Here is a 54551-nt window from a genome sequence, read left to right on the forward strand (position 1 = left end):
GTAATGAGGTATGCCTGACAAGCACCAAGTCATTGAGGAGCCGTGTGAGGTGAAAGTCTCATGCACGGTTTTGAAGACCAGCGGGTCTTGTGAGGGACTCGCTGAGTTTAATAAGATTGCAGAAGAGGAGATTATAAAGGCTCTCCAACGGGAACGGGAGTTATCGGAAGCCAAAAGTCGCTTCATCGCTATGACTTCTCACGATTTGCGTACTCCTCTGACAACAATCCAGTCTTCTCTAGATTTGCTGAAACATCGTTCTGAGAAACTCTCCCAGGAAAGGCAGCAAGTTCATCTTGAGCGGATCGAGAGTGCTGTCCTTCAGATGACAGGGATGGTACAGGATGTATTGATACTTTCTGAGGCTGAAGCGGGTAAGCTGCAATTCAACCCTATGCCTGTGGACTTAGTGCAACTGTGCCGCACTCTGGTAAATGAGCTGCAATTCGCTAACACTCACCAGCACTCGCTCACGTTCGCTGTTTCAGACGAGTGTGGGACTAGGGAAGTGCTGCTTGACGAAAAGCTTGTGCGGTACATCCTTATTAATTTGCTTACCAACGCTTCTAAGTATTCATCACAAGGAAGCCCCATTCAGTTTGACTTGACCTGCCTCATAGAAAGCGTGGTCTTCAGAATCCAAGACCAGGGGATTGGGATTCCGCCAGAAGATGTCCCTCACCTGTTTGAGTGCTTCTACCGTGCATCTAACGCAGGTACGGTTCAAGGTACTGGTCTAGGGCTAGCGATCGCTAAACAGTGTGTGGACTTGCACGGGGGCGAGATTACCGTAGATAGCGTTGTTGGGGAGGGTACGACGTTTACCGTGACGCTGCCGCATGAGTAACAACGCTATCCATTCATCAAACACTCTCTAACTAAAGGAAGTTGGAGTGGTGTCGGGAGTAGCTTGAGTTCCCATAACGGACGTTTGTGTAAGAGACGAATGGCACGCTTTTTTAAGCGCGAACGCAACAGCGCGATCGCCCTGGCTACTGGTTCCTCATGTTTCGGTTAACCTCGAATCAACACAAGCGCGTTGCGCTTGTGCCGTGCGTGCTGATTAGCCCTCTCAAGGCTTTTTCGATTCAGAAGGCGATTGTTTGACGGATTGAGATGGATTGTCGTCTTTCAGAATTTTCCCGACCTCCCGCACGGGCGATAGCATTGATAAGGAAGACACTGCCCCCAACACTTGTTCAGGTCTGATTTCCAGGTACGACTGGAGCTGTGACAAAACTCGGTGTCCTGATACGTCTGCAATCACTCGCAGTGGAATGCCTGCATTACTCATTTGGGTTAGGGCAGTCCTGCGGAACGAGTGGGTGCTGGCTCCTTCAATATCGACTCGCCTGCAAGCTTTTCTGAAAATCCTGGCAGCGGAGTCGGGGTGAATGTGTCCTTGATTGAAGCGACCCGGGAAAAGGTACGCGCTCTCGTCACTGGGCTGATAGGCACTCAAGATCACTCGTAAATCCTCGATAACTGGGATTGTCCTGGTGGCGAGTTTTCCCTTAGTATTGCTTTTGCGGATTAGTAAATGGGGTCGGACTCGGCATTTGGAATCAAAAACATCCACTTTATAAAGGCTACAGGCTTCATTGACGCGACAACTGGTAAAAAGCATGATGGCGAACAGGGCACGGTCTTTAGGAGTTTGTAACCCCTCGTCAAAGAGCCGCTGGATTTCCTCAAAGCTGAGAATCTTCCCCTTGCCAAACCTCGCAATTTTCATCCGGCACCGCCGTTAGAGACAACGAAGAGAGCCGAAAGCCTAGAACTCCGGCGAGAAATAAAGAATCAAGACTATTGAATCTAGATTCTATAATAAATGGGGAACAGACCTAACAAAATTGCTCACAATCGTGACCCGTAAGCTAGCTGTCTTCAATATGAAAGGAGGGGTAGGGAAATCAACCACTGCCTACAATCTTGCTGTGGGTCTAGTCAGGTTCAAACAGCAGCGGGTATTGCTGATCGATATTGACCCCCAAGGGAATTCCGGAGCGGCGCTGGGGATTCCCATCTGGCAGCTCAGTGTGCAGCTCAAAGACGCTTTGCAGCGACGGGTTCCGATTACTGAGGTTGTGGTGACGACTTCTAGCGGTGTTGATGTTGTGCCGTCGAACATTACCCTGGCTGAAGAGGAAATTCCAATTTCGGGTATGCCCGGTCGAGAGGTGCTGCTCAAAAAAGCTCTAGCACCTTTGTTGGAAAAGTACGACTTTGTTCTCATCGATTGTCCCCCGAATGTGGGGGTATTTGCCGTTAACGCGCTGATGGCTTCGGATGGGGTAATTATCCCAGTAGACATGGCGTACTTGGGATTATTGGGGATAAGGGGTATTGAACGAGCGCTGACCTTAATTCGAGAGCATTTAGACCACCCGATTCGCATTGCGGGGGTACTGGCGACCCGTTTTGATGGTCGGAACAACCTCTCGAAAGAGGTTTTTGCTTCGCTCAAGAATCATTTTGGCGACCAAATGTTCAAAAGCATGATTCCAGAGACAGTGAAGTTACGAGAGGCTCCCTCGCACTCCTCAGCGATTTTTGAGTACGACCCGGGTGGAGCTGGGGCAAAGGCTTATCGTGAATTAGTTGAAGAGGTATACCAATGGCAGTAAGTAAGAATAAGTCACGCTCGGTTCTAGGTGACAACCCTTTGTCGCAGGGGATTTTCAGTAAGACGGAAACCAAGACTCCAACTCAAACCCCAGAGCCAAATCCGGAAGAACCTAGATTCAATAATCAAGAATCAAGATTCTTGGAGAAAGGAGAAAGGGAGGCAGTGAACTTGCGTCTTCCCATCGAGTTAAACGACTGGCTCAACGAACTGCTAAAAGTGGGGAAACGGCGGCACGGTTCTAAAGTTCCCAAAGAAGTATGGGTGCAAGCGGCTCTGGAATTGTTCAAAGCGATGCCCGTGAACTGGGAGGAGGTTGACTCGGAGGAGAGTCTGCGGCAGACACTCAAGAATATAGAGTCTAGAATCAAGAATTTAGATGATTGAGGTTAATCGTTGAATCAAACGGTTCGCACTGTGTTCGGAGGCAAGGCAAATCCGGTAAATGATTGACCACAACCGCCTGTTTTAAGAATTAATGTCTACATAGTTTAGAGAATTTATCGAGCTATTTTTGCTCGATGTTGCTACCTATATCGAACGAGATTCCATTCTATTTCTTGAATCTGGAAGTTTTTACAGATGTCACGGCTGGGGAACGTTAGCACCTTTTTAACAAAACCCCCGCTGGCAGAAGAGCAATTCATAAATACTTCACTTTTGAGCAGTAGGGTTAACTTGTAAACCTTCACTTTGACCGAGGTGTCGATGAACTCTACACGGCTCGTATTGTTAATTCGTTTTTTACGGGATGACTTAGCGATTCCATCGGCTAGTATTGACCTGGCAGTCCGCCATCGCCCCGATACTCTAAATCTACTACCAATGATTCTTTGGCAATACGGATTGGTGACATTGGAGCAGTTAGACCGAATTTTTGATTGGTTAGAAACACAAGAGCCACTTTTAGCGGGTAGTTAAGTTGTGATTACTTTGATGAGGTATTCAACACTGTTGTTAAGTTGAGACAAGATATTAGACGAAAAAAGAATAACTTATGAAGAAGCTATTGGGGAAAGCCAATCCATCTATGCCAGGGCTTTATCACATCCCTGTCAGCAAAGCGCCAACGGCTTGGGAGTCAATGGGTTTTGAAAAGAAGTACCCCTGTCCATATTCACATGAGAGCGCTCTCAACCAGTTTAGCTGCTCGCCTGTCTCCACTCCTTCAGCAACTACATCTAATTCCAGAGAGTGAGCCAGAGACATTATTGATTTGACGATATCTAAGTTTTTTCCATTCCCCTCTCCTGGGTTGATAAAAGAACGATCAATTTTCAAGATATCAATGGGAAGGCGATGTAGGTAACTCAGAGAAGAGTAACCTGTGCCAAAGTCATCGAGGCACACCTGAATCTGTCTTTCTTGTAGTTGCTGGAGTACGGTAACAGCCGAGTCAAAGTCCTCTACCAACATGCTCTCGGTAATTTCCAGCTTCAAGCAATGACTGCTCAACCCCACCCGTGCCAGAACCTCGTCAATAGATTCAAGTAGATCGGGTTGGGCTAGCTGAATTCCTGACAAATTTACGCTGATATTCAAAGATGAGTAATGAGGGAACTGCTGCTGCCAAACCCTTAACTGTTGGCAAGCCTCTTGTAGTACCCATAGACCCAGAGGAATAATCAATCCCGTTTCTTCTGCCAAGGTGATAAACGCCGTTGGAGAAACCAATCCTCTTGTGGGGTGCTGCCACCTCACCAGCGCTTCAAAACCTGTAATAGTGCCAGTAAATAGCGAGACAATGGGTTGATAGAACACGAACAACTGCTGGCTTTTAATTGCCTGTTGCAGGTCGGTTTCTAACTGTAGTAGCTCCATTGCTGTCGTTTGCCTCCCACCATTGAAACTAGCCGTGCGTCCTCTTCCCAGAGATTGAGCGTAATGCAGTGCCGTGTCAGCGGCCCGCACAAAGCCCTCTGGTTGGTCGTTACCTATGCCATCTGGGACGACAATAAAGGGTAAGCCCAGACGTTTCTCCTGCAACAGGCTTAAAGCAGCAGTAGCGTTGAAGTCAGGTAGGCTGTAGTTGGAAAAGATAATATCCCACTGTTGGTTCTCAAGTGCTGTGATAAAGGTAGCTGCCGTGTGTACCCGTTCACAGGTCAGGTCATAACCACCTTGCTTGACAACATTTACCAGCAACTCAGTATGGTCTTCCAGGTCTGAGACAATCAAAACGCGCAGTGGTAAACTCATTTGACATCCTCTTTTGCTAGCTGAATGTTTTGAGCGATCGGTAGCTCGATCGCAAACTCTGTTCCTTGACCAACTACTGAATGGCACGTCAACTGCCCGCCGTGTTTATCCACCACAATCTTGTAGCTGATAGACAGCCCTAAACCCGTACCATGCCCTGGTGGTTTCGTAGTAAAGAAAGGGTCAAATATCCTCGAGTGAACATCTGCCGTCATGCCAGCACCATTGTCTGCAATGTGGATGACGACCTGGTTTGAGTCAAATAACTGAGTATGAATCCGAATCAGAGGTGATTGTTCATTGCAACTTTGTTCATGGTTCATTGTTGATAGCGCAGTGGTAGCGACGTTAGGAGTGTCTGAACCACGAGCCTCCTCCAATGCATCAATCGCATTGCTCAGGAGATTCATGAATAGCTGATTGAGCTGCCCCGGATAACACTCAACCCTTGGCAGTTGACCATATTCTTTGATGACTTGAATCTCAGAACACCCAGGCTTTTGTTTCAGTCGGTGCTGTAAGATGAGTAGGGTGTTATCGATGCCTTCATGAATATCCACCTGCTTGCGGTCTGCTTCATCAAGGCGAGAAAAGTTCTTAAGGGACAGCACAATCTCGCAGATGCGCTCGGCACCTTCTTTCATTGAGGCTAGCAGTTTGGGGAAATCTTCTGCGATGAAATCTGGATCGATGCTCTCCAGTTGTTCGGCAATCTCTGCGACTGGTTGCGGGTAGTGTTCGGCATACAGTTTTAGCAGGTACAGCAAGTCTTGGGCGTACTCTGAGGCTGGGTTGATATTGCCGTAGATGAAGCTCGTAGGGTTGTTGATTTCGTGAGCGACACCTGCTACCAGTTGACCCAAACTAGCCATTTTTTCATTCTGCACTAGCTGGGCTTGAGTGTGTTGGAGTTCTTGCAAGGCAAATTTTAACTGAGTCGCTCTCTCCTGTTCGAGTAAGGAGAGCTTTCTCAAAGCTTCCTCAGCTTCCTTGCGCTTGGTAATGTCACGCGCTACCCAGATGACTGAGTCAGATGTAAAGGGCGCAATTCTGGCGAGGAACCAAGCTTCTGCGTTACCGAGGGGCAGACTGTACTCGAAATCGAGCGGCTGCTGTGTTTCCAAAACTTGCTGAATTTGACCAAGGAACGTTTGGGTTTGCTCACCCTCAATCAATTGATTTACTGTCTGTTCAATTATGCCAACGACGGATTCGGACAAAAGAGCGGGAGTTGTCGGCGCAACTTTTATAAAACTTGTTCGCTCATCAATAATGAATACGATGTCAGACATTGCCTCAAAAATTGCACGGATTTGAACCTCACTGCTGTGCAGCTTCTCTTCCAGCAACTTGTGTTCGCTTATTTCCCATTGCAGTTGTTGGTTGACAGCTTCGAGTTCCTGCGTGCGTTCGATGAGTTGTTGTTCTAGACCTGCAAGTCGTCGGCGAATTTCTACTTCGGATTTTGTACGAGCGCTAAATTCTTTCCTAAACCATGAATTAGCTCTTGAAAGTGCAGCCGTTCGTTCCTCAACTTTTATTTCCAACTGATTTTGAGCCTGTTGCAGGGCAGCCTCTGCTCGCTGACGTTCAACCACTTCCTGCTGTAGTTGTTTGTGTATCTTTCTTAATTCTGTTGTCTGCTCTGCAATTAGCTGCTGCAAAGTTTCTACAGAAGGGGTGAAATTCATTGGTTTAATGTTCAAGCATGACATATTGTCAATTACTGCTGAAAACATGGGTGGAAGGGTCTTGTCATCATCAATGATTAAAATTAAATTTTTCACGGCTTCATTGAGATTCAAATAAACGACATAGCTAGGCTGCTTTGGGGAATATGAGTATTAATGGCTTTAAAAAGTTCATCAAATGAACAGAATTTATCAAGGCAATCATCAGCTCCCGTATCACTTGCACGAATGCGTTCCTTGTCAGTCAAGGTAGCCGTAAATAAAATCAAAGGAATTTTCTTTGTAGCTGGGTCTTGACGTAGTCTATTCAAAACTTCATAGCCGTTAATATCAGGCATTCTGATATCGCAAATAATCAAGTTGGGTATCTGTTCCTTTGCCAACTGCAAACCCAACCGACCACTATCAGCGCAAATGGCTTGCCACCCCTTCTTACGGAGCAGTTCTAGAAGGAGTTCTAAGAACAATTCATCATCGTCAATGGCAAGAATTTTGTTCATTCCTCTGTTCGATTGAGATGGATAGTTTTAACTCAAAGACCTTGATTAAATTAACTTAATACTCCCAATCTGCCTAAAGGCGGATTGTCTGTTTAACTTAATCAACGTTTGCTAAGACAAATATTAGACAGAAAAAATGAATAACTTGTGAAAAAGCTTTTAATATTGAAATAAAAAATAATTAGGTACAGCGGCAGCCAGCTTTTAATGGGTCGATTTAGGCATGAATTTTCTCTTCTGTAAGACATAGCATTGGTCACACCTCATCTGTATAAAATTATCTTTTGTACTGTTCTCTTCACGCCTGTCCCTCGATGTACAAAAATCCTTATCCTGCTCTTTTAATTCCTCCATACCTGCTTGGTTGTAGGGGCAAGATTTATTTCCATAACGGAGTTGGCAAAGCCTTTGATGAATTAGTTGAAAAACTTGCATTCTTTCTTGGTTTGTGAATTTGACAATTTTTGCGACAACTGAGATATCTTTTGTCGATTCTACTAACAAACAATCGTTATGAATCTCTTTTAAGATATGGTTGATTAAATCTTGACGAAAACTGGTATTTTTTAAAATAGCTTTATAAGTAGTGCTGGGATGCATAGCCGCCAAATCGCTTAGCTCTTTATTAAGTTTTAGCCATGTTAAGTTCAATAATATTTCAGTCATTGTCAATTCTCTTTTTTTAATCTTTCTAAGATTGCATTGACTCAAGATTCAGGAAAATCACAACACTCTTGAGGTTGTACAAAAAAAATGTCTTTGAAGGAGCTTTCGGGATTGAGCTAATTGGGTTTTTCCAAAGACCAGCCGAGAGCCAAGGCTATCTCATCAATAAGTAAGAGAGGATTGAAAGGTTTAGCGATCGCTGTTTGCACCCCCAACTCGGTCAACTGTTGCTGGTTAAACCGATATGCCATAGCTGTCAACAAAACCACTGGGATATCTTGAGTTGCGGAATTAGCTCGAAGCTGGCGGAGGAAAGCAAATCCATCCATTCCAGGCATCATCACATCCAGGAGAATGGCATTCGGTTGCTCTACCTCCGCCCTAACCAACCCTTCCCGACCCGAGGCGGCTGATAGGACATTCCAGCCGCCTAGCGTCTCTAGGCAGGTTTGCACCACCTCTCGAACGTGAACTTCATCGTCAACGATCAAAATTCGTTTGGTGGTCATACCCACCTCTACCTCTATAGTTGCGTTCATTCATAAAACTTCCTTTCTAAAGACAGATGCACTCCCTCGGTTTAATTCAGCTCAGGTCGAGCGCTGAATTAGTTCTGTTCTAAAGGTAGGAAGAAAAAGTGAAAAACTTCTGAAGAGGGCAGAGATTGTAAAGAATACTAGGGTTCATGGTTCATGGGCAAGCGATGCTCTCGTGCCACGAACTATAAACGTCCTCTTCGCCCACGATTGAATCGGGAGAGGGGACTCAAAGATTCCAACCCACCGCTAATGCGACTTCGGAAGCCAGTTGCATGGGGTCAAAGGGTTTAATAATTACCCCCGCTATGCCCAAGTGAGCAAATTGCTCCCGATCCGCAGGCTGTACCTTAGCAGTTAGCAAAACGACTGGTATTGACTGGGTTGCAGGATTTTCTTGTAGCTTTTGAAAGATTGTCAGACCATCCATCTCCGGTATGGATACGTCTAGAAGAATTGCATCTGGCTGTTGGGTCTGGGCTTTATGCAATCCTTCAGTGCCGTTCCCAGCCGTTAGCACCTCCCAACCACTTAGTATTTCTAAACAAGTTTGGACAACTTCTTGAATGCGCTCTTCATCATCAATCACCAGGATTCGCTTTGCCGACATGATGGGAGGCTTCTGAATAGTTTCCTGCACTAGCTTACCCCAATCGCTTTATGTATGCTCTACGGAAACTGGCAAAGTGAAGTAGAAGGTACTCCCCTCACCCGAAACGCTCTCAACCCAAATTTGTCCACCGTGTTGTGTGATAATGCTACGACAGATAGCTAAACCCAAACCTGTACCTCCCTTCAAACGGGAGTCGGAAACATCAACTTGCTGGAAGCGTCCAAAAATGGTTTCTATCTTGTCAGCCGGAATGCCTCGCCCTTGGTCTTTGACTTGAAACAAAACGCAGTCGTCTTGGGGTTTGGTTGTCAAGGTGATTGTGCTATTTGGAGGGGAAAATTTAATCGCGTTACTCAATAAATTCGTAAGTGTCTGCATGATATGGTCACTAGATGCCCAAACCAGAGCGGATACAGCAGAAACGGACAGTGTAATGTTTTCTTGAAGGGCCAGCGATCGCATCGCCTCAGCCGACTGTTGCATCAATGCCGCCGCATCACAGCACTCTTTAACCAGATTGATTTTGCCAGACTCTAGTCGTTCCAAATCGAGAATGTCATTCACCAGACGCACTAGGCGTTCGGTGTCAATTGCCGCAATCTCGATCATGCGTTGCATCCGTTGGGGGTGGTTATTGAGTGCGCCTGTTGCCAGCATCCCTAACGAACCCCGAATCGAGGTGAGAGGTGTCCGCAGTTCGTGACTCACAATCGAGATGAACTCGTTCTTCATCTTCTCTACAGCGTGACGTTCGGTGATGTCTTCCCCGATGCTCATCGTGCCAATTACCTCGCCCTGCAAATTTCGCAGTTGGGTGTTGTTCCAGGCAATGATTCGTTCTTCGCCAGATTTTGTAAGAATTACGTTGGTGTAGTGGGGATGAAATTCTCGCTCTAGTACTTCATGGAAGGCTTTGTGTACCTGCTGTTGTGCTTGCAGTGGGAGAAACGTTTCAAACCAGTCTTGCCCAATGACTTCGGCCTGGGTGTACCCTGTCAATTCGAGGAAGAAGGCATTGACAAACTCAACTTTGCCGCTCAGGTCGAGTCCCACAACCACTAGGCGCACGTTCTCCAATAGGTAGCGCCAGCGCCGTTCGGCTTCCCGCAAGGTTGCCTCGACTTGTTTTTGTTGGGTGATGTCGCGGGCAATGGTAGAGAACATTTTGACACTGCCGTCCGCTCTTTTGTGGGCAATAAGCAGTTGTGAAATCGGAATTTCTCGACCGTCGTGGCTCAGAAAAGCATTTTCACCCAGCCAAAACCCATCTTTGACGGCTGCTGGAATGCCTTCGTCTCGGACAATCTCAAATGCCCAATCGGGGTGAGCATCAGAAATGGAAAAGTTAGTAAAATTCTCATCTTGAGCAAAGCCAAACAGTTTTCGGGCAGCGCCGTTTAAGTAGCGTACTTGCTGATTGACACTGCTACTAGCGATGAAGTCTGAAGCCGCTTCGAGGATATCTATCAGCTTGTCGCGCTCTTCTTCGGCAAGCTTGCGCTCGCTAATGTCTTCAACCACATACGCGAATCTCGGACGCTTGCTCGAACGGAATGCGATTGAAGATACTGTAGCTGAGAGCCATCGCTGACCTTGGTCAGCGATGCGAGAATACTCGAAGCGGACAGGCGATTGGGTGCGTTCTGCTTCACGGTAGTGTTCGATCCACATCTGTAAAAACTCTTGTGGCACACCCATCTCGCTAGCTTTTCTGTTTTGCATCGCTTCTGGTGTTAGTCCAAACAATTTGGCTGTAGCTGCGTTATCGGAAATATGCAGAATATCATCATCCATTAATTCAACGATGCCCATCATCATCGACGCGCTGTCGAAGAAGCTGCGGAGGGTAGATTCGCTCTGTTGCAGTGCTTCCTGTTCCCGTTGCAACAGTTCATTGGCTTGGCTTAATTCGGCTGTCCGCTGTTGCACCCTAATTTCTAGCTCTTCTTTGGCTTTTTGCAGGGCAGCTTCAGCTTGTTTGCGCTGGGTGATATCGCGGGTCACCGCTAGAATCTCAGTTATCGCTCCACTCTCGTCTTGCAGAGGAACTGCGTGAGATTCTAACCAACGGCGGGTTCCTTTCAGTCCAACGATTTCAAACTCTAATATTCCTGACTTTCCCCGAACAACTTGTCGGGTAAGATTAACAAATGCCTGCCGATCCGCTGGTGCTACCATTGGACACACGCTCTGCCCAAGCACCTGCTCCAGGTTATCAGCTTCAATCATGGCAAGCCCAGCAGGATTCATATTTAGGAGAGCGCCATCTGCTGTGAGGACTTTGACGCACTCAGGTTCTGCCTCAATGATGGTTCGCAGCCGCCGCTCGCTGCTTACCAAGGCTGCCTCTACTGCTTTGCGATCGCTCACATCCAAAGCCGTACTGATAACCAATCGTCTGCCATCCGGAAGCTTGCCTAAGGGAGCAGAACAAAACTCCCAAATCCGGGTTTCGCCATTACGGGTTGTGATGGTATATTCTCCTTCCGAAACCCGTTCCTTGAGACGATACAGACGGTCAATATCTGCCCGAACCCGTTCTCCCCGCTCCCCGTATGCCTTCTTTATCCAGTCGGCAATCGTAGGAATTTCAGCATGAGTGTATCCACTGAGTTCTGTCCAAGTTTGATTAATCTGTAAAACTTCCCCATCCTCAGCATGGAGTATGATGGGCATCGGAGAATCGAGGACAGCGCGACGAAATCGTTCTTCGCTAATCTGCAAGGCAGTTTCTGCATTTTTGCGATGGGTAACATCGATAGAAAAAATGACTATGCCACCAATTTCATCTGTAGCGGTATACCAGGGGCGAATCTCCCAAGATATCCATTGCTCGGTCCCATCTGCCCGCACAAACAAATCTTCATCACATTTCTCTTGCGCCCCAGCCAAACAGCGTTGATGAATCTCTTGCCATCGTTCTGGAACTTCAGGAAAGATTTCGTAGTGCGAGTGATTCATCAGGGATTCAATCGAATCGAGGTTGTATTCATCAACCCATCGCTGGCTTGCTATCAGATAGCGCATATCCCGGTCAAGCATGGCAATGCCAGCAGGCGCATACTGGGCAAATAAGTGCAGGATAGCTTCCCTTTCTTGCAACGCGGCTTCGGCAAGCTTGCGATCGCTAATATCCATCACGGTGCCAGTCATCCGCACTGCCTGACCCGTCTCGTCATAGAATGCCTGCCCTCTGCCTTCCACCCAATGGATACTGCCATCTGACCAGACAACCCGGTATTCCTGTTGGTAAGCGCTCCTCTCTTGGATTGCGCGATTCACCGCAATATTCAGTGCCTCCCGGTCATCGGGATGGAGGCGCTTATCAAAGGTTTCGTACCTGCCATCAAACGTACCAGGAGCTAGCCCAAACAACTGCTCGTGTTCGGGCGACCAGTTGATTTCTCCCGTTAACATATTCCAGTCCCACATCCCCATTTTTGCGGCTGTTAGCGCTTGCCTTAGCTGAAGAACACTCTTCTGCGTTACCTCCAATAACTGCCAATCCAGTCGTTCAATTTGCCGTTTACTGCTTCGCAAATCTGAACTCAGCAGGTTGATCATGAGGGCTGCCAGAGTAAACGCTCCTTGCCGCAAAACATCACTTAGGCTAGCAAGAGTAAATGCGAAAAACGGTGGAATAAAGAAATAGTTGATTGCCAGTGTACACAGAAGGGTAGCCAGCAACCCTGGTTTGAGACCTCCGTACCAGGTACTTACAACAATCGCAATAAAAAAAAAGGCGCTAAGTGTGGGGGTGAGCAGTGGTTTTAAAAATAGCGTTATCAGTACTGCAAGCCCTGTCACGAGTACTGAAACCCCATAGGGCTTGAATCGGTTATAGAATCTTCGGTTCATATCCCCTTCCTACTCAGTCCGCAGCGCCTCTAGGAAAGCGATGAGCTGCTATTACTGTCTTTTCGTTATCAAGTATTATGTTGCTCATCGCAAAAATTCCCTCTACTATGATTCACTGACCTCGTTTTGCCGCCAGCGGACTCGCTCTAGTCTGTTAACAATCCTGGTGACTAATTCTTGCTCGGCAATCGGCTTACTGATATAATCATCGGCACCCGCCGCAAATGCCTGGTTTATCGTGTCTTTCTCAGTGTGGGCAGTGAGAAATAGGATAGGTAGTTCGCTCCACTGCGGGTCATTCCGCACAACTTGACATAACTCAATTCCACTAAACCGAGGCATCTCCAAGTCTAAAACTAGCAAGTCTGGAGCAACGTATGAGAGTACCTCCCAAAACCGTTGCGGATTCTCTAAGGTTGTAACATCTAATCCCCAAGGCTTCAACAAGCTGCTCAGGGTAGCCAGTATGATTGGATCGTCATCGACAACCATGACTTTGGCTTCAACAGCGCGAACTCGATTGAGTACTTGGGTAAGTGTCTGGAAAATCTGCTCGGTCGAAACAGGTTTGTGTAAAAAGGCGCGACCTCCCAGACGCGCCACTTCTATGCGATCGCTCAAGCTATCGCGACCCGTGAAGGCGACAACGGGAATCTGGGGGGGTTGGTGAGCGAGTTCTGCCAGTAGTGTTAGACCATTTTCGGTTGGAGTGGGAAATGTGAGGTCTAGCAGGATGATGTCGGGAGGGGTTGAAGCGATCGCAATCCTTGCCGCCTTCAGTGAAGGAGCAACGTCTAAGAGCATATTCCAGGCAGTCGCCTCACCTTTGAGCCGCTCAGTTAGTGCTACATCATCATCAATTACTAGCAGCCGTGAACTCGATGAGGCAGAATTTGACGCAGGAGCCGACTTGGACGCAGACTCCGAGGGAGGCTTACTCAGTTCTTGTTGCAGCAACCCGAGCAGTTTAGAGATTTGCAAGGCTTGTTCTTGTCCTATCGTTGCTTCAGGTTCGAGCAATTGTTCGAGGCGCTTTGCCAACTTGGAACCTTCTGCAAAACCAAAAATTCCCAGTGACCCCCCTAATCTGTGGGCTTCCTGCAAGGCTTTTTGCTGTAATTCAACGGTTAATCTACCTTCTGTCAGTGCTTGGGTGGCGTGCTCTAGCACTTCAACTTGAGCAGTAAAGGTACCTTTAAATTTCTCCCAAAGTTTGGAGACTGAGCTTTTCACCTGCTGTTGAGGCAGCTCTTTTTCCTCGCCGGCTTCCCTTGCTCCCTCTGCTCTGTTGCTAGTAGATAGGGTTTCATGAACAGGAACTTCCTTCTCTGGCAAGGATTTGAGTCGATACCCTAAGCCGTACATCGTCTCAATGAAGTCTGAGGTTGCCCCTACCGCTTTTAATTTTTTCCGCAAGGTCTTGATATGAGCGGTAACGGTATTTTCTTCAGGGTACTCTTCATCAGACCAAAGGCGGTCTATCATCGCACTCCGGCTAAAAACACGCCGGGGATTCAAGATAAAAAGCTCTAGTAAACTGTACTCCTTGGCGCTCAAACGCAAGATTTTCCCGGCATAGCTGAACTCGCTAGCACCGGGGTCGAATTGCAGCTCTCCCCAACTGAGTACGGGCGGTAATGTAGAATTTCCCCGTCGTAACAAGGCACGAATGCGAGCCATCAGCTCTTCTATATCAAACGGCTTTACGAGATAATCATCTGCACCCGCATCCAAGCCCATTACGCGATCAGTGCTATTGTCTAATGCCGTCAGCAAAAGAATCGGACTTTGATAACCCTCAGAGCGTAGCTGCCGACAAAGTGTCATACCGTTCATTTTTGGAACGAGTACATCTAGCAGGAGCAGGTCGTAAGTATAGGCTTGCGCTAGTTCCAGCCCAGTTTGTCCATCAGTTGCAAGGGTGACGATGTAGTGATGTGTACTAAGCGCTTCCTTCAGCACCAGAGCTGTTGGCTCATCATCCTCTACTAGCAGAATTTTCATATGAGCAGTCTATGTAAGAGAGTATTAGCTTAGGAGCCTTTGTTCTAGAAAAACTACCTGCTCAAAGTACCAATATCATCAATTTCTCGCGTAACCTTTTTAGAACACCATACCTATTTTATATAGAGAAAATCAGAAAGGTCAGTCATGATTGGGAGAACAAAGTTGGTGGGTTGAGAGTTGAGCCGCAATCGCTTTTCTTAATTCACTAAAGTCGCAAGGCTTTGTTAGGTAATCATTAGCACCTTGAAGTAAAGCAGCAGAGCGCCTCTCCCGATCATTTTCAGAAGTTAGAAAAATGAAAGGAATCTTAGCTGTTTTCAAATTTCGCCGTAAGTTCTTAAGAACTTCATATCCATTCATATAAGGCAGATTTACATCAGAAACAATTAAATCAAGATCTTGCTTACTAGCTAAATGTAAGCCAAGCAAACCATTGTCGGCAGTCAACACATCAAATTTGTCGGCTACCAGCAATTTTCCTAGAACTACGCGCATGATTTCATCATCTTCAATAACTAAAACTTTCTTCATTGATTTTTCCTTTAAGTTGAGAGACTAGGATTATCCGGCTTGACTGAAATAAGAGGAAACAAATTTGAGGAAATCAGAAGTTGCCAAGGCTCCAAGCTATCGGTTTGAAATAGATAGCTCACTTGCCAGTACTCTAGAAAGGGAATTGTATGCTGCTATACGAAACTTGTAGGTTTCTCTACTCAATTCGGGCATCTCTTGCCAGCAGCTTCGGCAAAACCAGTACACTTGTGTATTCCGAACGTGTCGTAACATTGGGTGGGAGCAGCAAGGACAACTTGTCATAGAATCCACAATCTTGGTTTGTGCTACCTGGATTTTTAACAATCTGAGAGTACGTCCAAAAAATGAAGAACTTCTGAAGATGGAAATAGGCTTAAAAAAGCGTAACAATTCAAGACCTTTTGATCAGTTTGCCGCTGCCTCAGTATCGATTACTACACAAACGCCTAGTTGCCTCAAAGAGCAAACTAGAAAATGTCCACGGTTGGGTAAGCCCAGCGATAGCATAGGATAAGCCTTTAAGGCACGCTTGCAGGGTGGTCATCTGAGGAACATCAGTTGTGACCACCCTTCAAAAAAGCAAAAGTTCTGTAAGCAAATCATTGCAAGCGTCTCCCTCTGTCGTGTTTTTACGGGATGACGACAGATCGCACAGTCCCAAAAAATCACCATTTTTTGATACTGTCTCCACCTGGCTCTTGACTAGCCCTTTCCCGCTGAAAATCTGTACCAACAACTCGTCACTTTATCTATGTCACTAAAACCCTAGCTTTCTATCTTTTTGGGACATTGTAGGCATCAGACCCTTATCAAGAATATTTCTTAAGACTCCGCTTAAAGGGCATTAGCGTAGTAACAATTTTGTTACTACACTTGAGCAACTGATAACGACTTTTATCGTTATCACAGGAAGTAGTCCTTACCGTACATTTTTGTTCGACTGCTAGTCACACCCCAAAACCAAACAATGTTCAAGCGCCGATACCAGCTTAAACAACCAAAGCTATTGAAGGGGAATTGGGTCTCACCTTTTAAAGCCAAGCAGCTAACATTTATAGAACTACCAAGGATAAAGCTATGAAAACCGGGATAAATCGGCAGTTTCGCTTGGCATCTCGTCCTGTTGGTGACATCAAGGAAAGCGATTTTGAGTATCGGGAAGAACCAATCCCCAGCCCTAAAGAGGGTGAGGTTCTCGTACGGACTATCTATCTTTCGCTAGACCCGACCAATCGCATTTGGATGAGCGACCAGGAGCAGTATATGCCTCCCGTTGAAATGGGAGAAGTCATGCGCGGTATTATTCTCGGTGTGGTTGAAGAGTCTAAGAATCCCTATTTTAAACAAGGAGATCTGGTTTCGGGTCTGCTGGGTTGGCAAGATTATGCACTTGCTGAAGGGAACAGTGGCTTTTCTGTCACGCGACTACCTGACCCTTTGCCCTGTCCGCTTACGGCATTTATGGGACCGCTGGGAGCTACGGGGTGCACGGCTTATTTTGGGCTTTTGGATATTGGACAGCCAAAAGTTGGAGAGACTGTGGTCGTGTCAGCGGCAGCAGGAGCAGTTGGTTCCATTGTTGGACAAATTGCCAAGATTAAGGGCTGTCGTGTGGTGGGTATAACTGGCTCTGATGAGAAATGCCGCTGGCTTGTTGAAGAACTTGGGTTTGATGCAGCGATTAACTATAAAACCGTTGACTTAGAAAACGCGCTCGCTCAAGCCTGTCCCAATGGAATTGATGTTTATTTCGATAATGTTGGTGGTTCTATTCTTGATGCCGTGCTGACCAAGATTAATCTACATGTACGCATTCCTCTATGCGGTTTAATCTCAACTTATAATGCAACAGAGCCGGTTCCCGGCCCTTATAATTACAGCCAGATTCTGATGAAGCGTGCTCGCGTGCAGGGGTTTATTATCCTCGATTATTTTCCCCGATGGTCTGAAGCGATAAGCGACCTTGGACAGTGGCTCAATCAGGGAAAAATTAAATATGCTCTGGAGGTGATCGAGGGCTTGGAAAATGCACCGAAAGCAATCCTAAAACTTTTCGACGGCAACAAGAAGGGAAAACTGGTCGTTAAAGTCTCAGAGGAACCTAGCTAGTTACGTCAGCCGGGCCGTCCTAAAGATGCAATAGTTGATTCCGGAGTGACACCTGAAGGCAAACTTAAAGCGGGCTTGGTGTTTAGTGTAGTTCTTTTACTACTTGGAATTTGTATTGGCGTATAGAACCTAGAGATTGCAGTTCCATTGAAACGCGCTTGGTAAAAGTATCTTTTAATTCGGGGCGGTAGCTGTACTTGTACTTTTAGAGTTATCTCCCCCTAAACTTTTTCTTAATTCAATATAATCTCTCCCCCTTTGTGTTGTTTTTATATAATCTCTTAAATCTGCTGTTTCTGGCATTTTTGCAAGGCTCTTTCCCGGTTGATTTTCAATTAATCCTAAAGTGCGTAGACGCCTCAACTCCACTTCAAATTTGTAGTTTTTACGGAAAGAACACTCTTTGTCGTCTTTTTCAGCTTCATACAATCGAGTTAAGTGCCTTAGTTCATCTTCGCTAACTATGTTTTCAACAAATTTGCGATTGGTATAATCCGAAGCCTTTGCTAGATGCTGAATTGCTCCTCCTTGAGCTTCAATATTAGCTTTCTGGGTATCCACTCGCTCTTTTACAGCTTCAACCTCTTCCTGAAGCACCTTGACTGATATCCCGTCTTTCCCAATTTCTAATTCTTGGAGTTTCTCAAAAATACTGGAGTTGAACAATAAGATAATTGCAAATAAGATAATATCTCCTTGCTCAACACCTCGGTCTATCATGTGAAAGGTGATTGCCCCCAGATAAAGCAGTCCAAGCAGACTGGTAAGCTTCAAGATTACCCAGTTAAACCAATTCTGGGAATTGCTATGAGTTTTTTTGAGTATCTCCAGTAACTCTTTAGCTTTTTCGTCTTGCTCGGCACGCTCTTGCAGATATATTTGCAATTGCTTTTTTAAAGATTTGCTAATCTTCATATGACTGCATAGATGATCAAAAATCACAAAACCTTCAGCCAGCACTTGACCAAAGGCTATTGTTAATTTCTACAAGAATTTCTTCAAGCTTTCCATCAAACGCTTTGTTAATTCGGGTAAACTCCCCTTGCGCCTTAAACGCTCCCCGGTCAAACGCCTCCCGGTCTACAATAACCACCATTAAAGCAAACCTCCAAAACCAATAGCAATCAACTTTCGTTTCGAGGCTCGGGCGATGCCCTGAAAAAAACAATGACTCGATGTCTAACCCTTAGACATCGAGTCATTGTTTTTGCTAGGTGCTATCCATAACACCAGCCAGATTATGCAAGTTCTGAAAGTAGCAAATCCAGTTTTTTCTCCTAATAATCGTCTCTATATTTGCGCTCAGAATTTTGTGAGGTGGGCTGTGGGGCAAACCCGTGGGGCTGTGGGTAAAATCTGTGGGTGTGGGTCGTGGGGTAGGCTGTGGGGTCGTGGGATGCCTGATTTTCCGTCAACCCACAACTCTCCACAGCTTAATACGCTCGGAACCCCACAGACGAGTGAGACTTACCCTCCTCATCAATTTCACCCAATCCAGTATCAGCAAGTAGTCCTAAGTACTGGTGAATTTTTTCTACTTTTTTGCCTTCCAAAACCTTGAACTTTTGGTCATACAAGTTGCGAACAGTAATCCAGTCATTTTTCTTTTTTGCAAATAACCAAATAGTCTTTAAGGGTTCTGCCAAACTGTCAGATACTTTTAATTCATTGATTGGTTCAGTTGGTGCGTCAAGCGAAACTGTCTCATCAGGAATCGCTTCCGATTGTGTTTCGACGGCTGGCTCACTCACGGTCAAAGGCTTTTTTGCAGCAGCAATACTACTCGCCTTGTACTTCCTCAAGTCAGGCAGCAGTGCCAACTGTGCAGAGGCTAGACTACTGAAGATTAGAGGACGGCAGTTTTTCTTACTGATGGGTTGGAGTTGTTTGAAAGTGGCACTGAGGGCAATGCGGTCTGATTCGTCAGCCACAATGTAGCGATCGCTCATCAAATTGGTTAAAACACCGTAACTCTCATTGACCATCCCCAGCTCGTCAATGGAGTAGTTCCCTAGCCCGATCAGGTTGAAGTTCTTCCGACTATTCCGGTCGGCTTTCAGCCCCACAGCCGCTAGGTTGTAACTCTGTAGGTCAACCAACAAGCAAACATTAAGCTCTCTGCCGTTGTAGATGATATCTGCGAGCTTTGAGAGGTACTTGGAACTCTTGACCCACTCATCATTCTTGAGTTCTTCAAGTGCCTGATTGATACTGAGCCAATCAGCAAGAATCAACCGCACCGGGGACAATGCTGGACGCTCTGACTCTCTTAGCCTACGCCGTGTGTCATAAACACTCCAGATGTTGTTGATCAGGATTAGCGCGTGTCCGGGTTCGGTAGGGTCAAAGAGAGTTACTCGTCCTTTTTCAGCTAGGCCGCAGAAGGAATCTGCTTTCTGAGATAGGACAAACACTTCTGCGTCAGGGTGAAGCTCAAATAGTTTGCTTAGGATATAAGCTTGAGTGACTGACTTACCCGCTCCGGTATCACCAATTAGAAGAGTTGAGCGTCGGGAAACAGCAAGGGATTGCAACATTTCAAGCCCCTCTTGACCTGAGGTTACGTTGACGTGAGGTGGGCTGACGGGTCCAGCCAGTGGGTTGACTGGTTTGTGATCAGCGCTTCGCTGCTGCGCTTCGCTATCGGCAGGTTGAGGGGCGTTAAGCGAAGCTGTCCCAGAAGGAATCGCGTTTGGCTCTCTCTGCTCAATTACTGGGTGTGACTGCTCCGGTATTGCAGTTCGTCGCTCTGGCGACACCGCTGCCGTGAGGTAGTGCTTCACTTCATCACCAGAAAGTAAATCGCGACGGGCATGGAACTGGCCGCACAAGTGCCGGTACAAATCAAACCGCACTTTGGGAGGTGCTGAACCTAAGATGCTGACTACTTCACCAAAGCGGTAGTTAAGCAGTAGCACCTCATCCTTCTCAGCCTCACTCAAGTACTCCATCTGGTCTTCCAAAGGATGCCGTTGGGCTGCAATACCTCCTTCCATCACTTTGAGAATGTCACCCAACTTCCCTCGGTACATTGGGATTAGGCGAACTGAGCCAGTGTCCTGGAATTCCTGGAAGACCGTGTAAATATAGCCGACCGCTCCAATGGTAAGGGGCAACCAGGCTAAGGGATTGGCACTCATTACGACTGAAGCTCCCAGTGTGATGGCGCTGGCGAGCTTCCCTGCCTCACATTCCTTGGCTGTTTCCTTACTCTTATCCAGCAGAAATACTCCACGCCTTCTCACCCAGATATCCACGTCACCTTGCTCTAATAGGTGCAATGGGGCAAATTCGGTTGGATCGTAATCAGGTGCTAGGGCTAAATTGCTATTCATGTGTCTTGCATCTCCTTGAAAAAATGCCCTGCCCTAATTGCTAGGACAGGACACTGATTTACTACTCTTGAGGGCTATTTGCGGTCAGCCTCACACCAGAGGACATAACCTGCTTCACCTGCAACCAGTGAAACAAAGTTGTAGAGAAACATTCCAATGAAAGTCAGTACTGGCTGTCCCCACGGATTGCGGCTCATTACAAAAGTGGCGAGGATATCTGCAATGACTACGACCAAGATGAACAAGCCCAGAATTGAACGTTCACCCATACCAGCCCTTTTGTAGTCCAATCGTCGGGCTTCTACTAGGTCGATCGCACCCTTGTTTTTCTCTGGCACGGTATGGTGCTTTATCTCGTCGTAATCAAATTTGGCTTGCTCTGGTTTCTTGCCGCGAATCGCCTTCGATTCAATCCACATCACCGCTAGAGCGACAACAACGGCAGCCCAGAAATTGATTTTAGTCCAGACCAAAAGCCAGCCAATACCAATCCAGCTATCTTCCCAGAAGGGGAACAAAGGTCTTCCACCAAAGGCTTGGAAGAAACTGTCTGAGGACATGGCGATACCAACCATGAAAATCGCGGCGGCTAACACTTTAACGCCAGCCTTATTATGATCGACAAAATTATCGAGGATTCGAGCCGGGATGTAGATGATGACTCCGACAATCTTCACCCCGAAGTCAATGATTTTGCCCAGGATGTCGTAGAAGTCGTTACTCGGTTTTGGTTTGGCGTTACTAGCATAACCATCGAATGTTCCGTTATCACTCTCGCTATCGACTGTTTTGGGAGAACTGGAAAATCTAGCCATTGCAAACTCCTTGGTAGTATTTGGTGAAGTAAAAGCGTCCTTGTTGGGCATACCCAACACACAGTCGGTTCTTGTCGAAAATCAACGTCTTTTTGGTTGGGTCTACTGTGTGATTCCAGTCGATTCGTGGCGGCTGGTTACTTAGGGTGTAGTTGCTGATGATTAATTGCTCAAAGTTGGCAATGCCATTTTTGGAGTAGGCCTCAGCCGCTTTTTTGGTTGATTCGGCTTTAACTTTTTCAAGTTCGGCTTGGGTACGGTAAAGGTCTTTTTCGGAGGCTTGTTTCAGAGCATCAGGGATGCTAAAAGCGTTGATTAGTATCAACAACAGGAACCCCGACACACCAGCACCTAAGCCAAATGAGTAACGTCCTGACAACTTCATCAGAGGTACTGCCCAATCGCGTCGTTCATTGCTTTGAGGAAAGCCTCGAAGTTGTCGGTGCGCTCACCCTGTTCCTCATCGATGACGAACTTGATAAGCCAGTCAACAGTTGCAGGGATGAGGTTCCAACTATCGGGGTCTATTGCCTCAATCGCTTCATCAAGAGTGCGTTTGGGAGGGAAAATGCTTTCTTGTTCGTTCTCTTCAACCCGGAAGCGCTGGTATTGATAGAGGCTTAATGTCGCTCGCAGAAAGAGTTTGTCTTGTAGCGGCATAGTCTCTAAAAATGTGCCGTATCTTGCGACCAAACCGTGGACAGCTTCGGCATTGCAATACTGGGTTGGGCTATACATTGGTTGCTCCTTGCATTAACTACTTTACGTGGAATCTAATGCGACCTAACTCAACAAAAGCCTTTTGTGCTGCTGCTTTGAGTAGGTTCGATGCTTTGGGATTTCGGGCAAGATGAGCCAGTGGTTTTTGAGCTGTGAGAATGGATTCGTGGATGAGGTCTTTCATTGCTGTTTCGCCTTGAACCATTCGTAAGCACTCGATACAATGTGCTGTTGTTCTGGGGGCAAAGGGAAAGGAAGTTCTCCAACGTTTTGACGGGCTAGTACATCGGCAGCATCACGGGCCTGATTAGTGGGCACTCCAGCCGCTTCAAGCTGTTGTTGCATCGAGGCTTGGATTTCATCTGCGTTCATGTCAACCCCCCAAAACTATCTGATTGATTAGGGCAACGCAGAGATTGAGCTTGGAGCTAGGGGTTAAGTTTTGCGTTAAGCACCACAGTCCCCAGCCGTTTCCGTCTTCATCAAAACTGTCCTGCACGATTGCTTGAGGAGTATCAGTCGCAGACTCCATGAGCATGATGATGCAAGCGGCTCGGTCGTCATTGGTCAGGGCTTGCAGTTGGGCACCGTAGCGTGACTCAATTTCCGCCAGAATCTGAGCATCTTGAGTGCCGGGAAGTCCCCCGACATAGTAGCCAAGTGGTTTTACCATTAGTGATTAGTCCTTACGTTCGTTTACTTCGGTCGTTTGGGATGAGTCAGCACCGGAGCCGGACAAACTTTTGGTGCTGACTTCCAATTGAGGTGCATTGAAATTAATGTGGTCGTAAACGTCACTCCAGTCGTTAGTTGCGATTGCTTCCACAGCTAATCCTTCCAGGGACGAGAGAAATCCTTCATGTTCCTGTCGGATATCTTCCAGGGGGTCAGAGGGATTTTCTTTGAGTCGCTGAGTCCAGTCATCCTGGTAAATGTCCTTTTCTAGTGCAGTCATTGTTCAACAGATTCCATTGATTCTGTGGGTATTAGCAATCCACTGTTCTGCCGTCCAGCCTGATTCATAGGCAGTTTTCAGACCTCCCACCGCTATACCGAGAAAACGAGGGTAAAACTCACCTTCCATCTGGGGGTAAGCTCTTTTGACAATCAAAAACCACTCTTGAATTGCGGTTTCATCAATGCCCAGCAGGATTTGCAAGGTTAATGATGTTTCTGGAGTCACTTGTGCTTCCTTTGATTTGAACGACTTAAAGTATTTGTCTGAGCGATTTAACCACTGCCTCTGCCTGGGCCATGTCATTCTTTTGTCTGCCGACTTCCCAGAGTAAATCCTCAATCTGCTGTCGTTCTTCGGCAGTCCCGGTTTTATAAATCTCAATCGTTTTTCGGGTAGCCTGTTCGATTTCCCATCGTTCCTTGAGTGATGACAAGAATTTAAGCATTGTTAGGCTGCATCTTCCATATCAAGTTCAAATTGGCTGGCAAAGTCTGCCTCAAAGTCCAAGGTTTCAGCCCTGGATGGTTGCAATGCGGGTGCATCATTCGATGTTTGTAATGCCACTACCTTGCTGCCACTACCAGGAACTAATCCCATGAGCCAGTTAAAGAGTTTTGCCAAAGGCACCTGACGTGCCATCGACTGAGCCATCTTGTGTTCGTAAAGCACTCGATTGGTCAAGGTGGTTAGCTCAGCCCCTGTTAGTTTCTCTCCTGACTTACCCAAGACTCGCTCAGCTTGCGTCTTGAGGTAATTTTCAAGGTCAGGCTCTAATCGAACTCGTGTATTCTCTGCCATGATTATTTACTCCTCTCTAAACGGCTTTGTGCAAGGCGTTGAAGCCCTAAAGCATTTGCCCAACTCCCATCGGCTACGGCAGTAAAACCGTACTTCTCAACAGCAGCAGCAACGCCTGGGAGTTGTGCCCCTCCACCCCAGACAACGAAACTGCCTGCTAACTTCCGCCAAGGCGACACCGCCTTAAGCGCCAAACTGAAACGGTCTTTGAGCCAGGGCATTAACTCGTGCTGGTATGTCTCCCGAACGCTAATGCCGCTATTCCCATAAAGGAAGCTTCTGTTCTCAATGCCTTGGCGAATCAGTTCAATGTCCCCCAGCTTGCCGCCCTCATAAATTTGCAGTTCCCGGTCACGAGCGATTGCATCCAACAGGTCAACACAACCACCCACGCTTAAAACTTCCCGATACTCAATCGAGCCACCTGGAGCAAACACGGTAGGAATAATCGTGCCAGTTCCAAAGTCAAGTGCGATCGCGATTTTTGTTGGGTCGATTAAATTCTGGTGGCGACAGTAAACGTAACTGCCAGCCCCTTCTGGAGGAACCAGCCCCACATGAAGCTTGATGATTGATTGGGGGGAAGCTTTGCCGTTGAAGTTGACAACGTGAGTACCTTCTAGTACTTCGGTGAGCCGCTTTCCAAAAAGCTTTGAATTGTGGATGCTGGCGACTAGATACAGGTTCCACACCTGGCGGTAAGGTAGAGTACCCAAGGCTCCTAAAATGCTGTGCAATGCATACTCAATCTTGTACTCGGCATTATCACTGAGCTTGGTGTGTCCATAAGGGTCAGTGGTGTATGCCACCTCTCCCGTTTTGAACTCGCGACCGATCAATTCCTTAGCATCCCCATCTCGGTAGTAGAACGTACTACCGTACTTTGACGTGGGATAGTCCAGTAAATCTTGTCGGAGTTCCTTGAACTTGGAAGGGCAGCGCACTTTCATTTGTCTGGAATCGGCATCTAGAGCCACTTTGAGAAGTCCGTGCCCGTTATCGACTCCTACAGCCAGAATTGGTGTTCTTTGGTCAAAATCAGCCGGTTTCGGCTGGGCTGCAATCATATTGAATTTACCTCAGTTTTGTTTCAAGTGCCCTAAGACCTTTGTTGCGATTGCGTTTAAGGGCGTTTTTAGCGGTCAGAAGCCTTTCGTTTCAAGTAACCTGACTCAACCTATCTATCCTCTGGTTGGTAGTTACTGGGTGTTTCTGGGCTATGTCTGTTAACATAACACAAGTCTCACATAGTGACACAGATTTCACATTGTGTGTCAAGCAGCATTGAAAGCACACGGCGTATCATGAGGTAATTAATGAACACAGACGAAAGCATGAGCGGACGGGTGAATGTCGTTCTATCAGATGACCTATATGAGCTTGTTAAAGACCTTGCCGAGGCAGAGCAACGCTCTCAAAGCCAGATGACAGCAATATTGGTTAAGGAAGCGTTGACGGCGAGAGGAATGATTCCCCAAAACAAACCTCCCACCGCTGGCACCAGCAGCAGCAAAGGCAGGGGGAAGAAAGGAGGTGACGAGTGACAGAGAAACCAGGCGTCTGCCACCGTGAGGTTGGTACCCCTTCAACAATCTCAAGTCTCCTGCTCAAACAAGCGCTGAAACCTCTGTAGAAGAAATCCAAGGATTTCACTGGAAGTGAAATTAAGACTGATTTTGCCTAAACTCCATCGTTAACAACAATGGGTAATTACTTCAATCTAAAACTAATCCTCCAAAAGCCTTTCTATTGAACGTTTTAAGCAGTGTATATATTTGAAAATACTTCAGTGATGGCGAGATTGAAAGTATTTCCGTTACGCTTCCAGCAAAGGTTTCTTCAATACATTCCAATAATTAACTTAAAATTTATTGAAAAACTTTTTATTGATGCTTTAAGTAGAAAGCTTCAAGAGATTCCTATGAATTTTAGTAAATCTGATAAGCAATGAAATTAAGGAAATAAAGTTCTGCACATACGTGAATCTTTCCTATCTATCAGCAAAAAAACGCTGATAACGATTCATCTATACCCTCTAATGGTTATGGGCGAGTGGTCAACAATAAAACCGCCTGAAATCTGATAGATTTCAGGCGGTTTTATTGTAGAATTCCAGTAGCTATTTAATCTAGGGGGTCTTGATACAACCAAATAGGAAGTAACAAGTGAATAAAAAACTGTACGTGAGTTTCCCTTCAGAATGGTGTCCGGCAAGCGACCAACTTGAAACACCAACCTGCTGCTCACAACCCATTGTGTTGCCAATAAAAATATTAGCACGAATGGGATGGGACTTCTATGCCAAATTTCAAGAAAATGGCACCCAAGCGTGAAATCTCTAACCCATGTACCTAGCTAGCCAGAGTTCCCCCAGGCAGAAAGAACAAGAAAGAAATTGTTCGCTTGGGAAACCACATACATTTGCAGATCAAGGCTAGCTAATTTTTTTACCAAATCGGTAAAAAGTTTGAGGAATTTTTCATGACTTGAGTGCCTTACACCACATAAAGGGCATCAATCATGGTAACTACACCAATTAAACAGAACGACTCCAGCTCAGACAAGGCTTCTCTTTGCACAGAAGAAGACAAAGAGAGTGTGCAGACAGTTAAGGACTTGCAAGAAGTCCTTAACTGGCTCAGGACAAACAATTTTCCAGTTCTACCAGTAGCACCGGCACAACCCGCTGATCAGTACCCAGCACGCGACAAAGACGGCAATATCAAACAGGACAAGCAAAATAATCCTATCCCGGCTTTCACTGGGAAAAATCCCAGTTATTTAGACAGCAGTGGTAGACCTCACCTGGTGAACCATCGACCGTATCAGAAGCGTTTGCCTACACCACAGGATTTTGAAACGTGGTTCGCCAATCCCCTCAATGGCATCGGAACATTAGGCGGCTGGAACGATACTATCTGGCTCGACTTTGATGTTAAGAAGTTCCCCAGTGAGGACGACTGCACTCAGGCTGTGACTGAGGTATTGCAGAATCCAACTCTTGCCAACACATTCCTTGAGCGCTCACACTCAGGCGGCTGGCGGGTTGGTGTTCGGGTTAAGGAAAAGCCAAGCTTTACCAACTTTGCCTTACAACCCGGTGGCAAGCATATCGGTGAGGCATTAGGAGAAGGACGCTTTACCGTACTAGCACCAACAGTTGGACCATCTGGGAATCCGTATCAATCAATCAATCGTGTGCTACCAGCGGAAGTGGAAAGCTTGGAATCTATCGGTATTTACAGCACTTCGACCAAACGCCAGCACCAGGGCGTTACTCCACAGCCTCTACTTTCCTATGTTCCTGGCAACATTCCCCTTGAGGAATTGGGTAACACCACCAGCCGCGAGATTTTAAAGGGGAACTGTCCAACCGGCGATCGCTCCGAGGCATTAACAACAGCCTTAAATGAGTGGTACGGCTGGCAGAACTGGGGAAAAGAAAACGACATCCCGATTACTGGCACACCGGAAGATTTAGCACACTACGCAGGAGCGCAGCTAGGGATTGATAGCGAGCGCGTTGAGCGTATTCTCAAAACCATTGACATCGTTAGCTGCAATCCAGCGGCATTGCACCGAGGGGGCGAGGAAAGCTGCTGGAAGAAAATTCGTCGGCTATCGAGAGCGACATTTAAAGCCAAGTGTCCGGCTCACATCCAAAACTCCTTTGAATCAAGACGAGACGAGGACAGCAAAAAACGAAAAACTGAGTGGGGTGTAGAAAGCAAGGATGTCACAACACCAGATAGCTTCGACCCGGTTGAAGAATTTACCCAACGAACTCTCTTCTCTCTCTATGGAGACAAGCCCTGGATCTGTGTGGACAACCGATTGTATGCCTGGACAGGCACTTACTACAAGCTCAGTAAAGATGCTGTAGAAATTAAACGGCTGGCTGACTTTTGCAATACTTACCCAGTCATCGACAAACAAGGAGAACTCAAGTTTCCCTACGCCAAACCTTCTAAGGTAAAAGAAGCCTTGGAGTGGGTCAAGATGCGGCTGTCTGTTGACCCAGACCTCGTCAATCCTCCAGGAATCAACTGTACCAACGGAGTTTTGCACATCCACTGGCATTGCTCAACTCCTAGCTGGGAACTCGTCGAACACGACCCAGATTTTTATTACATCTATAAGCCGCTCGTCACCTACAATCCTAAAGCTGATTCCAAAGCAAGCGATCGCCTTTTAGAAGTCTTAGACGCGCCTCAAAGAGACATCTTCCTCAAGACGATTGCTGCATCTCTCGACTTAGAGACCGTGAGAAAGTACAAAGGGCGTTTGGTACGAGCCTTGCTTTTCCGGGGTCACGGCTCAAACGGCAAGGATACCCTGAGAGAGGCGGTCTCAGCCATGTACGGACACCAGGGGATGACTGGCTGCACTTTGTCAGACTTTGCTGCTTACGATGAAGGTCGCAAGTTTCCACTGGCGCGACTGCGACACTCGCGGGTGAACTGGGCAAGCGAAAATGCTAGTACCGCACGACTTGACAGAATTCAAAGTCTTAAAGCCTTCATCACCGGAGACACGCTTGATAGTGAGCGCAAAGGTAAAGATGCAGAACCTTTCAAACCCAACGCGATAAGCTTTTTCAACATCAATGATACGCCCAATCTACAGGGCACCTTAGAGGCGATTTACGGTCGCTATGCCGTTATCTGCGCCAACAAGACTTTTAAGATTGGGGCTGACCCGACTAAGGGCGAGATTGAGGCTGACCCTCGCTTCAAGGATGACCCAGAGTTCCTTTGTTCGGAAGTTCTACCCGCGTTCTTGAATCGCGTCTTGGAAGCACTGCAACGACTGATGACCGAAGGTATCGACTACAGCTGCACCGAGAAAGCCTTAGAAGATATTCAGGTGGAAAATTCCCACCTCTTCCAGTTCTGCAAGGACACTGGCTTGAACTATGACCCAGTCAGCGTGTTAACGGCTAGTGACATCTGGACACGCTTAGAGCAATGGTATCTGGAAAACGGCACTCTTACCTACGAGTCAGGCAGCAACGGCAAGGAGAGGGCAATTTGGGCAGAGCAGAGCAAGCATTGCGATCGCAATGTTAAGGCAGTGAATCAGGTGATTGCTCGCTTCCGGGCTATCTTCCCCAAAACTAAGCTGGTCACCGTCCCGCATGAAAGCGGCAAGAAGACACTTCAGGCTCTCCAAGGTCTCAGTTTTGGCGGTCACGGCGGCAATGATGGCGGGGATAGTGTCCCGGAATCTCCCACCCCAATTCCACCCCACTCCACCCCAATTCCACTCCACTCGCCACCCCAACAAACAACGGAAAATCAAGACCTCCACCCCACCCACCCCAATTTATTACATCGGGTTGAAAAAATGGAAAATTCCACACCCGATACAGGCGATGTGGAGCAAAAAGTTCAAGAAAATATTCTTGAAAAGAGTATGACCCCGCCCCCCCAGGGGTGGGTGGGGTGCGATGCCCAAGAATCAAGCATTCTTGGGGTGGAGAACTGCGGTGGAACTGGGGTGGAAATCGCTGAAACTGGGGTGGAGATACCTCAAGAAGTGGTTCCTCACACTCAAACTTCCCTTAGTGCCCCCTCAATTGAACGGTCAGCGGTTCCTAACACAGCCACCGCAGCGGCTACTGATGAGTTGGAGAGCTGGTTAGAGTATCACCAAGTGAAGAAGTCTTACCCAAATCCCAAGTCTGATAATCTTCGCTCCAGTCAAAAGCGAGCTTTTGCCATCCGTGAAGCGTACCGAGTCTCTAAGACTAAAGAGGACTTATCGGTGCTTCCGCGTGAGAATGGGGGGAAGTTTTCTAGGGAAGAGTTAGTTTGGGTTACGAACTGGCTTTATCAATTCTTTCCAGGTGAGTATAACCATGTGCAAGCAACCAGCAAGATTAGCCAACAACGGTTGCTGGAGTGAGGCAGGTTAGCTCTCGGACTTTTAGCGGATGTCCTGTTATCACAGTCTCCTGCCTCACCTGAACCTAGGCAAGTCGTCACTTTTTAAGCGGCTTTAAGCTTTCGGTACTCGGTCTTTTGTTCCGGGGTTAGGATTTTCCACATTACTGGGTCAGTCCCAGCTGGTGGAGTGTCACTTGCCATAGCTACTACCTCGTCCAATCCATAAAACTGGCTTATCGTTTCGTTCAGCTTCTCTTGAATCGGTTCATACTTTCGTTGCGCCTTTCGTTTGTCGTAGGTTTTTCGCATTTCCTCAACGCTGTGCCCCATAGCGTAAGCTAGCGAACGGATTATGTCTTCTGTATAGGCACGGTCTAAAAACCAGCTAGCGTAAATATCTCGTAGAAGGTGTGGTGTAAGAAGTTGACCTGTTAGACGATGGGCACTCTTTTTGAAGAAATCACCAAAATCACTATTGTTGAATGGTTCACCATTGCGTGTTCCAAAGAAAACGAAATTGTGATCATTTTTGAGACGGAGAGCCATTCGCAAGGGATATAATTGATGTCCTGCACTCGGTGCTTTTGTAGTAGAGACGGCACTTACCCAGTTTCCTTGTCTATCTCGCCAATAGCCGTATAGGTAAGCCTCTAAATAATCATAAAACTCTGTGCCATCAGGAAATTTTGGGTTAGGGATGCGTAGTTTTTGAAGTCCATAGGTATCGCCTGTTTTGTAGCCTTCTGCTGTCATGTCTTGATACCAGTATCCATCTCGGTCTTTGTACAAGTAGCCATGGTACTTGTCGGTGTTCCTGTCACGGGGCAAAGGCTGGATAAACTGGTTGGGAGCTAAATTCTTGGGTTTATCGTTGATTTCGCAATAAAGAGCTATTTTGAGTTCACGCAATTCTTGTTGTCGGCGCGGTGGTCGATAAGTTAATAAGCCCCAAGCAAGGAATCGCTTAAAACTGCTAGCAATTGCGGTAATTGAGCGAAGCTGGCTATCAACGCCCCGAAATTCACATTCAAGGCGTAAGGGTTCAACAATTTGCGTGTGAACTTTATCTAATTCGAGCCATTTCATTTCTAGGTTGGCTACCGGTTGTTGAGTTTTAATCGTTTTGCAACAAGCGGTTCTATGTTTGTTGACTACGACCATTACTGGAATGTCTTTGTAGTTTGCCTCTTTCGTTTGGCCGATGTATTGATATCGTACAAGCAGCTGAATAGAACCAAGGAAGAATTGGAGCGTATGAGCGCTTTGACAACGACGCTCTTTCTTTAAAAAATTCAACAGTTGGCAAATCCATGTATCAACATACTGAGCAATTTGGTCTTCCCAAGAATCTTTTTGCTTTATGAGCTTTTTTAAGGGTTCAGTAAAGACCATTAATTTTAAATTGTTGTTCAACTCTTCTAGGCTTGTTGGCACTAAAACATTTAAACTTAATTGTTCAGGCTGGATGTTTTTGTAATTGACTAGCCAACCAAATATTTGATACAGGTGTGTGATATACCGATCAACTGAATCAGGTTTTAATGGGTCAAATAGGCGACCTGGATATTGCTCCTCTACCAAACACTCGTTGAACTGATTAACCTCTTCTACAAGCTTTTCTATTTGTTGTGTATTCCAGCAAGAGTGTGTTTTGAGTGAATACTTATCTAGTTTAGTTAGTCTGTTCGTTAGAAATTTTTTCTCAGTCCCTCCATGTCCGTGTAGCATTCTTGGATTCTGACGCGAGGGACTACGTTCGCTGCTAGATTTAATCCAGCCTTGCTTCTTGACCCAGTCAATGAAATTTTCCAACCGCGACTTGTAAACGTTCCGACTGTTCTGCGTCACGTTGTACTTTTCAAAAACTATTTGTTGGACTTTTAGCGCTTCGCTCAACTTGCTGACAGGCGTTTTTTCAAGAAACTGATCAATTTGCTCTCTTTCAGTCTTAGTAAGCTGGCGACTGCTGCTTGGCATTAACGATTCGTCCCAGCCTGGTAGTAAATGTCGAACAATAGCCGTTCTGGTTTGGGTGTGAATTTGGTTCGCTTTGACTGCGTCTTCTGTCGATTCAAGGTCGGATTTGTGCTCTAGTAGTGCATCCTTGATTGATTGAGATTCCATAGTTTTGTTTTCTTAATAAGTGAGCTTGTTTGAGGTCGCTGTTTGTGCCAGCTAGCAATGGCTAGCTTAATTTCTTTTCATAAACGGCTTTTCCTAATACCATCAACAAGATATACTTATTATATAACTGTTTTTGAGTTCTGCTACCGCATCCTTATAATGGCTAAGACTTAGTCTATTTATTTGCACTTAAAACACTTACCAATACTGAATCACAGCCTTTATTCTTGCCATGTTTTTTATAAGTAAAAAAAGTACTTCAATTTTGCTTTTATAAGCATTTGCTAGCTAACCAGTTGCCCTAAAATATTTGACAAGTTTCCACCAACACTTATAAACCCCACCCAATTGTCACTATTTTTGGCAAATTCCTTCGTGCTTTGTTAGTGCTTTCATGAGAAAAGATTCAAGAGAAAGTACCTATGGCTCCCTCCTGTCCCCCCTGTCCAAATCAAACTTGCGATAGCTATGACAAGCCCGACAATGTTATTAAAAACGGGTCTTATCAAAAAAAGGATAAACAAAAAACACAGAGATATCTTTGCCAAGCCTGTGACAAAACTTTTATGCCTAAGCCATTACCGAAACGCCGTTCGCATCGTCCAGAAGGCAAGGGAGGAAAGGGCAATGCGGCTTATGGTCCAAACAAAAACAAGGAGAACCGAACTATCAGGTTGACCAGTGAAGCTTACGCAGGGTTAGAACAATTGGCGCTTCAGCGGGAGATTAGCCGCTCGGAACTGATGGAGCGAATTGGTCGGGGGTTAATTCCTTTGGGGGATGACTAGAACAGCGGTACAAAGTTCAGCGGCTGACCCCTACCTCCCCTGCCCTCGCAAATAAAGCGACAAGACATTCTTTATTTGTTCCCTTATCCTTAGACATAGGAACAATAAGCAACAACTCAGGGCTAATAAATTAGTCTACTCAAAGGTGCATTAACCAATTCTTTGCCAAGCAAGGTATGACTACTTGTAAATGGCTTCAACTGCTGATGAAGCTCAATTGTGAAGAAGAATCTTGATAGTTAATGCCAAATAATCCTTAGAGAAATAGATGCCAAGATTAAAACCCAAAGCCGGAACAGCATTAGTGATTTTCCTGCTCGGAGTTGGTTTAACATTTGCGTCGTTGCGTTATGTAAAGCCTGATAATTGCTATCAATTGTGTATCAATGAACCTTGTGCCTTAGGCAGTTGCCAAGCCGGTGAACAAAAAGCCGGCTTTCCCTTCCCATTTGTACGTGATCAAGAAAGGAATCTTGGCTCCTCCCCTCCTAATGGCTGGGGGCGAGTTGGAGCTGAAGATTACATCTATCCGAATCTAATAGCTTTCTTGTTCAATATTTTGTTTTATAGTGCAATCGTTTGGAGCCTGATAACACTAGGCAAACGCTTAAGAACACGATTATGAAAGACTTGCCAATACGTGGTGCGCTGCTTGTTTATCTCAGTAATTGGAAAGCCCGCACGTCAGCTTATCAATCATTCTCAACAAGCTTGGAACGTTCTCAATAAAAACCGATTTTTTGACTTTTATGTGCTGTAATTTTTCGGAATTAGCCAAATTTACGCTACTGCGTCATTACAGCTTATTTCCTACCTCACATAATGTGAGATTATCGGTATTTGACAGATTGAATGGATGTGCGATTGATAAGCTTAGCTGAACTGTGACAGTATTTGGCGAGCACCTACTTGAATCACGTCTGGTTGGACAGTACAAACAGGACAGTCCTAAGATTTTAAGGAATCAGTTCGGTGTATTTGAGCGGGATAGTCGTAAACTGCCCCTGAGTCACTGTAATTGACTGGAGTTCATCGCGACGATGACTCAACACAAAGTAATTGTTTGGCTGAATTTCAGGAGCGAGTGTATAAGTTCCCGGCGGGAGACCAATACGGAAGTAGCCTTCCTCATCGGGTTCAATGCGAGTGATGTTGCGTCCGGCTTGATCTAGAACATTGATAGGGATGCGAACCGGAGAAATCGTCGGTTCAACTCGTTGTTCAGTTCCATCTGGGTTACGCCGTATAATTCCAGGGAATCGACTCGACGTTGAGCGTCCCTGAATTCCACTCGGTATTTCACGGGGCGAGGGGAGCCGACTGCCTGATTGACCGGCAAACTGTACGCCGCCATCTGGATAGACGTTAAATGTCCAGGTCGTGCGATCGCTACAGCCTGCCATACAATCCCCAAAGCCAATACTATATTTAAGTTGCCAATAGTTGCCCTTAAACTCGGCTTGAATGTCGCCACCATCGGTAAGTACGCCATTGACATTGGCATACTGGACTCCTTGAATACCGTTAAACAACCTTGCTACTGCTGGTGTGTTCAACCGTCTACCTGTTCGCAGCACGGCAAGATTCGACACGCTTAGGTACTGTTTCAGGTCGAGGTCAAATTGCTCCATCAAGGCATCAATCTCGGCATTGCCAGTGAGTCGCTTTCCATTGCGCCAAGCTTGAGTCCAGGCTTGGGTCGAGTCAACGCCAACAAGTAGCTCACGGGTATTGAGTCTTGGCACAGTATGGATATTGTAGGTGTCCACTACTGCATTACGGGCAGGCTCATTAGTGGCTTGATACACCTGAATTAAGGCAGTATAGATCGTTTGGATTAAGTCAGCCGGTAATTCAACACTATCCTCAGAGGTTGCTCCTTCCTGAACTAGCAAGCGCAGTGCCAGTTCTGTTGCGTCTTCACGATATTGGTGTTTGACAAGATCGGGAATTTGAGAATCTTGAGCCTGTTGCTTCTGAGCAATCGGCTGGCTTGGTCGGGATTCAATTTGAGTCGGCGATAGGGCATTGCTTGAAGCTGCTGTTATCCCTACGGTAATTAGCAGGGCGGCGCTAGCTGACAGTTGGCGTACACTGAGCATGAGGTTACAGTTTTCGCTTGCAGGTAAACAATTCAAGGTCAACGGCAGAAAATCTCGTTGACAACTGACGCTCTTGGCTATCAATTCTCCAGGTACACCCAAAACTTACATCACCACGTCAAAAGCTAGGTAATTCTAGAGAGCGGAAAAATCTGCTGTTTTCTCTCCTAAGTTGGCATCGAAACTGTGGTAGGTCAGTGTTGTTGCCAATTCGGTAACTGGTTGTAGCGGCAGAATAACGATTTTTGTTGCCACACAGAAGAACAGCGTGGCACTCGTTGCGGCAGTGATAGACTTCAGGTGAAATCTCGTGGCAGGAATCGCTTGGGTTGCCCCCTTCCTCCGGTTCCTTCCCAAGTCCACGCCAGATTCTCCGGGTCTCGAACGCGACTCCACTCAGCTTCTCCCCCATCTCGTAACATAAATAACCTTATGAAACGAGAAGTGGGGAAAAGGTAGCTGCGATCGCTCGCACCTGAAAAAACGTTTCTTTCTACTGAATGTTGGTTGTGACGTATTACAAAATCGATATGCAATTGATTGGGAAGGTTATGCTGCTGGAAGATTAAGACCACTCCACGTACAGGATGAGGAAAGCTGACCGTCTTTTCCAATTAGTGAATCTCATTAGATCTCACCAACCGATTACAGCCGGGCAACTAGCCGAACGGATTGGTGTTTCCGTGCGTACAATTTACCGATATATCGATGATCTTTCGGTGAGTGGTATTCCCATCTATGGTGAGCCGGGTGTCGGTTACGCTTTGGCTGAAGATTTTGAGTTACCACCCCTAACTTTAACTCATGATGAAATCGCCGCTTTAATGTTGGGTGTTGAAATCCTGTCGCGATCAACCGGGAATGACTTAGCCGCAGCGGCAAAAACGCTGTTGAGTAAAATTGGAGCCGTATTGCCGCCACACAGCTTTGAGCCAACTCGTACACCGGTTCGGGCGCTAGGTGATATTCTCAACGACCAAAGCTTAAGACATTGGAACGACCTTTATCGAGCAATTCAGCAGCAACAAGCCGTCACAATTGTGTATTTGAGCTTGAAGGAACAACTGTCTCAAAGGATTGTTTTCCCGTTGGGGTTGTTTCATTGGGGTGGAAAATGGACAGTTGGAACATGGTGCATCCTCAGAAACACATACAGAGATTTCCGGGTTGATCGCATCCAAAATCTCGATTTTGCCTCAGATGTTGAATTTCCAGACCAAGAGATTAGTCTTGACTCATACACGAAATTTCAGCTTGAGAGAATAAAGTTATCTGGCTTCCACTGACATGATGCTGTCAGGAGTAGGGTTTTAGGCTGAGTAACGCCCAAGATTTTGTTGAGGAGCCGATTTCACTGTGTTTGAGATGTTTCCTAACTTCTGGACTCCAGTATTACCCGTTGCTGAAATAGGACTAGCTCCCCTTGCGGTTGAGTTAGCTGGCGAATCGCTAGTTCTATTTCGCAATTCAGCCGCTCAGTTCGTAGCATTCCTTGATCGTTGTCCTCATCGTGGTGCGCCTCTCTCACGCGGGCAAGTCACGGAAGACGGTTGCCTTGAATGTCCCTATCATGGTTGGCGTTTTGCTTCAGATGGGGCTTGTACTCATGTTCCTTTCAACTCACTTAACCCGACTCAACGCTCAAAATTGTCAGCCGTGAGGTTGCCGACAAGGGTGATTGCAGGAATATTGTGGGTCTTTACGGGAACCGAAAATGTGCCAGAACCGCAGTTGCCGTCGAGCTTATTAGAACCAAACGAGCGCTACGTGATTCACCATGAGATTTGGAATGCACACTGGACAAGAGCGATCGATATTTCACTGGACTATCTACATATCCCTTTTGTCCATCGGGATTCATTTGGTGGCGAATTCCATGACCCAGTACACAAAAACGCGATTGCACAAATCAGCGTTACTGCAACAGCAGATGGAATGGCACTCACGAATCAACTCAATACCTTACCTTATGGAATTGAGATTGATTGGCATCAGCCCAACAACGTTGTTCTCAAGTTAGATCTAGGTGGAATGCCCCTGCGTCCCCACCTGTTTGCCATTCCGATCAATACCCAGCAAATGCGATTTATGCAGGTTGTTCTGCCCAACCCTGGAATCGATCCGAGTAACTTTGACTTTGATGAGTTTTTTGCAGCATCTCTTGACGATCGCACGATAATTGAGTCACAAATCGGTGAAGTCCCCAATACAAATGAAGGATGTAACGTGCCTACTGATGAACCCTCACTGCGGTTTCGTCGTTGGTACTACCGCACTGTGAAGAATAGAAGAACAGAGGCTATTCAAGGCGCAAGTGCTGATTGATGACCTTAATAGTATTCGTGACAAGTTAAGGCAGAGCGATTTTTGTCCATTGACCGCCCCAATGTCGATCACATTCTGGTATTTTTGCTCTCATTGGAATGCACCCAGGAACAATCCATCAATCTCTCAAATCTTTAGAACAAAGGCTTTAGACAATAAAGCCGCTCTCAGGCATTTGTTTATCCCTGTAACTCCAATAAAAATCAATGCTCCAATTTAGGAAAATCATGTCTTGCTTGCTAATTGCTTATGGCACAGGAGTCATTCTCTGGACGGCTCATAACTTTACTCAAGCATTGATGACTGAACAGATTCGAGTTGATTTGTCGATTTACAGTTTTGCCTTAGTAATCTTGTTGGTTTTCTTTGGTGCATCATCCGTGGCGATTGGTGTGTGGTATCAACGCCATCACAATTGGGCGGGACGAGTTGTGATGGCAGTAGCCGCCGCGATAACTATCGCCGTGGTCTATGCTTCTACTGTGGTCTATCCAAGTACAATCAGTTTCATAACCAATCTCACTTTCTTGGCTGTGTGGGGTGTGCCACCTCTTGCTATAGGAACGTACTTACTCAAACCTGTGAGATGAGAAAGATGTCAGGTTGCTCATTGCCTCGCCATCTGTAATTGTGGGGTGCGTCCAGCTTTGATAGGTTCTCTATTGTCGAGCAATCGGAGAAAACGCGATCGCGTTGCGAGAAGAGCAAAGCAGATCGCCAGTCCGGAGAAGTGAGGCTATCTGGTCTAGTAAGAGGGGTAGGGAGAGGGAAAATTAAACCAAAATAAGGCATAAAGTTGTACCGCAATTTCGAGAGTTTAGGTTGTCCATGTGGGAGAGGAGTAGCTTGGAGCTAACGCGGTCACGATCGCCCGTCTGGTCAAAGGCTGAGTATAAATACCAACCACAAAAGCCACAAGTTCAAATGCGATGGCGTTTAAATTTGATCATCTCTTTATCTGTACTGATATTGGTGCTTGCGAAGCTGATCGTTTAGTATCATTCGGTTTAGTAGAGGGGACATCTAATACACATCTTGGGCAAGGCACGACCAATCGTCGTTTCTTTTTCCGCAACGCGATGTTGGAACTGTTGTGGGTTCACGATACAGAAGAGGCAAAATCAGAGCTAATTCGCCCTACTCGTCTTTGAGAGCGTTAGCCAATTTGTTGAATTGGTTTTGCAAGTCTACAAAGAAAAAAGATTGTTAGGCCCAAGTGAGTTGCTGTGATTTCTGCTTAGGTGCAGATAGTTTCAATAAGTGCTCGCGTTCTGTTTCGGAGTCGAGCTATCAGCATTGAATCACCTTGATAGACGATGCTTGAGCCATCTGTTGGACAGATCGATTGATTTAAGAATTCTTAGGTTTCACGGCTGAGATAATGGAAAGTCCCTCTAAACCCATGTCAAACGAAAGTTCATCAATCACTTTTCGCTTGAGATTTCGGGTAAACATGAGCTGGGTGTAGCGGCGCATGTATGGGTCAAGGCGAAGAAGTTGCTCCGCTAACTCCGCCGCTCTAGCCAGCAGTTTGTCACGGGGATGAACCTCATTAACCATGCCGATTTGCAGTGCTTCCTTGGCTGTCAGCTTCTGCATCGTTAATAGGAAATAGTGTCCTCGAATATCACCCATTGCAGCCGGATAAAGAATCTGCACCCCGTCTGCTGGTACAACCCCGCCCCCTACAGATAGATGCTGGTTATCTTGAAAGTACGCTTCCTCAGCCGCCAAGTTGATAGTAAGGTAGCAGTACAGAAACTCCACCCTTTTTCAACTGGGTGAAGATTAGATTTGAACTTTGACTATCTGACTGGGATTCCCTCAGCTCTCAATCTCTCCTCAATGGATGTCCCCTGATTAATACTTCCATCGAGAAATTTCGATAAATCTTTGATAGCTTTCAAAGCAGAATATCAATGCTTGCTCTTCTGAAGTTGAGAAAGGCAGAACTGATAGGTGTGGTGTGGGCTTATCGTCTAGTCAGCCTGCTTTATTACAACCTAGATGGCACTGACTTAAGAAAATTCATCACCCCGATTGCTCTTTGTGTACGGGGACTAGGGAAGGTCTTCTGTCTCCTAGTGGAGAATTGAGGGGCTTCCCTCCAATCCTGGGTTTTCTACAAATAACTATTTTTCGCTTAAGCCAACGAGTAGCAATGCGGCGAAACAGTTTGAGTTGATTGAACAATCGTTCTACATCGATATATTAATTGATAAAAACTAAAATACAACTTGAGGGTTTGACGCTCTTCCAATACACCCTCAGGGAGAAAACAGGATGAATTTTGGCGAGCAAGAGAATATCGCTTCACAAACTCTCACTGACTATGGTGCAGATCGCTTTCGGATGCTTTGTCAAGGTGCTGGCATTGATGGTGTTGAGACAGAGAAGTTTATTACCACCTTCCGCCGCCTGTTGACCCCTTGGGGCAATCTCCTCATCGGGAACCAACCGCACTGGATGTCGAACATTGGCGATGACCATTCGCCGATTGAGTTTTCTGTCGCTATCATCAATCAGCAACCCGAAGTGCGGGTACTGATGGAAGTCCAGGGAGATTCACCAACGGTGCAGTCCCAGCGCACAGCTGGACTCATATTCAACGAAATGCTTGAGCGTGAGTTCGGAGCTAGCTTGGAGCGGCTGCGCTTGATTCAAGAACTTTTCCTCCCAGAAAAAATGCAGGGTAGCTTTGCCATCTGGAATGCTGTCGTGTTCTCTCAAGGAAGAGCGCCAAGTTTCAAGATTTACCTCAATCCGCAAGCTCAGGGAGTGGAGCGAACTCAGGAACTCATCGAAGAGGCACTTATCCGTCTTGGCTTTCCACAAGCTTGGTCAGTGCTCAACCAAACGGTAACACGGCGAGGTTTGCAACTTGATGAAATTAAGTACTTTGCACTTGATCTAGTAAATAGTCATAGGGCTAGAGTCAAGATCTATGTTCACCATCATTATGCTACGCCTGAAGAGCTTGAGATTGCCTGTAGTGCTGCTAACAACTATGTTCCTGGTGAGGCAAGTAAATTTGCTCTTGCCATGAGCGGCGGCAACCAACTTCTCTCGTTACGTTCACCCTTTACCTGTCCCTCATTCATCGAAGGAAATGACGAGTGCCCGGAGGAAATAACGCTGTACATCCCCGTCTGCGCCTATGCTCAGGATGACCGTGTCGTGAGCGAGCGCGTACACAACTACCTTATGTCGCACAACCTCAACTCGTCACTCTATAACCGTATCCTCAAAAGCTATGCTACTCGCCTCTTAGAATCAGGTGTCGGTATGCAGAGCTGGGTCTCCTATCGCCGTCAGCTAGGAAAGCCGCGCCTCACTGTATACCTCTCAACCGAAGCCTACCGCGTCTACCCACCGGGTACTGTTCCAGCCAGCACTAAACACCATCTGAAGTTCAAGAGCGCTGTGGCAGTCAACGAGCACTCCAAGCCGGATAGTCTAGATGTATGTTGAAATAATGTGGCACTCACGACGAGAACTTAAATCAGGTGTTGCGAGGTTTCAAGATGAAAGAAGTACTAAATTTTATTCAGAACAAGAAGCAAGACTTTGCACAGTTGCCTTTATTTGAGTTCATGAAAGACTCAAAGATAGACCCAAGACAAAGACTTAGCTTTGCCCCCTGTGGCGCTCATTTCGTAATGAGTTTTGCCGATTTGAACAAATACATTTTTCGAGAATATCCACCCTGCAATCAACTTCAGGAATTAATCAACGAACACACGTATGAAGATGATCATCACTTGGTATGGTTTTTGGAAGACCTTGAGAAACTAGGTTTTGCTCATTCCCTCTCGTTTCCAGATGCTTTGAGATTTCTTTGGGGCGAACAAACAAAACATACACGGCAGCTCAGCTATCGACTTGCCGGATATGCTTTACAATCTGATCCGCTGCGGAAGCTGGTAGTCATTGAAACTATAGAAGCTATGGGGAATGTCTTTTTCTCTTGCACAACACAAGTAGCTCTAGAACTCCAAGAAATTACCCAAATAGAATACCGATATTTCGGAAGTGTGCATTTGAATGTAGAAAATGGTCACACTACGGGTAAAACTAGGGCGGATAAATTGCTGGAAGACATACAACTTACAGAGGAAAGCCGTCAAGAGGCTTTTGAATTGGTTGAAAAAGTCTTTCAAGTTTTTACAGAACTTGCAAACGAGCTTCTGGAGTATGCGAAAACGCAGAAGATTTCGCAACAGATTAAAGCCTCCTAACCAAGTGGTTGTATTTTTGATTGAGTGGAGAATCTAATTTTGAATACTGTTCCCTGGTCTAGCTCAATTTCGAGCTGACCTTCAAGTTGTGCGACTAAAATCCTGACTAGCTGCCAACCTAATGAACTTCCCCTGGAAAAAATTGTAGATTCCTGCAATTCAATGCCATCATTTCCAACAACTAGAACAAATTGATTTGCTCCTGACTGCAGCTCTGTTGCACTCACACAGTTGAATTCTACCCAAATTGTGCCACTCGTCTTCCCATAAAATGCATGTTTGAGAGCATTTGAAACCAGTTCATTAATTATGAGACCGCAAGGGATAGCTATATCAATACCAAATGTAATCGGAGTGATATTAAATTGCAGACTAATGTTACTTCGATTAACTCCATAAATTTGGAATAGGTGAGCTAACAATCTTGGAATATAATCAGCGAGATTAATTCTTGCCAAATGATCGGATTGATAAAGCTCTTCATGGACAAGCGCTATAGATCGGATGCGGTCCTGGCTTTCCCGGAACATCTCTAAAGTAAGTTGGTCTTTGGTTTGTTGAGATTGAAGGTCGAGCAAACTTAAGACAACTTGCAGATTATTTTTGACTCGATGGTGAATTTCCTTCAACAAAACTTCTTTTTCTTGCAGTGATGCATGGAGTCTTTCCTCAGCCTGCTTGCGCTCTGTAATATTGATAGCGTTGCCAATCAACCGATAGATCTTCGATTGTGTATCTCGCAGGGGGGTAAGTGTAGTCAACCACCAACTATCTCTGCCTAGGAAGGGTAAGTTTTCTTCATAGGAAATAGTTGTCCCTAGCTGGACACATCTAATATAGTTGGCAGACACAGCAGCAGCCATATCAGGCGGGAACACCTGTTCCGGCGGCTTGCCTTGAACATCCTCTAAGCTCACTCCAGTTAATTGTTCACTAGCAGGGTTCATTCCAACGAAACGGAACTCACCCTCTGGCAATACATTGACTACAAAAATAGCACTTGACGCACCCTCGTAAAGGCTCCGTAGGAATTGCTCGCTGGTTTGCAGTTGGGCTTCGGTTTGCTGCCGCATAAAAAGCTCGGTCTGAAAGGGTTCAAAAGCGATCTCTTGTTGGATAGCAATTTCTTCTTGCCTTCTTTCGTCGATGATTCTAAACACCTGAGATAGCTTTTTGGTCTGAGCCTCTTCCCGCTTCCAGCCCGTTAAGCTTTCAGCTACCGGATTCATAGAAGTAATGAATCCATCCTCATCAGTCGTAATTACGATGTCACCAATACGGCTGAGGGTTGTTTCTAGCTGTTGCTTTCTAACTTGAAGCCGTTGATAGATTTGGTGCCTGTAGAGTGTGATTTCAATGGCTGAGTAGAGTTGTCTGGGTTCAAAGGGTTTGAGAAGGTAGCCGTAGGGTTCTTTGGTTTGCTGTAGCGTTGCTTGTTTGATACAGCTAACAACATAGATAACCGGAATTTTGAAGTGAGTCCAAATTTGTTCTGCGACCTGGCTGCCTTCTCGGTTGCCTGGTAACGTCATAGCGATCAAAACCAGATTGGGTTCTTGCAAGGAAGCTGCTTTGAGCGCTTCTTCCCCACTAAAAACTATGGCTGAAACTTTATATCCTATAGTTTCCAAAAGATTTTGAAGATTTAAAGCAAAAATCCTGTCATTTTCGACGATTAGTATCTTTATTCTCTGTGTCATATTTTTTCAGGCTTAGTTACCTTAGAGCGTAGCTCCTGCCTTTGCATCTCATTTAACACTCAAAAATAGAGGGGGAGGCTTAAACTAGTATTGCGTTGTTGGTTTGTTTGAGAGATGATATTGCTGACTTTATGACTTGTTGACAAGTTAACCCGTCAGCTTGTTGACACCAAAAACCTATGATTGTAGCCCTCGCAAATCAAAAGGGGGGAGTTGCTAAAACCACGTCTACCATCAGCCTAGGTGGGTTATTGGTCGAGAGCCATTCCTGCCTAGTCATCGACCTAGACCCCCAAGCCAATCTCACCATTGGACTAGGTGTGGAAGTCCAAGAGGGTCAGTTAACCACCTATGACGTGATTACCGAGCAGGCGGAAGTTCTGGAGGCAGTTATCCCCACCCAATCTGGGCTTAGCCTGCTACCCTCTGACATTACCCTAGCGAAAGGGGAAACTGAGCTTCTGGCTAAGGTGGGCAACTTTCTCATCCTCAAGGAACGACTAGAGCCAGCTCTCGCTCAGTTTCAACACATTTTGATTGACTGCCCACCCAGCTTAGGACTGCTGACCATCAACGCTTTGTCGGCAGCGGATGCCGTTTTAATTCCAGTGCAGTGCCAGTTTTTTGCCCTCAAAGGACTCGCCTCCCTGCTAGAGACAATCCAGAGTATTCAGCGACGGCTCAATCCGAGTTTGAGGATTCTGGGGGTTCTGCCGACTATGGCAGAGATGAACACCATCATGACTCAGGATGTCTTAGCCTCCTTGCAAAAACGATTTAAGGATATCCCCGTCTTTGACCCCGTGCCGAAGTCAGTCAAGTTTGCCGAGTCCAATCTGGCAGGGGAACCCATCCACCACTATGCGTCGGAGCCAAGATTGGTGGCTCCCTATAAAGCGATCGCTAAAATTATCACAGGAGAACAAGGACTTGGCAAAAAGACGCGCTCGGCTAAACGATGAGAATGACCCCTTGTCTTCTACCGATAAAGTCTTAGCAGGGTTTGAGCAGTTGAGCCAGTCAGCCAGTCAACCCGATGACAAGCTGACAAGTCAACAAGTTAGCAATACAACCAGCCAACCAGCTGACAAGTCAAGAATCCGCAAGGCAACATTTCAGCTGAGTGAAGCCGTGTTGCAGCAGTTAGACAAGTTTCACTTACAGCTACAGCTAGAACTGGGTAAGAGCAGTGCTCCTTATAAAGAGGTGATTGTAGAAGAGGCGATCGCTCAGTTCCTAGAACAAGCTGGTTCTAACCGAGATGAGTTGCTAAAGGCATTACGGTCAAGGCAAGAACGGCGGCAATAACAGATTAGATAAACAAAATTTATACTAATAACGAGAGAATAAGGGTTTGAGGTATTTCAGAAAGTTCAGCAATTGATAAGTTCTAGTTAAGTGGAGCTATCTGAGGGAAAGAGGCAACGGAGTTACGAGCTTACAGACGTTTACACCGGAATAAGTGAGGATTCCTCACCCGATACAAGTGGTTGCCATTGAGGTCTTGAGTGGTGGTGATGTAATCGTCTTCACCCGATAGAAAACGCCCAGAGCGATTGCCGAGATACTCAAGAAAAACTCGTGATTGCTGTTGCCAGACACAAATTGCTAAACATTTGTGTCTTTGACTTTAGAGGTTCAAGGCTACCCCTCCCCCCTGATGGAGGGAGTCAGACACAAAAAGTTGAGGTGGAAAAAACATGGCTCGAAGAATAATTCCGTTCAAGATTTTAGCGGTCACTACACTAATTGCTACGTTCTTTCCAGGTGGTCAAGTTCTGGCAGAAGAAACCTACTCCGAAAAAGCTAGCCTCTTGGCTGACATTGCCGTTCAGTATAGGGCGCTAGGACAATCTGAGGAGGCTGTGAAGATTTTAGACCAAGCCCTGCGCTTAGCCCAAGCGAGTACCAATGAGTGCTTCAAAGGCACCCCAACAGTGAAAGTGGCTGGAGGCTATATTCTGGCTGGACAGGAAGCTTTAGGGAAGAAACTTCTGGCACAAGCCATCCAGATTGCCCGTACCCAAACAGCAACAGGTTGTCACATGAGTGCAACTTCTCCGGAAGAGTCTCTACTAAACCGAGCGTCTGAATACGCAGAAGCTGGGTACTACGACTTAGCTGTTGAAATCATGACAGGAGTAAACAATCCTGTGTTCACTCCTATAAAAATGGCCGAGGTGGCGGGGCATTATGCCAAAGCCGGAGAGGATGAGCAGGCAAGTAATGTCTTGAACCAAGCGCTGGAGATGGCACAACGCCTTGACAATGCCGAATATAGAACCCTGACTTTGAGGGGAATTGCCTCTCATATAATTCAAGCTGGGCAAACCCAACTTGTGCCTCAAGTATTAGAGCTTGCACTTAAGAGTACATTAGCTATCAATGAGGCACAATCGAGAGACGATGCCGCCGCCCTGAAACTATCTGGAATGTTAGGCATTGCTTCTCAATTTGCCGAAGTTGGAGAACAAGAGCGAGCCAAAGAGCTTCTCGCTCAATCCTTGCCAAAGATACGGACACTTGAGTCCAAGCTCTTTCCCCTTCAAAAAACGCTCGACCTAGTTGAAACAGCACTCCAGTATGCCGCATTAGAAGAGAACAACTTGGCTGTCGAGATATTAGCCGAAGCTCGCTCCTCGGCGCAGGCAATTGAGGAACCTCAAACCAAAAGTCTTGCAATAGCTAGGGTAGCTGAAGGTTACGCAGAAATCGGAGACTTTGAGATGGCCGAGCAAATTGCCCGCTCCCTCAAAAATGTCAATTATCGGGAGCAGGCATTCCGTGGAATTTCGCTTGCTTATGCCAAAGCTGGATACTCTGAGCAAGCGCTAAAACTGGCAAAATCGATGGGAAGCCCGAACGTCACCTTTGGAGGGATTGTCAGGCATTATCTACAGAGCGGACAGTACGACCTAGCGCTTGAGATTGTCCAACAAAACAATCTTTCTGACTTGCTAAGTGATGTGGCAGTCGCTTACCTTGAGGCAGGGCAGCCTGAGCGTGCTCTGAAGATTGCTCAGTCCATCGAAACCCAACCTGATGCTATATCCCAAAAGGACTGGAGATTATCGGAAATCGCCCCTGGGTTTGCCAAACAGGGAAATTTGGAGCAGGCGCTTCAGGTGGCTCAATCCATAACAGATAAAAGTTACAAAGCTCAAGCCCTGACGGCGAGCGTCGAACAATATGTGGCAAAAGAACCCGACAAGATTGAGCCGATTCAACAAATCCTTCGGGTGCTTACCAGTCGCTTCAATTCTCTATTTGGCGACTCAAACGACTCAAATAAAGATAAAGCCTCGTATATTCTAGAGGAAGCGCTTCAAGTTGCTAATTCAATGGCACCAAAACGCTAATGAGCAACATCAAGCAATAGCTCAGGCTTCCACAGGAAGTGGAAGACTTCAACGGGGGCAAGTTGGCGAGTATCAGGCTTGACCGATGAAGCCCGGTGCGTTCACAGATTGCCCCGTTTCCAACACTCAGTGGAAATATTGTGACAAAAGAATAACAATGTTAGTAGGCTACATGAGAGTCAGTCGCAACGAGTAGACTACTGACCTGGGATAGCAAGGTCATCTCTGCGGGAGACTATTCCAAAGGTGAGGTAGATTGCCAACTTGGAAGCCTCTTGAGGTTCGACCAATTAGTTGTTCTATTGCCTGACGATATTGAACATCTGACCTTGAAGCAAGGGCGATGGTTGAGTCTAGCAACGGTGACTTTGCCATATCCACGCGCACATCTGGTGTGATGCCAACATCAAGAATCTCTCGTCCCCTCGGTGTCTTTAGCTGCCCCATGGTTACAACAACTACAGCACCATCCGCAATTGGAAAGAATCCGTGAACCAATCCCTTGCCAAAGGTGGGAGTACCGACAACAACAGCACGCCCGGAGTCCTGGAGTGCTCCAGCCAGTAGTTCTGCTGCACTGCCTGTCCCTTCGTTCACCAGTACTACTAGCGGCTTATCCGTAAGCTGAGTTCCTGTCGAGCGCAGTTTAGTCGTTCCCGCTCGTTCTTGCAACGTGCCAATCGTGTTTTCTCCCAGAAACAGTCCTGCAATCTCTTCAAGTGCAGGCAAAACTCCTCCCGGATTGTTGCGTAAGTCCAGCACGAAACCATCAGCGCCTTCAAGGCGTTCGAGTGCCTCTCGTATCTCTTGGGGAGACGACTCGGTGAACTGGCGTAGGATGATGTACCCAACGAGTCCACCCAACATTGGTTCTATCTTTGTCTGAACTGCCGGACTCGCTGGCGCGATTGGTTTTCGGGTGAGTACCACCTCAAAGGTTGAATTATTCCGTTGAATAGTTAGCGTTACCGTCGAACCCTGACGACCACGCAATCGCATGGTGGCATCGCCTAGATCCATGCCATCGGTTGAGACTCCATCAATTGCCACAACTCGGTCACCCGACATCAGCCCAGCTTCAGAAGCTGGAGTGTTGGGTAAAGGTGTCACGATGGTTAGCTGTCGAGTTGGCTCGTTGATGTCAATAGACAGCAATTCAGGTAGTCCAACCCCAACATGGAGTTGACCCGAGTCTTCCGACTCGAAGCCTGCAAATTGTTCGGGCGTTAGAAATCGAGTAGCAGGGTTGTCGAGCCGACTGAGCATGGCTCGGATTGCCGTGTAGACTTCTTCTTTTGTGGTATAGCGACGAGACAGAACTTCAGAACGCACCTGTTGCCAGTTGAGTCCATTGAAGGTTGGGTCAGCATAGTTTGTCTCAATGACCTGCCAAGCTTCATGGACAAGCTGCTGCAAAGGGCTAGCTGGCTGTGAACTCACAACATAACTTTTTGAAGAAGCAGAACTGTTTAGGATAGGAGCAGGTGTATGCGCTCTAGCAAGAGTATCGGTACCGAACACAAGCGTAACAGCAGCAGCTAGAACAGTACAGGTACGAGACTTCATAAAACTCCTTCGATGTGTTCAAAGGGATTCATCGTCAACTGTGACCTCACTCGCGACTCTTAAACTATCTCTATTGAAAATACATTTTCAAACATATTAGCCGTTAGAGGTAATAGAAGATGAGAATGCTGTGGTCGGTCAGTGGTGACTTGCGCTCACTGACGAACAACCAAGGCGCTCGCTCTTCTCCCTGTGTCCGCTCCAGTTGCCGCAACAACCGCATTTCCTTCCCGTCTACAGGCTGCACTGAAGGACTGCCCCGCTTGAGGCGATTGATATGAATGCGGGCAGTCTGCCCGTCGATATTAGCCCAGCGCCGAGCCACTGCTTCGTTTACTCGCAGCCCGTGGAGAAACATCATGAAGATGAGTACAGAGTCCCTGAGTTTATAGCGACCTACTGACTTAGCCGCGTCGATTAGTTTCTCCACCTCGTTGGGACGCAGGTATTCACGCGATCACACCGCTTCATTCTTAGGGCGGCGTAATAAACATTCCGGATTTGGGTTATTTTACGGAAGGTTTTTCAGGTAGGCTGAGAAGTCTTGCCTGTTTACTGTTAATCCAAAGACCAGTACAACACTTTAAAATACGGAAAGTTTATTACGCCGTCCCCGTTTTTCAATCAACCAATTCTATGGATGCTTACGCCATTTTCAAGCAGGCTGAGAAAATGCGGGTTAGCGATGGAGCCATCGTGCCGCTGTTGAGCGATTGCGAGTGGGAAAGCCGGCTGTTAGTCCTGGTTTGGCCTCAACTGGGAGATTTTGACACTCTTGAATATGCCTGGTGGCTACAACGAGAAGCTTTGCGGATTCAAAGGCAAGGATTGGTGATACGGGCTGTGGGTATCGGAGATCGCGCATCGGGGCAGCAATTTTGTGACTACACAGGGTTCCCAGCTTCTAGTCTTTTTGTCGATCCTCATGCCGAACTACACCAAAAGCTTAATCTAAGACCTGGTTTATCGCTCAAAATTCCCAGCCTCTCAAGTGCTCAAAACGCATGGCTCAACCTGATGCTGATGTGTGCAGGAATTGGTAGTTCTGGGACGATTGCTGAAGTGTTTCGCGGTTATCGAGGCGATAAAAAAGCACCCCAGTTAATTGGCGAAAAGGAGGTTGTTCAGGTGAAGCCTCTGCCTCCAGTTAAGGGGTCGTTCTTCAACTTAGCAGGTGGTCAAGGGTTCCAGCGCCCCTTTGAACTGGCAACCCTACGACTGCGAAATATGGTAGAGGTCTTAAGCCATTGGAAAACCTACGTCCCAGATGCCGCTTATTTAACCCAACGAGGGGGAACGTTTCTGTTCAATGAATTAGGAGAATTACTCTACTCACACCGCGATCCGGGAATCCTTGGCTTTGCTGCTGATATGAGCAATCCCCTCTCGTTTCTGGGTCTTGAACTGTCGGGAGATTGTCTAACTGGTCAACATTTTGCAGATAACTTGTAATATCAGCTATCTATTTACGGAACAAGAATTTTCTACTTCCAGCTTTGTGAATTATCAGCTTTTCACAGTTCCTAAAACAGCTTTGTAAGAGTGAAGTTTGAGCATGAACCCAGGTTCATCGGGATATCAAATCATTGTGGCTGCCATAATTGGCGGCCTGATTAGCTTGTTTAGTACATGGTTAAACAACAGGTTTCAACTTGCTCGAGAGAAGCAGCAATGGCTACGGCAAGAAGAATCTGAAAAGCAAAAATGGTATAGAGAGCAGCTATACGAAGTTTACAGAAAATGCTTAAGTCTTCTAACACAAATCGAAGATTCACCTCGATTAGGGAATGTAACAGAAGGAATAAAGTTACTTACTGAAGCGAAAGAATATTTAACACTATTGGAAATTAATCATCCAAATAGGGATTCAGAAGAGTTTAAAACACTTCAGCTTTTGATAAACACATACTTGTCAGAAGGTTTTGAAAATAATCTATATCCGACTGGTTATCTTAAGCAAATAATTATTGACTTGATGGCAAGCGATACGAGGATAAATAGCCAGTGACAATAGGGTTTATAAGCTATGTTTTCCTCTGATCATTGCTTTTCGTAGCTTTCTTTTGTCGGGTAGGTTGTTTTGTTGTGCTTAGGGGATGAGTAGAAGTGACGTTATCTACTACTAGATAGCGCAATCTGAACTAGACATAATGTTCGTTATGCCTGCTGTGACGACGCGATCGCTAAAATAAGGCTTTACACAGGGTGAGCGGGAAGGCGTGAGTAAACAATTGCATCCAAATACGTCCTCTCCTGCTGCTGGAAAGTCGGGTGTCCTCTATGCCGTTTTAGCTTACACAGCCTGGGGATTGCTACCCGTTTACTGGAAATTGTTTGGGCAAATCCCAGCCATCGAGGTGTTGAGCCACCGGATTCTCTGGTCGATGGTATTTCTCATCGGACTTTTGGTTTGGCAACGACGCACTTCCGAGTTCTGGGAAGTCTGGCGTTTTAAGAGAAAAGTGAGCTTCCTACTGGTAACAGCCTTGCTGCTGACATTTAACTGGGGGCTTTACATCTACGGAGTCAACACCCAGCGCGTGGTAGAAACGAGCCTCGGTTATTTCATCAATCCTCTAGCCAATGTTTTACTGGGATATGTGGTGCTTCATGAACGCTTGCACTGGGGGCAACAATTTGCCGTGTTATTGGCAAGTCTTGGGGTAGTAAATTTTGTCTGGCAACTGGGAACAGTACCCTGGATTGCTCTGGGGTTAGCGTTTTCCTTTGCGTTCTATGGACTGGTACGGAAGGTTGTTTCCGTTTCACCGATGGTGGGACTGGCAGTGGAAACGTTGCTAGCGTTTCCAGTGGCATTGGCTTTCATTGGATACCAAACCGCAACAGGAACTGGGCATTTTTTTGCCAACCTGTGGCTCATGCTGTTATTGATGGGAGCGGGAGTTGTGACTTCAATTCCGCTGTTGTGGTTCAACAATGCGGCAAAACGGTTGCGTCTATCAACATTGGGGTTCTTCCAATACATTGCTCCCAGTTTGCAATTGTTGCTGGGGATTTTCCTTTATCACGAATCATTTTCTCGTACCCATGCCGTGACTTTTGGATTAATCTGGTTGGCTCTGCTCATTTACTCGACGACTTCATTGGTCAAGAAGAATCAGTAGTACAGTGATTTGAGCGCTATCGGCGAACGGGTCAACAGGCTTACAGCCCAGCCTTGAACTCATCATTGAGAAAGTCAATAAAGCATTTTACCTTCGCCGACTCAAAGCGTCCTCGACGGTAAACGAGCTGAATCGGTATTGGCTCAGGTTCGTATTCTTTTAGGATAACTTTGACCGATTGATTTTGGAGTTCATCACTAAACGCCCAAATTGGTGATGTGCCAATGCCAATGTTTGCCAACACGGCTTCACGAAGCGCCATCGAGTTATTGACTTGCAGATTTCCACTTACCGTTACTGTCGTTCCTCGAAAATGCCATTCATTACCTGTGGACTGCTTAGTATAAACAATGCAGTTATGCAGCATTAGGTCAGCTGGTATTTGTGGCTCACCAAACGTCTCCAAATAGGTCGCCGACGCGACCGCAACAAATCGGAATGTGCCGAGCGGTTGAGAGATTAAATTGGAATCGAGAAACTTGCCAATTCTGATTGCCAGATCGATACCCTCTCCGACTAAATCGACAAAGTGGTCAGACATCGTCAAGTCAATCTTAATATCCTGATAGCGATCAAGAAATCGTTTCAGACGGGGGAGTACCTGCATCTGCCCAAATGCAACGGAGCAATTGAGTCGTAATCTTCCCGAAGGGTTCTGCCTTTTTCCCACACTCGACTCGGCTTCAGATAGTGCTTCGAGAACGAGTTGGCAACGCTCATAAAAGCGCATTCCCTCCTCCGTCAAACTGACTTGGCGCGTTGAGCGCAGCAGTAATTGTACGTCCAGATAGTCTTCTAGTGCCGCAATCTGTTTGCTAATCGTCGGTTGAGTGGTACCCATCTCTCTAGCGACGGCGGAGAAACTGCCGATTTCTACTGTTCGCACAAAACTTTTGATGCAGGTGATCAGGTCTGACATGGAGATTGATTCTTAAAAGGAATAAGTCATATTCCAGTTTGCCGCCTTCTCAAACAAAAGAGAATGAACCATCCTAGATCTTGTGAGCTAAATCAAGTCTCTAACCTGACAACTCCGAGTTAACCAATAGGACAAAAACTCATGATTACAGCGACAGACCTCAAAGCCAACTTTGAAGACATCAAGACTCTGGTAAACCAAGGTAAAGCGATGGAAGCGTTTGAGAAATACTATGGTGATGATGTAGTGATGCAGGAAAATGAAACGCCAGCCACTGTGGGGAAAGCCGCAAATCGCGCTAGAGAACTGGACTTCTTTTCTAAAGTGACGGAATTTCGGGCAGCGGAACTGAAAGCGGTTGCTTATGGCGAAGACGTGATTATTTCTGAGTGGTTTGTCGATTACACCCATTCAGAATGGGGCAAGGTCACGCACGATCAAGTTTCTGTACAGAGATGGAAAGATGGCAAAGTGATTCATGAGCGTTTCTATTACGCGGCATAAACTGCCTCAACGATTTCTCTTAACCCGACAACATTTGAGCTTTAGTTGCCGGGTTAATCACTTGACAAGACTGCCACCCCTAATAAAAGCTCAAACCTCGAATTTTTACCGACGACAATTTTCCCCCAACGAGCTTACTTGAGTTGGGGTTTTGTTTAGTTCGCAAAAGGGTAAATCCTACTCAGGAGAGTAGTACTTGCGCTCGCTGTGCGAATATCTCCAACGTTCACTTTTATGGCGTTATGCCTGCTGCTCTTTAACTTGAGCGGGACGAACATACTTGTAGTAAGTGTTGCGGCTAATTCCCAAGGTCGAGCAGATTTGCTGAACGGTGATTTTGGGGTCAGCCGCCAGGATTTTCGCCTGCCGAATTTTGGCAGCATCCATCTTGCTGGGTCGTCCACCCTTCCTGCCCCTGGCTCTGGCTGCTGCTAATCCATCGCGAGTACGCTGCACAATCAGTTTGCGCTCGAACTCAGCCAACGCTCCAAACAGGTGAAACACCAGTTCACCTCCGATGGAGTCAGTATTGATGCCGTCTTTGAGGACACGAAAGTTAACCCCACGCGCTTTAAGTCCTTCGACGATTTCAATCAGATGTTTGAGTGAGCGACCCAGCCTATCTAGTTCCCAGACTATGAAGGTATCACCTTCTCGGCAGTAGGATAGCGCCTCATCTAGTCCTGAGCGTTTGTCAGAAGCTCCAGAAATGACATCCTTAAAAATCTTTTCACAACCCGCGTGTCTCAAGTGGTCTTCTTGGCGGTCAGTCGTCTGCTCCTGCCGTGAAACCCTCATATATCCCACTAACATAATTATTACTTTGTCACAAAACCTGAATCTACTGTACCAAAAAGATAGAGCGGGGAGGGTTTTAGTGACATAGATTAAGTGACGAGTTTTTGGTACGAATTTGCGGTGAAAAGAAGCGGTTTTTGCGTCTTGGGTTAGCTATACCAAAAAACGAACGTTTTCTGGTATACAAGCTTGAGGCAAGTGTGAGAAACTTTCGTTGTCGGGCTAGAAAAAAACAAGCCTACTGTGATAACTGAACAAATGCCGGAAAAAGACTTGCAGTTGCGGTTGGCTCTTAATGCCGCTGGGCTAGGGACTTGGGACTGGAACCTGGAAACTAACTTAGTTACCTGGTCTGAACGCACTGAGGAAATCTTTGGCTATGCACCTGGTACTTTCCCCGGAACCTATGAGGGTTTTATCGATCGCGTTCATCCTGAAGATCGCGACCGGGTGTCTCTTGAGTGCGCTCGCAGTGTATCGGAAAAGATTCCCTGTAGTTTTGAATATCGCCTACTTCTTCCCGATGGTACGGTTCGCTGGGTTGCCGAGCAGGGCGATTTCTTGAAAGATGAAACGGGTCAACCACGCCACTTGTGTGGCGTTATGAAGGATATTACCTCGCGAAAGATTGCGGAAGAAGCCTTGCGCTCTAGCGAAGAACAATTTCGCCGAGTATTTGACGAAGCCCCCATCGGGATGGGGCTAACCAACTCAGACGGTTACTTCTTTAGGGCGAATCGAGCATTTCTTGAAATGCTGGGGTACACCGAGTCTGAACTAAAGACTTTCAAGTGCTCGGATATTACCCATCCCGAAGACTTGAAGCACGAAATTCCCTATGTCCAGCAGGTAAAGAGAGGAGAAATTAACAGCTTTCAATTGGAGACACGTTTCTTCAAAAAGAACCAAAAGATTGTTTGGGTGAATTTAACCTTGATGATGCTCAGAGACAAGGCGGGAGAAATCCTCTATACGCTTGGCATGATCGAGGACATTACGGTTCGTGTGCGATTCGTTGGCTAGAAACCAATCCTAACAAGGATATGAGACTGGCAGTTTCGACCCTGACCAGTAAGCACTCTCGAAAAACCCGGCGAATAGCATCACTCTAAAGGTACATAGTATGGTCATTCGGAACGAAGTAACCTCT

59 protein-coding genes are annotated in these 54551 nt (G+C 46.4%); 25 read left to right on the forward strand and 34 right to left on the reverse strand.

The annotated features are described in order from the left end of the window. Positions 1–10: 10 nt before the first annotated feature. The gene (locus H6F98_RS00250) at positions 11–847 is read left to right on the forward strand and encodes a sensor histidine kinase KdpD (RefSeq protein WP_192216671.1); all 837 of its coding nucleotides are present in this window, start codon (positions 11–13) and stop codon (positions 845–847) included. 225 nt (positions 848–1072) lie between these two features. Here the strand turns inward: H6F98_RS00250 and H6F98_RS00255 are convergent, their stop codons facing one another. Next, positions 1073–1735, reverse strand: coding sequence for a site-specific integrase (locus H6F98_RS00255; protein ID WP_192216672.1), 663 nt, complete (start codon positions 1733–1735; stop codon positions 1073–1075). Positions 1736–1865: 130 nt separating this feature from the next. On the opposite strand from H6F98_RS00255, the gene H6F98_RS00260 reads away from it, so the two are divergent. The 3 genes from H6F98_RS00260 to H6F98_RS00270 all read left to right on the forward strand — a co-directional run bounded on the left by H6F98_RS00260 (position 1866) and on the right by H6F98_RS00270 (position 3547). Next, positions 1866–2627 (forward strand): AAA family ATPase, encoded by a 762-nt coding sequence (locus tag H6F98_RS00260; protein WP_192216673.1) that lies wholly within the window; start codon positions 1866–1868, stop codon positions 2625–2627. Continuing rightward, positions 2618–3013 carry a hypothetical protein gene (locus H6F98_RS00265; RefSeq protein ID WP_192216674.1) on the forward strand — a complete coding sequence of 132 codons (396 nt, stop codon included), beginning with the start codon at positions 2618–2620 and terminating at the stop codon, positions 3011–3013. The genes H6F98_RS00260 and H6F98_RS00265 overlap by 10 nt, the downstream gene beginning before the upstream one ends. A 321-nt stretch (positions 3014–3334) precedes the next feature. Beyond that, entirely contained in the window at positions 3335–3547 is a 213-nt protein-coding gene (locus H6F98_RS00270) for a DUF2949 domain-containing protein (protein WP_192216675.1), read from the forward strand. Between the two features lie 123 nt (positions 3548–3670). On the opposite strand, the gene H6F98_RS00275 is transcribed toward H6F98_RS00270, so the two are convergent. The 9 genes from H6F98_RS00275 to H6F98_RS00315 form a co-directional block, all read right to left on the reverse strand. Continuing rightward, complete coding sequence (locus H6F98_RS00275) at positions 3671–4825, reverse strand: bifunctional diguanylate cyclase/phosphodiesterase (protein WP_192216676.1); 1155 nt, start codon at positions 4823–4825, stop codon at positions 3671–3673. After that, positions 4822–6612, reverse strand: coding sequence for an ATP-binding protein (locus tag H6F98_RS00280; RefSeq protein ID WP_192216677.1), 1791 nt, complete (start codon positions 6610–6612; stop codon positions 4822–4824). The genes H6F98_RS00275 and H6F98_RS00280 overlap by 4 nt, the downstream gene beginning before the upstream one ends. A gap of 14 nt (positions 6613–6626) precedes the next feature. Further along, complete coding sequence (locus tag H6F98_RS00285; RefSeq protein WP_192216678.1) at positions 6627–7016, reverse strand: two-component system response regulator; 390 nt, start codon at positions 7014–7016, stop codon at positions 6627–6629. Between the two features lie 204 nt (positions 7017–7220). Further along, positions 7221–7682, reverse strand: coding sequence for a hypothetical protein (locus H6F98_RS00290; RefSeq protein ID WP_192216679.1), 462 nt, complete (start codon positions 7680–7682; stop codon positions 7221–7223). 116 nt (positions 7683–7798) lie between these two features. After that, the gene (locus H6F98_RS00295) at positions 7799–8191 is read right to left on the reverse strand and encodes a response regulator (RefSeq protein ID WP_192216725.1); all 393 of its coding nucleotides are present in this window, start codon (positions 8189–8191) and stop codon (positions 7799–7801) included. 256 nt (positions 8192–8447) lie between these two features. Further along, positions 8448–8828 (reverse strand): response regulator, encoded by a 381-nt coding sequence (locus H6F98_RS00300; RefSeq protein ID WP_192216726.1) that lies wholly within the window; start codon positions 8826–8828, stop codon positions 8448–8450. Between the two features lie 48 nt (positions 8829–8876). Further along, positions 8877–12689, reverse strand: coding sequence for a PAS domain S-box protein (locus H6F98_RS00305; protein ID WP_192216680.1), 3813 nt, complete (start codon positions 12687–12689; stop codon positions 8877–8879). Between the two features lie 105 nt (positions 12690–12794). Further along, positions 12795–14693 (reverse strand): response regulator, encoded by a 1899-nt coding sequence (locus H6F98_RS00310; protein WP_192216681.1) that lies wholly within the window; start codon positions 14691–14693, stop codon positions 12795–12797. A 141-nt stretch (positions 14694–14834) separates the two neighbouring features. Next, positions 14835–15227, reverse strand: coding sequence for a PleD family two-component system response regulator (locus tag H6F98_RS00315; protein WP_192216682.1), 393 nt, complete (start codon positions 15225–15227; stop codon positions 14835–14837). 1080 nt (positions 15228–16307) lie between these two features. On the opposite strand from H6F98_RS00315, the gene H6F98_RS00320 reads away from it, so the two are divergent. Then, the gene (locus H6F98_RS00320) at positions 16308–17339 is read left to right on the forward strand and encodes an NADP-dependent oxidoreductase (protein ID WP_192216683.1); all 1032 of its coding nucleotides are present in this window, start codon (positions 16308–16310) and stop codon (positions 17337–17339) included. A 174-nt stretch (positions 17340–17513) separates the two neighbouring features. Here H6F98_RS00320 and H6F98_RS00325 read toward each other — a convergent pair whose 3' ends face one another. The 14 genes from H6F98_RS00325 to H6F98_RS00390 all read right to left on the reverse strand — a co-directional run bounded on the left by H6F98_RS00325 (position 17514) and on the right by H6F98_RS00390 (position 25032). Beyond that, on the reverse strand, positions 17514–18299 hold the full coding sequence (locus H6F98_RS00325; protein ID WP_192216684.1) for a hypothetical protein: 786 nt from the start codon (positions 18297–18299) through the stop codon (positions 17514–17516). After that, on the reverse strand, positions 18289–18435 hold the full coding sequence (locus H6F98_RS00330) for a type I restriction-modification enzyme R subunit C-terminal domain-containing protein (protein WP_192216685.1): 147 nt from the start codon (positions 18433–18435) through the stop codon (positions 18289–18291). The genes H6F98_RS00325 and H6F98_RS00330 overlap by 11 nt, the downstream gene beginning before the upstream one ends. 337 nt (positions 18436–18772) lie before the next feature. Continuing rightward, entirely contained in the window at positions 18773–20674 is a 1902-nt protein-coding gene (locus H6F98_RS00335; protein WP_192216686.1) for a hypothetical protein, read from the reverse strand. Positions 20675–20748: 74 nt separating this feature from the next. Next, complete coding sequence (locus tag H6F98_RS00340; protein ID WP_192216687.1) at positions 20749–21489, reverse strand: hypothetical protein; 741 nt, start codon at positions 21487–21489, stop codon at positions 20749–20751. Further along, positions 21482–21874: a hypothetical protein gene (locus H6F98_RS00345; RefSeq protein WP_192216688.1), complete on the reverse strand. Its 393-nt coding sequence runs from the start codon at positions 21872–21874 to the stop codon at positions 21482–21484. Before H6F98_RS00345 ends, H6F98_RS00340 begins: the two co-directional genes overlap by 8 nt. After that, entirely contained in the window at positions 21874–22227 is a 354-nt protein-coding gene (locus H6F98_RS00350; protein ID WP_192216689.1) for a hypothetical protein, read from the reverse strand. Before H6F98_RS00350 ends, H6F98_RS00345 begins: the two co-directional genes overlap by 1 nt. A gap of 19 nt (positions 22228–22246) precedes the next feature. Beyond that, a complete protein-coding gene (locus H6F98_RS00355; RefSeq protein WP_192216690.1) occupies positions 22247–22393 on the reverse strand; it encodes a hypothetical protein in 147 nt (48 codons plus the stop codon). Further along, positions 22390–22581: a hypothetical protein gene (locus H6F98_RS00360; RefSeq protein WP_192216691.1), complete on the reverse strand. Its 192-nt coding sequence runs from the start codon at positions 22579–22581 to the stop codon at positions 22390–22392. Before H6F98_RS00360 ends, H6F98_RS00355 begins: the two co-directional genes overlap by 4 nt. Before the next feature lies 1 nt (position 22582). Further along, on the reverse strand, positions 22583–22882 hold the full coding sequence (locus H6F98_RS00365; protein WP_192216692.1) for a hypothetical protein: 300 nt from the start codon (positions 22880–22882) through the stop codon (positions 22583–22585). Between the two features lie 6 nt (positions 22883–22888). Further along, positions 22889–23164 (reverse strand): hypothetical protein, encoded by a 276-nt coding sequence (locus H6F98_RS00370; protein ID WP_192216693.1) that lies wholly within the window; start codon positions 23162–23164, stop codon positions 22889–22891. A gap of 3 nt (positions 23165–23167) precedes the next feature. Further along, complete coding sequence (locus H6F98_RS00375) at positions 23168–23392, reverse strand: hypothetical protein (RefSeq protein ID WP_192216694.1); 225 nt, start codon at positions 23390–23392, stop codon at positions 23168–23170. 25 nt (positions 23393–23417) lie between these two features. Continuing rightward, on the reverse strand, positions 23418–23612 hold the full coding sequence (locus H6F98_RS00380; RefSeq protein ID WP_192216695.1) for a hypothetical protein: 195 nt from the start codon (positions 23610–23612) through the stop codon (positions 23418–23420). 2 nt (positions 23613–23614) lie between these two features. Beyond that, positions 23615–23965, reverse strand: a complete 351-nt coding sequence (locus H6F98_RS00385) for a hypothetical protein (RefSeq protein WP_192216696.1) — start codon at positions 23963–23965, stop codon at positions 23615–23617. Between the two features lie 2 nt (positions 23966–23967). Then, on the reverse strand, positions 23968–25032 hold the full coding sequence (locus H6F98_RS00390) for a ParM/StbA family protein (protein WP_192216697.1): 1065 nt from the start codon (positions 25030–25032) through the stop codon (positions 23968–23970). A gap of 249 nt (positions 25033–25281) precedes the next feature. Here H6F98_RS00390 and H6F98_RS00395 point away from each other — a divergent pair, with 249 nt between their 5' ends. From H6F98_RS00395 to H6F98_RS00405, 3 genes are all read left to right on the forward strand, one after another. Then, positions 25282–25509, forward strand: coding sequence for a ribbon-helix-helix domain-containing protein (locus tag H6F98_RS00395; protein ID WP_192216698.1), 228 nt, complete (start codon positions 25282–25284; stop codon positions 25507–25509). A 621-nt stretch (positions 25510–26130) separates the two neighbouring features. Continuing rightward, complete coding sequence (locus H6F98_RS00400) at positions 26131–26298, forward strand: hypothetical protein (RefSeq protein WP_192216699.1); 168 nt, start codon at positions 26131–26133, stop codon at positions 26296–26298. Positions 26299–26485: 187 nt separating this feature from the next. Beyond that, positions 26486–29872, forward strand: coding sequence for a DUF5906 domain-containing protein (locus H6F98_RS00405; RefSeq protein ID WP_199348227.1), 3387 nt, complete (start codon positions 26486–26488; stop codon positions 29870–29872). Between the two features lie 83 nt (positions 29873–29955). On the opposite strand, the gene H6F98_RS00410 is transcribed toward H6F98_RS00405, so the two are convergent. Next, complete coding sequence (locus tag H6F98_RS00410; RefSeq protein WP_192216700.1) at positions 29956–31977, reverse strand: site-specific integrase; 2022 nt, start codon at positions 31975–31977, stop codon at positions 29956–29958. A 566-nt stretch (positions 31978–32543) separates the two neighbouring features. Here H6F98_RS00410 and H6F98_RS33185 point away from each other — a divergent pair. Further along, complete coding sequence (locus H6F98_RS33185; protein WP_242058248.1) at positions 32544–32765, forward strand: ribbon-helix-helix protein, CopG family; 222 nt, start codon at positions 32544–32546, stop codon at positions 32763–32765. A gap of 268 nt (positions 32766–33033) precedes the next feature. After that, entirely contained in the window at positions 33034–33390 is a 357-nt protein-coding gene (locus H6F98_RS00420; protein ID WP_192216702.1) for a hypothetical protein, read from the forward strand. Between the two features lie 331 nt (positions 33391–33721). Here the strand turns inward: H6F98_RS00420 and H6F98_RS00425 are convergent, their stop codons facing one another. Next, positions 33722–34867: a prealbumin-like fold domain-containing protein gene (locus H6F98_RS00425; RefSeq protein WP_192216703.1), complete on the reverse strand. Its 1146-nt coding sequence runs from the start codon at positions 34865–34867 to the stop codon at positions 33722–33724. Positions 34868–35002: 135 nt separating this feature from the next. Then, positions 35003–35263, reverse strand: a complete 261-nt coding sequence (locus H6F98_RS00430; RefSeq protein WP_192216704.1) for a hypothetical protein — start codon at positions 35261–35263, stop codon at positions 35003–35005. 191 nt (positions 35264–35454) lie between these two features. Here H6F98_RS00430 and H6F98_RS00435 point away from each other — a divergent pair, with 191 nt between their 5' ends. The 3 genes from H6F98_RS00435 (at position 35455) to H6F98_RS00445 (ending at position 37782) form a co-directional block, all read left to right on the forward strand. Further along, positions 35455–36153, forward strand: coding sequence for a YafY family protein (locus H6F98_RS00435; protein WP_192216705.1), 699 nt, complete (start codon positions 35455–35457; stop codon positions 36151–36153). Between the two features lie 79 nt (positions 36154–36232). Further along, positions 36233–37192, forward strand: coding sequence for an aromatic ring-hydroxylating dioxygenase subunit alpha (locus H6F98_RS00440; RefSeq protein ID WP_242058252.1), 960 nt, complete (start codon positions 36233–36235; stop codon positions 37190–37192). A gap of 227 nt (positions 37193–37419) precedes the next feature. Continuing rightward, entirely contained in the window at positions 37420–37782 is a 363-nt protein-coding gene (locus H6F98_RS00445) for a hypothetical protein (RefSeq protein ID WP_192216707.1), read from the forward strand. Here H6F98_RS00445 and H6F98_RS00450 read toward each other — a convergent pair. Continuing rightward, the gene (locus H6F98_RS00450) at positions 37766–37984 is read right to left on the reverse strand and encodes a hypothetical protein (RefSeq protein ID WP_192216708.1); all 219 of its coding nucleotides are present in this window, start codon (positions 37982–37984) and stop codon (positions 37766–37768) included. The two genes, H6F98_RS00445 and H6F98_RS00450, sit on opposite strands and share 17 nt — an antisense overlap. A 137-nt stretch (positions 37985–38121) precedes the next feature. Between H6F98_RS00450 and H6F98_RS00455 the strand changes: the two genes are divergently transcribed. Then, positions 38122–38343, forward strand: coding sequence for a hypothetical protein (locus H6F98_RS00455; RefSeq protein WP_242058249.1), 222 nt, complete (start codon positions 38122–38124; stop codon positions 38341–38343). A 199-nt stretch (positions 38344–38542) separates the two neighbouring features. Here H6F98_RS00455 and H6F98_RS00460 read toward each other — a convergent pair whose 3' ends face one another. Further along, entirely contained in the window at positions 38543–38959 is a 417-nt protein-coding gene (locus tag H6F98_RS00460) for an enoyl-CoA hydratase/isomerase family protein (protein ID WP_199348228.1), read from the reverse strand. A gap of 152 nt (positions 38960–39111) precedes the next feature. Here H6F98_RS00460 and H6F98_RS00465 point away from each other — a divergent pair, with 152 nt between their 5' ends. The 3 genes from H6F98_RS00465 to H6F98_RS00475 all read left to right on the forward strand — a co-directional run bounded on the left by H6F98_RS00465 (position 39112) and on the right by H6F98_RS00475 (position 41430). Then, positions 39112–39288, forward strand: coding sequence for a hypothetical protein (locus H6F98_RS00465; RefSeq protein ID WP_192216709.1), 177 nt, complete (start codon positions 39112–39114; stop codon positions 39286–39288). A gap of 187 nt (positions 39289–39475) precedes the next feature. Further along, positions 39476–40663 carry a tryptophan dimethylallyltransferase family protein gene (locus tag H6F98_RS00470; protein WP_192216710.1) on the forward strand — a complete coding sequence of 396 codons (1188 nt, stop codon included), beginning with the start codon at positions 39476–39478 and terminating at the stop codon, positions 40661–40663. Positions 40664–40716: 53 nt separating this feature from the next. Continuing rightward, positions 40717–41430 (forward strand): hypothetical protein, encoded by a 714-nt coding sequence (locus tag H6F98_RS00475; protein ID WP_192216711.1) that lies wholly within the window; start codon positions 40717–40719, stop codon positions 41428–41430. On the opposite strand, the gene H6F98_RS00480 is transcribed toward H6F98_RS00475, so the two are convergent. Then, positions 41427–43130: a histidine kinase dimerization/phosphoacceptor domain -containing protein gene (locus H6F98_RS00480; RefSeq protein ID WP_192216712.1), complete on the reverse strand. Its 1704-nt coding sequence runs from the start codon at positions 43128–43130 to the stop codon at positions 41427–41429. The two genes, H6F98_RS00475 and H6F98_RS00480, sit on opposite strands and share 4 nt — an antisense overlap. A gap of 179 nt (positions 43131–43309) precedes the next feature. Here H6F98_RS00480 and H6F98_RS00485 point away from each other — a divergent pair, with 179 nt between their 5' ends. The 3 genes from H6F98_RS00485 (at position 43310) to H6F98_RS00495 (ending at position 46489) form a co-directional block, all read left to right on the forward strand. Beyond that, the gene (locus tag H6F98_RS00485) at positions 43310–44092 is read left to right on the forward strand and encodes a ParA family protein (protein ID WP_192216713.1); all 783 of its coding nucleotides are present in this window, start codon (positions 43310–43312) and stop codon (positions 44090–44092) included. Then, positions 44061–44438, forward strand: a complete 378-nt coding sequence (locus tag H6F98_RS00490; protein ID WP_192216714.1) for a hypothetical protein — start codon at positions 44061–44063, stop codon at positions 44436–44438. The genes H6F98_RS00485 and H6F98_RS00490 overlap by 32 nt, the downstream gene beginning before the upstream one ends. A gap of 392 nt (positions 44439–44830) precedes the next feature. Beyond that, entirely contained in the window at positions 44831–46489 is a 1659-nt protein-coding gene (locus tag H6F98_RS00495; RefSeq protein ID WP_192216715.1) for a lipopolysaccharide assembly protein LapB, read from the forward strand. A 219-nt stretch (positions 46490–46708) separates the two neighbouring features. On the opposite strand, the gene H6F98_RS00500 is transcribed toward H6F98_RS00495, so the two are convergent. Continuing rightward, entirely contained in the window at positions 46709–48055 is a 1347-nt protein-coding gene (locus H6F98_RS00500; protein ID WP_192216716.1) for a S41 family peptidase, read from the reverse strand. A 103-nt stretch (positions 48056–48158) separates the two neighbouring features. Next, positions 48159–48500, reverse strand: a complete 342-nt coding sequence (locus H6F98_RS00505) for a tyrosine-type recombinase/integrase (RefSeq protein ID WP_242058254.1) — start codon at positions 48498–48500, stop codon at positions 48159–48161. 191 nt (positions 48501–48691) lie between these two features. Between H6F98_RS00505 and H6F98_RS00510 the strand changes: the two genes are divergently transcribed. The 3 genes from H6F98_RS00510 to rarD all read left to right on the forward strand — a co-directional run bounded on the left by H6F98_RS00510 (position 48692) and on the right by rarD (position 51180). Next, a complete protein-coding gene (locus H6F98_RS00510) occupies positions 48692–49507 on the forward strand; it encodes a peroxiredoxin-like family protein (protein WP_192216718.1) in 816 nt (271 codons plus the stop codon). A 103-nt stretch (positions 49508–49610) separates the two neighbouring features. Further along, positions 49611–50063, forward strand: a complete 453-nt coding sequence (locus tag H6F98_RS00515; protein ID WP_192216719.1) for a hypothetical protein — start codon at positions 49611–49613, stop codon at positions 50061–50063. Positions 50064–50274: 211 nt separating this feature from the next. Beyond that, positions 50275–51180 (forward strand): EamA family transporter RarD, encoded by a 906-nt coding sequence (gene rarD, locus H6F98_RS00520; RefSeq protein WP_192216720.1) that lies wholly within the window; start codon positions 50275–50277, stop codon positions 51178–51180. A 40-nt stretch (positions 51181–51220) separates the two neighbouring features. Here the strand turns inward: rarD and H6F98_RS00525 are convergent, their stop codons facing one another. Next, entirely contained in the window at positions 51221–52099 is an 879-nt protein-coding gene (locus H6F98_RS00525) for a LysR family transcriptional regulator (protein WP_192216721.1), read from the reverse strand. Positions 52100–52240: 141 nt separating this feature from the next. Here H6F98_RS00525 and H6F98_RS00530 point away from each other — a divergent pair, with 141 nt between their 5' ends. Further along, on the forward strand, positions 52241–52603 hold the full coding sequence (locus tag H6F98_RS00530; protein ID WP_192216722.1) for a SnoaL-like domain-containing protein: 363 nt from the start codon (positions 52241–52243) through the stop codon (positions 52601–52603). 240 nt (positions 52604–52843) lie between these two features. Here H6F98_RS00530 and H6F98_RS00535 read toward each other — a convergent pair whose 3' ends face one another. Next, positions 52844–53401, reverse strand: coding sequence for a recombinase family protein (locus tag H6F98_RS00535; RefSeq protein WP_242058250.1), 558 nt, complete (start codon positions 53399–53401; stop codon positions 52844–52846). 258 nt (positions 53402–53659) lie between these two features. Here H6F98_RS00535 and H6F98_RS00540 point away from each other — a divergent pair, with 258 nt between their 5' ends. Beyond that, on the forward strand, positions 53660–54424 hold the full coding sequence (locus tag H6F98_RS00540) for a PAS domain-containing protein (RefSeq protein WP_192216724.1): 765 nt from the start codon (positions 53660–53662) through the stop codon (positions 54422–54424). The last annotated feature ends 127 nt before the right edge of the window (positions 54425–54551 follow it).

Origin of the sequence: Microcoleus sp. FACHB-SPT15, assembly GCF_014849525.1 — a bacterium.
In the GTDB taxonomy this organism is placed as follows: domain Bacteria; phylum Cyanobacteriota; class Cyanobacteriia; order Cyanobacteriales; family Coleofasciculaceae; genus Symplocastrum; species Symplocastrum torsivum.

What these genes read in the sequence shown, in the direction of transcription:
- H6F98_RS00250 (WP_192216671.1), top strand. Translation starts at nt 11, where the DNA reads ATGCCTGACAAGCACCAAGTCATTGAGGAGCCGTGTGAGGTGAAAGTC.
- H6F98_RS00255 (WP_192216672.1), bottom strand. Translation starts at nt 1,735, where the DNA reads ATGAAAATTGCGAGGTTTGGCAAGGGGAAGATTCTCAGCTTTGAGGAA.
- H6F98_RS00265 (WP_192216674.1), top strand. Translation starts at nt 2,618, where the DNA reads ATGGCAGTAAGTAAGAATAAGTCACGCTCGGTTCTAGGTGACAACCCT.
- H6F98_RS00270 (WP_192216675.1), top strand. Translation starts at nt 3,335, where the DNA reads ATGAACTCTACACGGCTCGTATTGTTAATTCGTTTTTTACGGGATGAC.
- H6F98_RS00275 (WP_192216676.1), bottom strand. Translation starts at nt 4,825, where the DNA reads ATGAGTTTACCACTGCGCGTTTTGATTGTCTCAGACCTGGAAGACCAT.
- H6F98_RS00285 (WP_192216678.1), bottom strand. Translation starts at nt 7,016, where the DNA reads ATGAACAAAATTCTTGCCATTGACGATGATGAATTGTTCTTAGAACTC.
- H6F98_RS00290 (WP_192216679.1), bottom strand. Translation starts at nt 7,682, where the DNA reads ATGACTGAAATATTATTGAACTTAACATGGCTAAAACTTAATAAAGAG.
- H6F98_RS00295 (WP_192216725.1), bottom strand. Translation starts at nt 8,191, where the DNA reads ATGACCACCAAACGAATTTTGATCGTTGACGATGAAGTTCACGTTCGA.
- H6F98_RS00300 (WP_192216726.1), bottom strand. Translation starts at nt 8,828, where the DNA reads ATGTCGGCAAAGCGAATCCTGGTGATTGATGATGAAGAGCGCATTCAA.
- H6F98_RS00305 (WP_192216680.1), bottom strand. Translation starts at nt 12,689, where the DNA reads ATGAACCGAAGATTCTATAACCGATTCAAGCCCTATGGGGTTTCAGTA.
- H6F98_RS00310 (WP_192216681.1), bottom strand. Translation starts at nt 14,693, where the DNA reads ATGAAAATTCTGCTAGTAGAGGATGATGAGCCAACAGCTCTGGTGCTG.
- H6F98_RS00315 (WP_192216682.1), bottom strand. Translation starts at nt 15,227, where the DNA reads ATGAAGAAAGTTTTAGTTATTGAAGATGATGAAATCATGCGCGTAGTT.
- H6F98_RS00320 (WP_192216683.1), top strand. Translation starts at nt 16,308, where the DNA reads ATGAAAACCGGGATAAATCGGCAGTTTCGCTTGGCATCTCGTCCTGTT.
- H6F98_RS00330 (WP_192216685.1), bottom strand. Translation starts at nt 18,435, where the DNA reads ATGGTGGTTATTGTAGACCGGGAGGCGTTTGACCGGGGAGCGTTTAAG.
- H6F98_RS00335 (WP_192216686.1), bottom strand. Translation starts at nt 20,674, where the DNA reads ATGAATAGCAATTTAGCCCTAGCACCTGATTACGATCCAACCGAATTT.
- H6F98_RS00340 (WP_192216687.1), bottom strand. Translation starts at nt 21,489, where the DNA reads ATGGCTAGATTTTCCAGTTCTCCCAAAACAGTCGATAGCGAGAGTGAT.
- H6F98_RS00345 (WP_192216688.1), bottom strand. Translation starts at nt 21,874, where the DNA reads ATGAAGTTGTCAGGACGTTACTCATTTGGCTTAGGTGCTGGTGTGTCG.
- H6F98_RS00350 (WP_192216689.1), bottom strand. Translation starts at nt 22,227, where the DNA reads ATGTATAGCCCAACCCAGTATTGCAATGCCGAAGCTGTCCACGGTTTG.
- H6F98_RS00355 (WP_192216690.1), bottom strand. Translation starts at nt 22,393, where the DNA reads ATGAAAGACCTCATCCACGAATCCATTCTCACAGCTCAAAAACCACTG.
- H6F98_RS00360 (WP_192216691.1), bottom strand. Translation starts at nt 22,581, where the DNA reads ATGAACGCAGATGAAATCCAAGCCTCGATGCAACAACAGCTTGAAGCG.
- H6F98_RS00365 (WP_192216692.1), bottom strand. Translation starts at nt 22,882, where the DNA reads ATGGTAAAACCACTTGGCTACTATGTCGGGGGACTTCCCGGCACTCAA.
- H6F98_RS00370 (WP_192216693.1), bottom strand. Translation starts at nt 23,164, where the DNA reads ATGACTGCACTAGAAAAGGACATTTACCAGGATGACTGGACTCAGCGA.
- H6F98_RS00380 (WP_192216695.1), bottom strand. Translation starts at nt 23,612, where the DNA reads ATGCTTAAATTCTTGTCATCACTCAAGGAACGATGGGAAATCGAACAG.
- H6F98_RS00385 (WP_192216696.1), bottom strand. Translation starts at nt 23,965, where the DNA reads ATGGCAGAGAATACACGAGTTCGATTAGAGCCTGACCTTGAAAATTAC.
- H6F98_RS00390 (WP_192216697.1), bottom strand. Translation starts at nt 25,032, where the DNA reads ATGATTGCAGCCCAGCCGAAACCGGCTGATTTTGACCAAAGAACACCA.
- H6F98_RS00395 (WP_192216698.1), top strand. Translation starts at nt 25,282, where the DNA reads ATGAACACAGACGAAAGCATGAGCGGACGGGTGAATGTCGTTCTATCA.
- H6F98_RS00405 (WP_199348227.1), top strand. Translation starts at nt 26,486, where the DNA reads ATGGTAACTACACCAATTAAACAGAACGACTCCAGCTCAGACAAGGCT.
- H6F98_RS00410 (WP_192216700.1), bottom strand. Translation starts at nt 31,977, where the DNA reads ATGGAATCTCAATCAATCAAGGATGCACTACTAGAGCACAAATCCGAC.
- H6F98_RS33185 (WP_242058248.1), top strand. Translation starts at nt 32,544, where the DNA reads ATGCCTAAGCCATTACCGAAACGCCGTTCGCATCGTCCAGAAGGCAAG.
- H6F98_RS00420 (WP_192216702.1), top strand. Translation starts at nt 33,034, where the DNA reads ATGCCAAGATTAAAACCCAAAGCCGGAACAGCATTAGTGATTTTCCTG.
- H6F98_RS00425 (WP_192216703.1), bottom strand. Translation starts at nt 34,867, where the DNA reads ATGCTCAGTGTACGCCAACTGTCAGCTAGCGCCGCCCTGCTAATTACC.
- H6F98_RS00435 (WP_192216705.1), top strand. Translation starts at nt 35,455, where the DNA reads ATGAGGAAAGCTGACCGTCTTTTCCAATTAGTGAATCTCATTAGATCT.
- H6F98_RS00440 (WP_242058252.1), top strand. Translation starts at nt 36,233, where the DNA reads ATGTTTCCTAACTTCTGGACTCCAGTATTACCCGTTGCTGAAATAGGA.
- H6F98_RS00445 (WP_192216707.1), top strand. Translation starts at nt 37,420, where the DNA reads ATGTCTTGCTTGCTAATTGCTTATGGCACAGGAGTCATTCTCTGGACG.
- H6F98_RS00450 (WP_192216708.1), bottom strand. Translation starts at nt 37,984, where the DNA reads ATGCCTTATTTTGGTTTAATTTTCCCTCTCCCTACCCCTCTTACTAGA.
- H6F98_RS00455 (WP_242058249.1), top strand. Translation starts at nt 38,122, where the DNA reads ATGGCGTTTAAATTTGATCATCTCTTTATCTGTACTGATATTGGTGCT.
- H6F98_RS00465 (WP_192216709.1), top strand. Translation starts at nt 39,112, where the DNA reads ATGCTTGCTCTTCTGAAGTTGAGAAAGGCAGAACTGATAGGTGTGGTG.
- H6F98_RS00470 (WP_192216710.1), top strand. Translation starts at nt 39,476, where the DNA reads ATGAATTTTGGCGAGCAAGAGAATATCGCTTCACAAACTCTCACTGAC.
- H6F98_RS00475 (WP_192216711.1), top strand. Translation starts at nt 40,717, where the DNA reads ATGAAAGAAGTACTAAATTTTATTCAGAACAAGAAGCAAGACTTTGCA.
- H6F98_RS00480 (WP_192216712.1), bottom strand. Translation starts at nt 43,130, where the DNA reads ATGACACAGAGAATAAAGATACTAATCGTCGAAAATGACAGGATTTTT.
- H6F98_RS00485 (WP_192216713.1), top strand. Translation starts at nt 43,310, where the DNA reads ATGATTGTAGCCCTCGCAAATCAAAAGGGGGGAGTTGCTAAAACCACG.
- H6F98_RS00495 (WP_192216715.1), top strand. Translation starts at nt 44,831, where the DNA reads ATGGCTCGAAGAATAATTCCGTTCAAGATTTTAGCGGTCACTACACTA.
- H6F98_RS00500 (WP_192216716.1), bottom strand. Translation starts at nt 48,055, where the DNA reads ATGAAGTCTCGTACCTGTACTGTTCTAGCTGCTGCTGTTACGCTTGTG.
- H6F98_RS00510 (WP_192216718.1), top strand. Translation starts at nt 48,692, where the DNA reads ATGGATGCTTACGCCATTTTCAAGCAGGCTGAGAAAATGCGGGTTAGC.
- H6F98_RS00515 (WP_192216719.1), top strand. Translation starts at nt 49,611, where the DNA reads ATGAACCCAGGTTCATCGGGATATCAAATCATTGTGGCTGCCATAATT.
- H6F98_RS00525 (WP_192216721.1), bottom strand. Translation starts at nt 52,099, where the DNA reads ATGTCAGACCTGATCACCTGCATCAAAAGTTTTGTGCGAACAGTAGAA.
- H6F98_RS00530 (WP_192216722.1), top strand. Translation starts at nt 52,241, where the DNA reads ATGATTACAGCGACAGACCTCAAAGCCAACTTTGAAGACATCAAGACT.
- H6F98_RS00535 (WP_242058250.1), bottom strand. Translation starts at nt 53,401, where the DNA reads ATGAGGGTTTCACGGCAGGAGCAGACGACTGACCGCCAAGAAGACCAC.
- H6F98_RS00540 (WP_192216724.1), top strand. Translation starts at nt 53,660, where the DNA reads ATGCCGGAAAAAGACTTGCAGTTGCGGTTGGCTCTTAATGCCGCTGGG.